This is a genomic window from Anabaena sp. EIM26, assembly GCF_057568715.1.
This window is the reverse complement of record NZ_CM172472.1, coordinates 3912300-3969970: the sequence shown is the minus strand read 5'-3', so window position 1 is coordinate 3969970 and position 57671 is coordinate 3912300. Positions and strand designations below refer to the sequence as shown.

Annotated in this window: 51 protein-coding genes and 1 tRNA gene (1 of these 52 only partly in view); 30 read left to right on the top strand and 22 right to left on the bottom strand. The window is 38.6% G+C overall.

The window, feature by feature from the left end; translation table 11 throughout:
- Both fabF and acpP read right to left on the bottom strand, forming a co-directional pair.
- Positions 1-1231: the 5' portion of a beta-ketoacyl-ACP synthase II gene (gene fabF, locus AC012T_RS17200; protein WP_487059981.1), read on the bottom strand. It extends 17 nt beyond the left edge of the window; only the first 1231 of its 1248 coding nucleotides appear in the window; it begins with the start codon at positions 1229-1231; the stop codon falls past the left edge of the window.
- Positions 1232-1381: 150 nt separating this feature from the next.
- The gene (acpP, locus tag AC012T_RS17195) at positions 1382-1633 is read right to left on the bottom strand and encodes an acyl carrier protein (RefSeq protein WP_015216153.1); all 252 of its coding nucleotides are present in this window, start codon (positions 1631-1633) and stop codon (positions 1382-1384) included.
- A gap of 245 nt (positions 1634-1878) precedes the next feature.
- Here acpP and AC012T_RS17190 point away from each other — a divergent pair, with 245 nt between their 5' ends.
- Positions 1879-2784, top strand: coding sequence for a CoB--CoM heterodisulfide reductase iron-sulfur subunit B family protein (locus AC012T_RS17190; protein ID WP_487059980.1), 906 nt, complete (start codon positions 1879-1881; stop codon positions 2782-2784).
- Between the two features lie 209 nt (positions 2785-2993).
- Here AC012T_RS17190 and AC012T_RS17185 read toward each other — a convergent pair whose 3' ends face one another.
- The 4 genes from AC012T_RS17185 to AC012T_RS17170 form a co-directional block, all read right to left on the bottom strand.
- On the bottom strand, positions 2994-3452 hold the full coding sequence (locus tag AC012T_RS17185; protein ID WP_487059979.1) for an HNH endonuclease: 459 nt from the start codon (positions 3450-3452) through the stop codon (positions 2994-2996).
- The gene (locus AC012T_RS17180) at positions 3449-3682 is read right to left on the bottom strand and encodes a hypothetical protein (RefSeq protein WP_487059978.1); all 234 of its coding nucleotides are present in this window, start codon (positions 3680-3682) and stop codon (positions 3449-3451) included. Before AC012T_RS17180 ends, AC012T_RS17185 begins: the two co-directional genes overlap by 4 nt.
- 213 nt (positions 3683-3895) lie before the next feature.
- Positions 3896-4942: a UDP-3-O-(3-hydroxymyristoyl)glucosamine N-acyltransferase gene (gene lpxD, locus AC012T_RS17175; protein ID WP_487066642.1), complete on the bottom strand. Its 1047-nt coding sequence runs from the start codon at positions 4940-4942 to the stop codon at positions 3896-3898.
- A 314-nt stretch (positions 4943-5256) separates the two neighbouring features.
- Positions 5257-6501 carry a BaiN/RdsA family NAD(P)/FAD-dependent oxidoreductase gene (locus tag AC012T_RS17170; protein ID WP_487059977.1) on the bottom strand — a complete coding sequence of 415 codons (1245 nt, stop codon included), beginning with the start codon at positions 6499-6501 and terminating at the stop codon, positions 5257-5259.
- An 805-nt stretch (positions 6502-7306) separates the two neighbouring features.
- Here AC012T_RS17170 and AC012T_RS17165 point away from each other — a divergent pair.
- Entirely contained in the window at positions 7307-7915 is a 609-nt protein-coding gene (locus AC012T_RS17165; protein WP_487059976.1) for a DUF4360 domain-containing protein, read from the top strand.
- 237 nt (positions 7916-8152) lie between these two features.
- Here AC012T_RS17165 and AC012T_RS17160 read toward each other — a convergent pair whose 3' ends face one another.
- Entirely contained in the window at positions 8153-8347 is a 195-nt protein-coding gene (locus tag AC012T_RS17160; RefSeq protein WP_015215248.1) for a hypothetical protein, read from the bottom strand.
- A 465-nt stretch (positions 8348-8812) separates the two neighbouring features.
- Here AC012T_RS17160 and AC012T_RS17155 point away from each other — a divergent pair, with 465 nt between their 5' ends.
- Together AC012T_RS17155 and AC012T_RS17150 are read left to right on the top strand one after the other, a co-directional pair.
- On the top strand, positions 8813-9370 hold the full coding sequence (locus AC012T_RS17155) for an SRPBCC family protein (protein WP_487059975.1): 558 nt from the start codon (positions 8813-8815) through the stop codon (positions 9368-9370).
- A 5-nt stretch (positions 9371-9375) separates the two neighbouring features.
- Positions 9376-9951 (top strand): DUF924 family protein, encoded by a 576-nt coding sequence (locus AC012T_RS17150; RefSeq protein WP_487059974.1) that lies wholly within the window; start codon positions 9376-9378, stop codon positions 9949-9951.
- A 183-nt stretch (positions 9952-10134) separates the two neighbouring features.
- Here the strand turns inward: AC012T_RS17150 and AC012T_RS17145 are convergent, their stop codons facing one another.
- Both AC012T_RS17145 and clpB read right to left on the bottom strand, forming a co-directional pair.
- The gene (locus tag AC012T_RS17145) at positions 10135-10362 is read right to left on the bottom strand and encodes a Nif11-like leader peptide family natural product precursor (RefSeq protein WP_487059973.1); all 228 of its coding nucleotides are present in this window, start codon (positions 10360-10362) and stop codon (positions 10135-10137) included.
- Positions 10363-10597: 235 nt separating this feature from the next.
- Entirely contained in the window at positions 10598-13216 is a 2619-nt protein-coding gene (clpB, locus tag AC012T_RS17140; protein ID WP_487059972.1) for an ATP-dependent chaperone ClpB, read from the bottom strand.
- 588 nt (positions 13217-13804) lie between these two features.
- On the opposite strand from clpB, the gene gshA reads away from it, so the two are divergent.
- The 4 genes from gshA to AC012T_RS17120 all read left to right on the top strand — a co-directional run bounded on the left by gshA (position 13805) and on the right by AC012T_RS17120 (position 19193).
- A complete protein-coding gene (gshA, locus tag AC012T_RS17135; RefSeq protein WP_487059971.1) occupies positions 13805-14944 on the top strand; it encodes a glutamate--cysteine ligase in 1140 nt (379 codons plus the stop codon).
- Between the two features lie 445 nt (positions 14945-15389).
- A complete protein-coding gene (locus AC012T_RS17130; RefSeq protein WP_487059970.1) occupies positions 15390-15851 on the top strand; it encodes a tRNA (cytidine(34)-2'-O)-methyltransferase in 462 nt (153 codons plus the stop codon).
- Between the two features lie 780 nt (positions 15852-16631).
- Positions 16632-18968: a peptidoglycan DD-metalloendopeptidase family protein gene (locus tag AC012T_RS17125; RefSeq protein ID WP_487059969.1), complete on the top strand. Its 2337-nt coding sequence runs from the start codon at positions 16632-16634 to the stop codon at positions 18966-18968.
- A gap of 151 nt (positions 18969-19119) precedes the next feature.
- Positions 19120-19193 (top strand) — tRNA-Met (locus AC012T_RS17120).
- Positions 19194-19442: 249 nt separating this feature from the next.
- Here the strand turns inward: AC012T_RS17120 and AC012T_RS17115 are convergent.
- Complete coding sequence (locus tag AC012T_RS17115) at positions 19443-19640, bottom strand: hypothetical protein (protein ID WP_487059968.1); 198 nt, start codon at positions 19638-19640, stop codon at positions 19443-19445.
- A gap of 354 nt (positions 19641-19994) precedes the next feature.
- Here AC012T_RS17115 and AC012T_RS17110 point away from each other — a divergent pair, with 354 nt between their 5' ends.
- Positions 19995-21113: a Gfo/Idh/MocA family protein gene (locus AC012T_RS17110; RefSeq protein ID WP_487059967.1), complete on the top strand. Its 1119-nt coding sequence runs from the start codon at positions 19995-19997 to the stop codon at positions 21111-21113.
- Between the two features lie 58 nt (positions 21114-21171).
- On the opposite strand, the gene gatC is transcribed toward AC012T_RS17110, so the two are convergent.
- The 4 genes from gatC to AC012T_RS17090 all read right to left on the bottom strand — a co-directional run bounded on the left by gatC (position 21172) and on the right by AC012T_RS17090 (position 24185).
- Complete coding sequence (gene gatC / locus AC012T_RS17105) at positions 21172-21462, bottom strand: Asp-tRNA(Asn)/Glu-tRNA(Gln) amidotransferase subunit GatC (protein WP_487059966.1); 291 nt, start codon at positions 21460-21462, stop codon at positions 21172-21174.
- An 89-nt stretch (positions 21463-21551) separates the two neighbouring features.
- Positions 21552-22073: a photosystem I assembly protein Ycf3 gene (locus tag AC012T_RS17100; protein ID WP_487059965.1), complete on the bottom strand. Its 522-nt coding sequence runs from the start codon at positions 22071-22073 to the stop codon at positions 21552-21554.
- Between the two features lie 301 nt (positions 22074-22374).
- The gene (locus AC012T_RS17095; RefSeq protein WP_487059964.1) at positions 22375-23865 is read right to left on the bottom strand and encodes a UDP-N-acetylmuramoyl-L-alanyl-D-glutamate--2,6-diaminopimelate ligase; all 1491 of its coding nucleotides are present in this window, start codon (positions 23863-23865) and stop codon (positions 22375-22377) included.
- Positions 23866-23897: 32 nt separating this feature from the next.
- Positions 23898-24185 (bottom strand): glutaredoxin family protein, encoded by a 288-nt coding sequence (locus AC012T_RS17090; RefSeq protein WP_487059963.1) that lies wholly within the window; start codon positions 24183-24185, stop codon positions 23898-23900.
- Between the two features lie 445 nt (positions 24186-24630).
- Between AC012T_RS17090 and AC012T_RS17085 the strand changes: the two genes are divergently transcribed.
- From AC012T_RS17085 to AC012T_RS17075, 3 genes are read left to right on the top strand one after another with little or no spacing between them, the layout of a single operon-like run.
- Positions 24631-25656 carry an IS630 family transposase gene (locus AC012T_RS17085; RefSeq protein WP_487059962.1) on the top strand — a complete coding sequence of 342 codons (1026 nt, stop codon included), beginning with the start codon at positions 24631-24633 and terminating at the stop codon, positions 25654-25656.
- Between the two features lie 23 nt (positions 25657-25679).
- Entirely contained in the window at positions 25680-27779 is a 2100-nt protein-coding gene (locus AC012T_RS17080) for a RecQ family ATP-dependent DNA helicase (RefSeq protein WP_487059961.1), read from the top strand.
- A gap of 6 nt (positions 27780-27785) precedes the next feature.
- The gene (locus AC012T_RS17075) at positions 27786-29036 is read left to right on the top strand and encodes a DNA-processing protein DprA (protein WP_487059960.1); all 1251 of its coding nucleotides are present in this window, start codon (positions 27786-27788) and stop codon (positions 29034-29036) included.
- Positions 29037-29254: 218 nt separating this feature from the next.
- Here AC012T_RS17075 and glmS read toward each other — a convergent pair whose 3' ends face one another.
- From glmS to AC012T_RS17060, 3 genes are all read right to left on the bottom strand, one after another.
- A complete protein-coding gene (glmS, locus tag AC012T_RS17070; protein WP_487059959.1) occupies positions 29255-31150 on the bottom strand; it encodes a glutamine--fructose-6-phosphate transaminase (isomerizing) in 1896 nt (631 codons plus the stop codon).
- Between the two features lie 421 nt (positions 31151-31571).
- Entirely contained in the window at positions 31572-31817 is a 246-nt protein-coding gene (gene psaC, locus AC012T_RS17065) for a photosystem I iron-sulfur center protein PsaC (protein ID WP_015215228.1), read from the bottom strand.
- A gap of 516 nt (positions 31818-32333) precedes the next feature.
- Positions 32334-33332, bottom strand: a complete 999-nt coding sequence (locus AC012T_RS17060) for an IS630 family transposase (protein WP_487059958.1) — start codon at positions 33330-33332, stop codon at positions 32334-32336.
- Positions 33333-33582: 250 nt separating this feature from the next.
- On the opposite strand from AC012T_RS17060, the gene AC012T_RS17055 reads away from it, so the two are divergent.
- From AC012T_RS17055 to chrA, 3 genes are all read left to right on the top strand, one after another.
- On the top strand, positions 33583-34635 hold the full coding sequence (locus tag AC012T_RS17055; RefSeq protein ID WP_487059957.1) for a glycerophosphodiester phosphodiesterase: 1053 nt from the start codon (positions 33583-33585) through the stop codon (positions 34633-34635).
- 140 nt (positions 34636-34775) lie between these two features.
- Complete coding sequence (locus tag AC012T_RS17050; protein ID WP_487059956.1) at positions 34776-35009, top strand: hypothetical protein; 234 nt, start codon at positions 34776-34778, stop codon at positions 35007-35009.
- A gap of 68 nt (positions 35010-35077) precedes the next feature.
- Positions 35078-36268 (top strand): chromate efflux transporter, encoded by a 1191-nt coding sequence (chrA, locus tag AC012T_RS17045; protein ID WP_487059955.1) that lies wholly within the window; start codon positions 35078-35080, stop codon positions 36266-36268.
- Positions 36269-36298: 30 nt separating this feature from the next.
- Here chrA and AC012T_RS17040 read toward each other — a convergent pair whose 3' ends face one another.
- Positions 36299-36595, bottom strand: coding sequence for a hypothetical protein (locus tag AC012T_RS17040; protein ID WP_487059954.1), 297 nt, complete (start codon positions 36593-36595; stop codon positions 36299-36301).
- A gap of 338 nt (positions 36596-36933) precedes the next feature.
- Between AC012T_RS17040 and AC012T_RS17035 the strand changes: the two genes are divergently transcribed.
- Positions 36934-38184: a hypothetical protein gene (locus AC012T_RS17035; protein WP_487059953.1), complete on the top strand. Its 1251-nt coding sequence runs from the start codon at positions 36934-36936 to the stop codon at positions 38182-38184.
- 307 nt (positions 38185-38491) lie between these two features.
- Here AC012T_RS17035 and AC012T_RS17030 read toward each other — a convergent pair whose 3' ends face one another.
- Together AC012T_RS17030 and AC012T_RS17025 are read right to left on the bottom strand one after the other, a co-directional pair.
- The gene (locus AC012T_RS17030) at positions 38492-38926 is read right to left on the bottom strand and encodes a hypothetical protein (RefSeq protein WP_487059952.1); all 435 of its coding nucleotides are present in this window, start codon (positions 38924-38926) and stop codon (positions 38492-38494) included.
- 200 nt (positions 38927-39126) lie between these two features.
- Entirely contained in the window at positions 39127-40584 is a 1458-nt protein-coding gene (locus AC012T_RS17025) for an MFS transporter (RefSeq protein ID WP_487059951.1), read from the bottom strand.
- A gap of 73 nt (positions 40585-40657) precedes the next feature.
- Here AC012T_RS17025 and AC012T_RS17020 point away from each other — a divergent pair, with 73 nt between their 5' ends.
- Positions 40658-41176 carry a phosphoribosyltransferase gene (locus AC012T_RS17020; RefSeq protein WP_487059950.1) on the top strand — a complete coding sequence of 173 codons (519 nt, stop codon included), beginning with the start codon at positions 40658-40660 and terminating at the stop codon, positions 41174-41176.
- 44 nt (positions 41177-41220) lie between these two features.
- Here AC012T_RS17020 and AC012T_RS17015 read toward each other — a convergent pair whose 3' ends face one another.
- Positions 41221-42138: an AEC family transporter gene (locus AC012T_RS17015; RefSeq protein ID WP_487059949.1), complete on the bottom strand. Its 918-nt coding sequence runs from the start codon at positions 42136-42138 to the stop codon at positions 41221-41223.
- Positions 42139-42242: 104 nt separating this feature from the next.
- Here AC012T_RS17015 and AC012T_RS17010 point away from each other — a divergent pair, with 104 nt between their 5' ends.
- Positions 42243-43040, top strand: a complete 798-nt coding sequence (locus AC012T_RS17010; protein WP_487059948.1) for a M15 family metallopeptidase — start codon at positions 42243-42245, stop codon at positions 43038-43040.
- Between the two features lie 126 nt (positions 43041-43166).
- Here AC012T_RS17010 and mrdA read toward each other — a convergent pair whose 3' ends face one another.
- Positions 43167-44984 carry a penicillin-binding protein 2 gene (gene mrdA / locus AC012T_RS17005; protein ID WP_487066640.1) on the bottom strand — a complete coding sequence of 606 codons (1818 nt, stop codon included), beginning with the start codon at positions 44982-44984 and terminating at the stop codon, positions 43167-43169.
- A 201-nt stretch (positions 44985-45185) separates the two neighbouring features.
- Here mrdA and AC012T_RS17000 point away from each other — a divergent pair, with 201 nt between their 5' ends.
- From AC012T_RS17000 to AC012T_RS16945, 12 genes are all read left to right on the top strand, one after another.
- Positions 45186-46334, top strand: coding sequence for an ABC transporter ATP-binding protein (locus AC012T_RS17000; protein ID WP_487059947.1), 1149 nt, complete (start codon positions 45186-45188; stop codon positions 46332-46334).
- An 8-nt stretch (positions 46335-46342) separates the two neighbouring features.
- Positions 46343-47425, top strand: coding sequence for a polyamine ABC transporter substrate-binding protein (locus tag AC012T_RS16995; protein ID WP_487059946.1), 1083 nt, complete (start codon positions 46343-46345; stop codon positions 47423-47425).
- Positions 47426-47464: 39 nt separating this feature from the next.
- Positions 47465-48376 (top strand): ABC transporter permease, encoded by a 912-nt coding sequence (locus AC012T_RS16990; protein WP_487059945.1) that lies wholly within the window; start codon positions 47465-47467, stop codon positions 48374-48376.
- Positions 48377-48427: 51 nt separating this feature from the next.
- Positions 48428-49663, top strand: a complete 1236-nt coding sequence (locus tag AC012T_RS16985; RefSeq protein ID WP_487059944.1) for a nucleotidyltransferase domain-containing protein — start codon at positions 48428-48430, stop codon at positions 49661-49663.
- 236 nt (positions 49664-49899) lie between these two features.
- The gene (locus tag AC012T_RS16980; RefSeq protein ID WP_487059943.1) at positions 49900-50352 is read left to right on the top strand and encodes a PqqD family protein; all 453 of its coding nucleotides are present in this window, start codon (positions 49900-49902) and stop codon (positions 50350-50352) included.
- An 80-nt stretch (positions 50353-50432) separates the two neighbouring features.
- On the top strand, positions 50433-51521 hold the full coding sequence (locus tag AC012T_RS16975; RefSeq protein WP_487059942.1) for a serine kinase: 1089 nt from the start codon (positions 50433-50435) through the stop codon (positions 51519-51521).
- 3 nt (positions 51522-51524) lie between these two features.
- Positions 51525-52301 (top strand): glycosyltransferase, encoded by a 777-nt coding sequence (locus AC012T_RS16970; protein ID WP_487059941.1) that lies wholly within the window; start codon positions 51525-51527, stop codon positions 52299-52301.
- A gap of 72 nt (positions 52302-52373) precedes the next feature.
- Complete coding sequence (locus AC012T_RS16965; RefSeq protein ID WP_487059940.1) at positions 52374-53084, top strand: glycosyltransferase family 2 protein; 711 nt, start codon at positions 52374-52376, stop codon at positions 53082-53084.
- Positions 53084-53776, top strand: a complete 693-nt coding sequence (locus AC012T_RS16960) for a glycosyltransferase family A protein (RefSeq protein WP_487059939.1) — start codon at positions 53084-53086, stop codon at positions 53774-53776. The genes AC012T_RS16965 and AC012T_RS16960 overlap by 1 nt, the downstream gene beginning before the upstream one ends.
- 33 nt (positions 53777-53809) lie before the next feature.
- Positions 53810-54706 carry an SDR family NAD(P)-dependent oxidoreductase gene (locus tag AC012T_RS16955; RefSeq protein ID WP_487059938.1) on the top strand — a complete coding sequence of 299 codons (897 nt, stop codon included), beginning with the start codon at positions 53810-53812 and terminating at the stop codon, positions 54704-54706.
- Between the two features lie 32 nt (positions 54707-54738).
- Positions 54739-55683, top strand: a complete 945-nt coding sequence (locus AC012T_RS16950) for an SMP-30/gluconolactonase/LRE family protein (RefSeq protein ID WP_487059937.1) — start codon at positions 54739-54741, stop codon at positions 55681-55683.
- Positions 55680-56801 carry a nucleotidyltransferase family protein gene (locus AC012T_RS16945; RefSeq protein ID WP_487059936.1) on the top strand — a complete coding sequence of 374 codons (1122 nt, stop codon included), beginning with the start codon at positions 55680-55682 and terminating at the stop codon, positions 56799-56801. Before AC012T_RS16950 ends, AC012T_RS16945 begins: the two co-directional genes overlap by 4 nt.
- Positions 56802-57671 lie beyond the last annotated feature (870 nt).

Genomic DNA, 57671 nt, shown 5'->3' with positions numbered 1-57671 from the left:
AAGCTAGGGTGACATTATGACCACCAAATCCAAAGGAATTGGATAGTGCTACCTCTACTTTTTGAGCGCGGCTTAGGTGAGGGACATAATCTAGGTCACATCCTGGATCGGGATTGTCTAGATGGATGGTGGGGGGAATGTGGTCATTAGCGATCGCTAGGACTGTAGCCACTGCTTCAATTCCACCTGAGCCGCCTAATAGATGCCCGGTCATGGATTTGGTGGAACTAATTGCTATTTTGTAGGCATCATCGCCCAAAGCCTTTTTAATTGCTGCTGTTTCTGTGACATCATTGGCTGGGGTGCTGGTTCCATGAGCATTGATGTAGCTGACCATTGATGGTGTGAGTTCACCATCTTTCAGTGCCAGTTCCATAGCTCTAGCTGCACCTAAACCACCGGGGACTGGGGAAGTCATGTGGTAAGCGTCACAGGTCATGCCATAGCCGACCATTTCTCCATAAATACGAGCGCCACGATTGAGGGCGTGTTCTAATTCTTCGAGAATTAAAATTCCTGAACCTTCACCCATAACAAAGCCATCTCGATCTTTATCAAAGGGACGACAAGCATAATCAGGGTCGTTACGAGTTGACAGCGCCCTAGCTGCGGCAAATCCAGCTACAGACAATGGTGTTACAGCTGCCTCACAACCGCCACAAATCATGGCTTGGGCATATCCATTTTGAATTAGGCGAAAGGCATCCCCAATGGCGTTAGAACCAGCGGCGCAAGCTGTGACTGAGCAGGAATTAGGCCCTTTAGCACCAGTATGAATGGCTGTTAATCCTGCTGCCATGTTGGCGATCATCATGGGGATCATGAATGGACTACAGCGGTCTGGCCCTCGATTGAGGTAGACTGTTTGCTGGTCTTCCAACACTTTAATGCCACCAATGCCTGAGCCGATCATGACACCTATCTGCTCGGCGTTGAGGTCATTGATAACTAATTTTGCGTCTGATATAGCTTGTTTAGCCGCTGCGATCGCAAATTGGGCAAACCGATCTGTGCGCTTGGCTTCTTTGCGCTCCATGTAGTCATGTGGATCGAAGTTTTTTACTTCACCCGCAATGCGACAATCATGTTTAGAGGCATCAAAAGCAGTGATAAAGTCAATGCCATTGCGTCCATTTAGCAATCCTTCCCAATATTCAGTTGGTGTGTTACCAATAGGTGTAATCGCGCCAACACCAGTTACAACAACGCGCTTACGTTTAGAGTCTGTCATGATTCAGTTAAAGGTGGCGAAAAAGCAGCAGGTAGAACAATAGAAAGACTGGGAATGAGGGATGAAGGATAATTGGTATCAAAATTAGGAACAGTTCAAAATTCAATATTTCTCAGTCCCCAGTCCCTGATACCCAGTCCCTCAAAACTCTTAGGCAGATGCAGCAACGTTATTGCTGATGTAGTCTACTACCTCTTGAACCGTTAAAATCTTTTCGGCAGCTTCATCAGGAATTTCGATGTCAAATTCTTCTTCCAAAGCCATTACCAGTTCCACGATATCTAGGGAATCAGCCCCTAAATCATCTGTAAATGAAGCATTTGGTTCAACTTTATCAGTATCAGCGTCTAGTTGCTCAACGATGACCTTTTTAACCCTTTCAAAAATATCTGCTTGGCTCATAGATAAAAGTCCTTAACCAGTTGCTATGATCTGCTCTTTACGGGAAACGTTTTTTGAGCATATATATCTTATCGGAAAGCGTGATCACCCGTATACTTCTCAGGGTTTTTCCTATTTCCGGTTATCTATCCGGGACTAAAAAATCTCCACTTTTATTAAGTGGTATGTTTAAGTTAGGGTATAAATTGCCATCTAAAACCTCTTATTTCCTGTTCCCCATTCTCTATTTCCCTCTTTAAAATTATATGCTATCTCAAACGCTCAAATACGCTTACTACCCAGGTTGTGTGGCTCAAGGAGCCTGTCGGGAGCTTTATTTATCAACACAGGCACTTACCCAAAAACTCGGTATCGAACTTATTGAATTAAAAAAAGCTGCTTGCTGTGGGTCAGGTACATTTAAAGAAGATTCCCAATTGTTGGAAGATACGGTTAATGCCAGAAATATCGCTTTAGCAGAAGAATTAAATTTATCCCTTTTGACTCATTGCAGCACTTGTCAAGGTGTAATTGGTCATGTGGATGAACGTTTGAAAGAATGTCAGTCAACTAACCCTGCTTATTTAAATCAAGTTAATGGGTTGTTGCAAAAAGAAGGTTGTTCACCTTATCGAGGCAGTACAGAAGTTAAACATCTACTTTACGCCTTAGTTACAGATTATGGTTTAAAGGAAATTAGCGATCGCGTTACCCGCAAGTTAAGCGGGTTAAAATGTGCTGCTTTTTATGGCTGTTATCTCCTCCGCGCTCAAAAATCCATGCCCTATGATGATCCATTCCAACCAGAAGCGATGGAAAATATGTTTCGGGCAGTAGGCGCAACACCTGTATATTATCGTGGTCGCACCCAATGTTGTGGCTGGCCTTTATCTAGTTATGCCACTAATGAATCTTTCAAAATGGCAGGAATGCACATTCAAGACGCTTTAGAAAATGGTGCTGATTGTATTGTGACACCTTGTCCTTTGTGTCATCTTAATTTAGATTCTCGTCAACCAGAAGTAGAAAAAGTAATTGAGAAAAAATTAGGTTTACCTATTTTACATTTACCGCAATTAATTGCTTTAGCTTTAGGTGTGAGTCCGCAAGAATTGGGTTTAGAACGTCACATTGTTTCTACAAAATCTGTTTTGGAAAAATTGGGATTTTAGGTAATGGGAAATGGGTAATTCTTGATTTTATTTCCATCACCCCATTTCCCTAGTTTCACTCTGGATGCGAGTTTTATTTAAAGCACTGTAGGTTGGGTTGAATGAAATGAAACCCAACAAATAAATATCAACAGCAATGTTTAAAAATATGATCTTGGGTTGCGTTCATTAAGCCAACCTACAATATATCTTATCGCATTTTTTGACATTTATGAATTAAGTAATTGCGGGTCTTCATCTGGAGGATGTAAATCAGCCTGAACCCAAAAACCCCGCGCACTCTGAATTGAATCATCTTCTGGATAACGTTCGTCGTTCATATCGAGACGCTTACAAGTTGCTCTACCAGTGGGGGTAATTCCTATAATTTGCTTTCCATCTGTTGACCAGATAAAGTGTTCTGGCCAAATTTGTTGACGAGGGTTAAATAGGGGTACTATTGCTTTTGTTATTTCGTCAAATCCAGCTACAAAATTATAGCGACGTTCGTTACAACGACGACAAGCTAATGCTAAATTATCAATATTATCGTCACCACCTATTGATTTTGGGATCAAATGGTCTACTGTAAATCTTGTTGTGGAAATACGTTCGGAGGAATGGCAATATTCACATAGGTAATTTGCCCTTTTTCGCACGGTTTCTTTGGTAGCATCATCAATGGTCATTTTTGAGCTATTAACATTGCATTTATATGAGTGAAAATTCTATCTAATTCTCCAATTTCTTCAAGTTCAATCATTTCTTCTGGAGTGAGTAAATCAGATTTTTTGCGTTCTAATAGTTCTTCCATCCTTGCTTGTAGTTCGTCGTTAAATTTGAACAAATTAAAATTCTCCAGCTTTTCTACTCGGATGCTGGAAAGTAAGGATGAAGGTCTAGCAATTACAGTCATCATGGCAAAATGCGACGCAATAATGTGTACTCCTATTGTACTGCTTCAAAATAAACTAGCTGGTGGTACTTTATGATACTCTTATTGGGAGGGGACTATTATACTAGTATAAACCATGACAAAATATCAAGTTAAATTGTTTGTAATCAATGAGGGAAACTCCACTTCATTGAAGTAGTGCTTCCCAGCAAAATTTAGGATTGTTGAATGAACTGTTTACTTTTGCCCTAGCTGACGTTGCAATTGTTTCAAAGATTGATAGATATCTGGTAAACGGTGATAAACAGCAGATACTTTGAGATATAGCTTATGTGGCATTGCTGGACTACCAGAAACAATCTCTCCTGGTGCGACATTATTGTGAATGCCAGCTTGAGCAGATGCGATCGCACCATCTCCAATTTTGACCTGATTGGCTATTCCTGACTGTCCGGCTAAAATTACCCTATTTCCCACCTTTACACCACCAGCCATACCTGCTTGACCTGCGATCGCACAACCAGAACCTATTTGACATCCATGTCCTATCTGCACTAAGTTATCAATTTTGGTATTGCGTCCGATTCTAGTTTCTCCCACTGCGGGACGATCAACTGCACTGTTACAACCAATTTCTACCCCATCTTCTAAAACTGTATAACCAGATTGTTCCATTTTTAACCAACCTGTGCGGGTGGGAACAAAACCAAAACCCTCTGCACCGATGACAGCACCGCTATGAATTACGCAATCTGCACCGATGATAGTACGTTCCTGAATGGTACAGTTAGCGTGTAAAGTTGTGCGATCGCCTATTTTCGCTTCTGGATAAACTACCACATTGGGATGAATAATTGCACCGTTGCCAATTTCCACACCTGATTCAATCACAACATGAGCGCCAATATAAACATCATTACCGATTTTAGCTGTGGGGTGAATGACTGCGGTGGTGTGTATATCTGGATTGGGACGATATGGTTGATAAAAAAGTGCGATCGCTTTTGCAAATAATAATCTTGGTTCTGGGGTTGCTAACCAGGCAATACCCTTTTCTGTAGCTTGGATTTGCAACTTTTCATCTTGAGGCAAAATTAAAGCACTAGCACTCGTAGAATTAATTAAAGAGGCAAATTTTCCCCCTTCCACATAGCTGATAGCACCCTTGTTAGCTTCATCAATAGCTGCTATTCCAGTAATTTCTGGGTTTTGGTTAGGCTGACTAGTAATACTGTGAGAAGTAACTGTGTCTGCTAATTGGCTGAGAATTTCACTAAATTTCATTATTGGATCATATATTTTCATTTGCTTTTTATTTATCACATTTTGCTCAGTTACTGTACGTTTGCTCATTTTTAACCGACAAACCCTAATTAACGTGAGTTCGGTGTTAGGAGTTCGGAGTTCAGAGTTATGATTTTTAAGGGCGAGAGAATAAGGGTTTGAGACTCCTACTTGTGGCGAGTTTTCCACAAATTATCTTATGTCGAACTCACGTTAATTAAACCCCACAAGGCTTGTAAGACGATTTAGGTTTCCTTTCAGTCGGAATTCATTCTTAACTCCTGATAGCGCAACGAATTGCACAGCCATACCCCTTACTCCTGAACTCCTTTAATCCCCATTTCTCTACCAGCTAAATAAGCTGTTGTCCAAGCGCTTTGGAAGTTAAAACCGCCGGTGATACCATCAACATCTAAGATTTCACCAGCAAAGTATAAACCCGGTACTAACTTACTTTCCATTGTTTTAAAGTCAACTTCTTTGAGGCTAACCCCACCACAGGTAACGAATTCTTCTTTAAAAGCACCTTTACCTGTAATTATGTATTCTCCTTGAGAAATTTCTTGGACTAGCTGATTTAAGGTTTTATTAGAAATACCTGCCCAACGATCTTCTGTGGTTATATCTGCACGGCTGATCAGATATTGCCAGAGACGGTGAGGTAAGTCTACACCACGATGGAGGGCGATCGCTTTTTTGCCCCATTCCTCTTTTACATCTAACAGCTTTTGTCTAACTTCTTCTTGTCCCAGGTTTGGCAACCAATTGATCAATAATTTACATTGATAGCGGTTTTGATTGAGAACTCTCGCACCCCAAGCAGAAAGTTTGAGGACAGCAGGGCCACTTAAACCCCAATGGGTAATTAACAAGGGGCCAGTTTGCTGCAATTGGTTTTTACCTGCAATTGATAACCGCAAATTTACAGGATTGACGCTTATTCCAGCTAATGCTCGTAATTGAGGATCAGCAATATTGAAGGTAAATAAAGAAGGGACTGGGGGTTCGATTTGATGACCTAATTCTCTGGCGATTTTATAACCTATGATGCTGCTGCCTGTAGCTAAAAGCAAGCGATCGCAATATTTAGTTTCTCCCGACTTGAAAATAATTTCAAAACCTTCATTTTGTCGGTTCACAGAAATCACAGGTGTGCCAATACTCAGTTCTAACCCCGCAGTAAACGCCGCTTTAATCAGACATTCGGCTATGGTTTCGGAACGATCTGTAATGGGAAACATCCGCCCATCAGCTTCAGTTTTCAAATTTACACCATGAGCCACAAACCAGTCTACGGTGTCTAGAGGTTGAAAACGAGTGAAAGCACCCCGCAAGGCTTTTCCACCCCTGGGATAATTGAGGACTAACTCCTCAGGATTAAAACAAGCATGAGTGACATTACAGCGTCCCCCACCGGAAATTAGCACTTTTGCCAAAGGTTGACGACTGGCTTCGATTAACGTAACTTGGGCTTGGGGATTAGCTTCGGCACAAGCGATCGCACCAAAAAATCCCGCTGCCCCACCACCAATAACTACAATTTGTAACGGTAATACCATTTTAGATTTTAGACTGTAAAAGACTTGCTACATCAGCTTTGCAGTTTTACCATCTTTTTATTTCTTCATGTCACATTAATCAGATTTCTTTTTATTGATCCTTCCTTAGATCTCAATTTAACTAGTTCGTACATACTATTTTATATACCTTTTAGTGAACTCCAAAAAATAAATTATCCTATTTAACCGCATCAAAACGACTTTTCCTCTCTCTGTCCTAAAAACCATAAGATATTGTTTTAAACTGAGTTCGACATAAGATAATTTGTGGAAAACTCGCCACAAGTAGGAGTCTCAAACCCTTATTCTCTCGCTCTTAAAAATCATAACTCCGTTCGCGTAGCGTCTCCGTTCGGCGAAGCCGTGCCGTAGGCATAGGAGAAACTCCGAACTCCGAACTCCTAACACCGAACTCACGTTGTTTTATTTCGCAGTCTCTTGTTGGAAACAGGTTAAGTTTGTTTGCTAATTTGGTTTGCTAGGAACTAAATCCATAGTCATGTCAGTCTTGATTTTCAAGAAGTTGTTGAAAATTTTAGTTTTCTAGTTTGGTTTGTTCGGAACCAAATATATCCTCATGTAAGTCTTGATTTTCAAGAGGTTTTGGAAAATTTTTAGTTTTCTAATTTGGTTTGTTCGGAACCAAATATATCCTCATGTCAATCTTGATTTTCAATGAGGTTGTTGAAAACTTTAATTTTTTAATTTGGTTGGTTCGGAACCAAATATATCCTCATATCAGTCTTGATTTTCAATGAGTTTGTTGCAATAACAACTTTGCTTAAAAACTGTGAACTTAACATTTATGAATTACCAAAATCTAAAGAATACATCTCTCAAATTTGTACAAGTTTTTCTGGCTGCATCTACGCTGATGACGGCTTCTTTTGGACCAGCCTTTGCTAACGAAAAAGTTAAAATTGTAGGCGCAAACTATGGTGGTAACGGTTGCCCTGAAGGATCTGCTAGTGTAAGTGTCAGTCCTGATGGCCAAGAGCTAAGTATTCTCTTTGATCAGTTTGTAGCTCTAGGAAATAAATCAGGGGAAGCACGTAAAAGTTGTAATTTGAGCATACCGATTAAAGTACCTCAAGGCTTTCAAATTTCCTTCTACGATGCTGATTATCGGGGCTATGTTGCTCCCGCCACAACTGGGAGATTAAGAGCAGAGTACTTTTTTGCTGGTCAGCGTGGCCCTGTCTTTACTAGAACATTTAGAGGCGAAACTGATTACAACGTTCGAGATAAATTAGCGACTGTGGGTGATATTTGGTCAAGTTGTGGTGATAGTGTAAATATGCGTGTAAACGCTGCAATGATAGCTAGTGGTCAAGGTATGGCAACCGTTGATTCCTTTGATTTAACTCACCGTGGTTTAGTTTATCACATTAAATATCGAAGTTGCCGTAAATAATTTTGACTTCCCGCTTTTCAAATCAGGGACTGTCAATCTCTATTTGCTTTCCTAACAGCTTATCATAAATCAGCTATCAGCTAATGACTATGCCACGCTAGGGAACAGAGATACAACCCTATGGTGGCATAGCTTTGCGATCAATTTTTTTTACCTCATTTACCTGCAATATGCTGTAAATATATTTTTAGAAAGACAGTGATGCAAACAAACGGCAACGATGTATTTAAATAAATATCAAACACGCCACCATCTTTTTTGAAGAGAATTTAAAACTCCTAGTGCGATCGCACTTAAGAACAATAGCAAAATTACACCACCAGGAATAAAGGTCAGAATTCCCAAGCCTCTAAGTATCCAAATGGCTATTCCCATACCCAACAGGATACCCAGTATTTGGGTTAATTTGCGATTTATGGAAGATTGATTCACCCTATTTTCCTCTCAATTTCAGTTAAATTTACAGTTATAGCCTTTCCCACTCTAGTTAGATACAAAATTACCCCTCCCCAACCCTCCCCTTGGTAAGGGGAGGGTGCGCGACAGCGCGGGTGGGGTGTATTTCACGAGCTTGGGAATTGCTATATACTCAATAACAAGCATGAAAATGCTTAAATACTAGGATTGCCAGTTGAGACATAAAATCATGTTGGTGTAATTCTAGCTGTTATTCACTCAATTTTTGATCTACACGTCTGCGACTGAAATGAAGCACTAAAGTTTATACCAATGTTAAGTAATATTAAAATATATCTTTTTAGTCAAAAAAACTTAAATGAAATCATTTCCAGAAAGTCTCCAAATTTAATGTAATTAGAATGGAGTGGGTTAAATCTTTTAAACCTGATGATTTTGCCAATTGGTTTAGGCGTTTATTGAGGAGTGACTAAATAAAATATGTCTGCGTTTAATATCTCAGACTCAACTACCAAAGGCTCAAATATGTTATGGAGTCAAGACAAGCAAAAATTGCTGTTACAGGGTGAAATTCTGCTAGAAACGCGATCGCATACTACCTGGGGTGGTGCTGTCACCGCGTGGATGTATTTACCCTTAGTCCGCTCCAATGTATGGCAGCAACTTACTGACTACCCACGTTGGGTACAATATTTTCCTGATATCACTAAAAGCGAAATTACATCTAAAGGCGACGCAAAATTTCTGTATCAAGCAGCACAAAAAGCATTTTTATTTTTTACAGCCCAAGTTGAAATTTACCTGAACGTAGTTGAAGTTATAGGTCAACAAATTCAGTTTAGGATGGAAAAAGGTAGTTTTGAAGACTTTCATGCCAATTTAGACCTAAAAGATTGGGGTAATGGCACATTGATAGTTTATTCAGTCCAAGCAACACCTCATATTCCTATTCCTTCAATTTTTATTCAACAAGCAATGAGTTTGGAATTACCTACAAATATGCGTAAAATGCGACAAGTGCTTTGTAATACTCGATAACAGCAATGTCAAAGGCAAAAGCTATTTTGGAATTTTGGTTTGGTCATCCTCATGAATCAGATTACGGTAAACCTCAACAATTTTGGTTTCACAAACAACCAGAGATTGACGCAGAAATCCGCACCCGGTTTCTTGAAGATTACCAAAAAGCAGCAACGGGATATTTAGACGATTGGATAAATACACCCGAAACCTGTCTAGCTTTGATCTTATTGCTAGATCAATTTTCCCGAAATATGTTTCGTGATACCCCAGAAGCCTTTGCAACTGACTGGGAAGCACTCTCAGCAGCACAACACGCAGTTGCACAAGGTTATGACCGGGAATTATTGCCTGTACAACGATGGTTTATTTACTTACCCTTTGAACACAGTGAAAATTTAGCTCATCAGCGTCAATGTGTAAAGCTATTTCAGCAACTTAGTCACGATTCTGATAGCATTATTGCGATTGAATCTGCTTTTGAGCATATGCAAATAATTTCCCGTTTTGGGCGCTTTCCTCATCGTAACCAAATTTTGGGACGTATATCTACCCCAGAGGAAGAAGAGTTTTTACAGCAGCCTGGTTCATCTTTTTAGTTGGTTTTGCAAATTAATAGGACTTACGCAAGATGTGGCTGAAAACCTTATGATTACGTAGCCGTAATTCATGTAGCTTGCTTCCCGATTCGTTCTGTTTTGCGTAAGTCCTGATTAAGTAAGTGGGTAGGGTGATTGCTGAGTGTAAACCCACTCATTTCCTTAACAAGGCTGCAAGCACTATTACGAATTACGAATTAATTTTACAGGTTCACTTGTAAACAATAATACCTCTAATTCACCTTCAGTAAAGCTGTAGCCAAGATTAGCGGCAAAATTGACAATTTTTGCTTTATCCCAATGACAACTATCAAAAATTCCTCTCTGACAGCAACTGTGATGGTATAACTCATAAAGAGTTGTCTCTGCACTCAACATCTCATAAAAACTTTCAACTTGTTCTAAAGACATATACTCGGATAGTTTATATTTTTCTACTACTCAAAAATACCTTGATTGAGAGTACATTCTAGTTAATTCTTTTGATGATGTAAAAAATTTTAATTTACCAAAAATATCAATAGACATCGACCGAATTTAAATATGCATCATCCAGAATCTTTGTAGAGACGTTCTATATAACGTCTCTACTTTCTATATATCTAATACACCCGACTATTGCAAGTAGCCGGGTTGATGAGTGAAACTAACTGGTGAATATCTCAACAGGTAAACGACTAAATGAAAGGCGTTCGTTCTGCACATCAACAAAAATGGTATCCCCGTCGTTGAATTCACCCCGCAAAATGGCTTTAGCAATTTGGGTTTCTAACTCTCGCTGAATTGCCCGCTTTAATGGTCTTGCTCCAAAAACGGGATCATATCCGACTTCGGCTAAAAAGTCAAGAGCGTAATCGGATAATCGCAGGGACATTTTTCTGTCACTCAATCTTTGTCTGAGCCTATCCACTTGTAACTGGACAATTTGCCGTAATTCCGATTTTTGTAAACTGTGGAAGATGATAAATTCATCAACTCGGTTGAGGAACTCAGGACGGAAGCTACCTCGCATTGCTTCCATAACGCGATGACGCATTTCATCATAACGGGAGTCATCACCAGCCACATCTAGAATGTACTGCGAACCAATGTTACTAGTCATGATGATGATACAATTTTTAAAGTCTACTGTTCGACCTTGGGCATCAGTGACGCGACCATCATCAAGAATTTGCAGGAAAATATTAAATACATCCGGGTGAGCTTTCTCGATTTCGTCGAATAGAATCACGGCATAAGGACGACGACGAATTGCTTCTGTTAATTGTCCTCCTTCTTCGTAACCTACATATCCGGGAGGCGCACCAATTAACCGCGAAACGGTGTGTTTCTCCATATATTCTGACATATCAATCCGCACTAAAGATTCTTCGGTGTCGAACATATATGCAGCAAGGGCTTTGGCTAATTCGGTTTTACCTACACCGGTAGGGCCAAGGAAGATAAAACTGGCAATGGGACGGTTCGGGTCAGAAAGTCCAGCGCGAGAACGTTGAATTGCATCTGCTACGGCTGTGACTGCTTCAGCTTGACCGACGACACGGTGATGAAGTTCATCTTCTAAATGCAGTAATTTTTCTTTTTCCGATTCCACCAATTTGCTGATGGGAATTCCTGTCCATTTAGAAATAATTTCAGCAATATCAGATTCGGTAACTTCTTCCCGTAACAGAGATTTACCAGTTCCTTGGGTATTTGTGAGTTCGTTTTCTGCATCTTCTAATTGGCGATGCAAATTGGTTAAAGTCCCATATTTCAATTCTGCTGCGCGATTGAGGTCATAGTCCCGTTCAGCTTGCTGAATTTCTAGGTTAACTTTTTCAATCTCCTTTTTCACAGATTGAATTTTGTCGATAATGTCTTTTTCCGATTGCCATTGTGTACTCAAAGTTCTTTGTTCTTCTTTGAAATCGGCAATTTCTTTTTCGAGTCTTTCGAGACGTTCTCTAGAAGCAGCATCACTTTCTTTTTTGAGTGATAACCTTTCCATTTCCAACTGTAAAATCTTGCGGTCGATTTCATCAAGTTCTTCGGGTTTGGAAGTAATTTCCATTTTCAGCCTAGCTGCGGCTTCGTCTACTAGGTCAATGGCTTTGTCTGGTAAAAAGCGATCGCTAATATAACGACTTGATAACGTCGCAGCTGCCACCAAGGCACTATCAGAAATCTTGACCCCGTGGTGGTTTTCATACCGTTCTCTCAAACCGCGCAAAATCGAAACAGTATCTTCTACACTTGGTTGATCTACATAAACTTGTTGGAAGCGTCTTTCTAAAGCCGCATCTTTTTCGATATGTTTGCGATATTCATCTAAAGTTGTCGCCCCAATACAACGCAGTTCTCCCCGCGCTAACATTGGTTTTAACAAATTACCTGCATCCATAGCCCCTTGTGTTGCACCTGCACCAACAACGGTATGAATTTCATCAATAAACAAAACTATATTGCCACCAGAATCGGTAACTTCTTTTAACACAGCTTTCAGGCGTTCTTCAAATTCACCCCGGAATTTTGCCCCCGCAATTAAAGCCCCCATATCTAAGCTAATTAATGTCCGATCTTTGAGAGATTGGGGAACATCACCAGCCACTATCCGCTGTGCTAATCCTTCAGCTATAGCTGTTTTACCGACACCAGGTTCACCGATTAATACAGGGTTATTTTTAGTTCGACGGGAGAGAATTTGAATGGTGCGACGAATTTCGTCATCACGTCCAATGACTGGATCTAACTGACCTTTACGAGCAGCATCTGTTAAATCACGCCCGTATTTTTCTAGTGATTGATATTTTCCTTCTGGACTTTGATCTGTCACTTTTTGACTCCCCCGAATTTGTTTAATAATATTTTTTAGTTTGTTTTCATCTAAACCAAATTCTTGGCATAGAGCTTTACCAAAGCGGTCATCTTTGGCGTAACCTAATAATATGTGTTCAACTGAAATATATTCGTCTTTAAATTCTTGACGATATTTTTCTGCCCGATCAAGTAGTGTATCTAAACTGCGTCCTAAATATACAGAACTGCTGCTACCTGATACTTTCGGTTGCCGGACAATAAATTGGTCGGTGCGATCGCGTACTTTTACCAAATTTGCACCTGCTTTAGTAAAAATAGCACTAGCTAATCCATCTTGTTCCAGTAGTGCTTTCATCAAGTGTTCGCTTTCTAGCTGCTGCTGTTGGTATTGCTTGGCAACATCGGGAGTATGAGCGATCGCTTCCCAGGCTTTTTCTGTAAATTGGTTTGGATTAGTGGGTTGCATAGATTTTGATATAAATTACTCCATATCCACAGAGCATTGATTCCTTATATAACTATTGTAAAAACAGGAAAGCTTTCACCTGGATCGGTCTTCACATCTTGATAAGGTAGTATTATCAGGACAGAAGTCAGGAAAAGCAAAAATTTCCACTTTCAAGCTTCTTAGCTTCTATAAGTTTTTTCAATAGGGATTTAACCAAAATATGTATTTTCAGCCTTATTGATAATAATATCCTACCTATTCTCAATAATATTGATATAAATTATCAATAATTTACGGATTTTCGTCTTTTGGGCGATTGATATTGACCTATTGATTTTTTGTGTTATTGTTAGTGTATACTCATGCGAGTAAGTATGAAAATTTTAAAAGCAGCCAAATAAGATAATTAGAGTCGAGAATCTCTACCCAGAGAACGTCTCTGCAAGGGTTTTGAGATCAAGCAAAATTATTTTCATACCTAAAATCTCAGTAATGCCAATTTCTCGAAGCATTAACTTGCTATCTATTCTGCACCATCATCCTTGATGCAGAAATTCGTCTAATTAGATACAATTTATTCAAATTAGGAGAGCCGAGGAGAATAAATTGGTCTTAACGAAAGGCTTTGAGATTGAGATGTATACTGGCACACCTCAAGGTGAAATCGTCGGACTCTCCGACCAAATCATCACAGATCTAGATGGATTTATGCGGGAGCCAGATAGCCGCAACGTGGAATACATAACTAATCCATCTACTAATTATGAAAATCAATTATGTGGTTTGTTGCGTCCTCGACGGACATTGCGTAAATATTTGCAGGGTTTAGGCAATTACACCTTAATTCCAGGAAGTACCTTATCTTTGGGTGGGAGCGATCGCTTTTACCGTTCTGACCCCACCAACTCTTATCATGACTACATTGAGCAAACCTACGGTACAAAAGTAGTCACAGCCAGCGTACACATCAATGTTGGTATCAGTGACCCAGAAATTTTAATGCGTGCCTGTCGAATTATCCGACTCGAAGCACCCCTATTATTAGCCCTCAGCGCCGCCTCACCTTTCCTCAATAGTCAAGCCACAGGCTATCATTCCACCCGTTGGGGACTCTTCCCCCAAACCCCCACACACGTACCTTTATTTGCTAGTCATGCCCATCATATCCAATGGGTAGAAGCACAACTAGCCGCCGGCACCATGCAAAATGTCCGGCATTTGTGGACATCAGTGCGGCCAAATGGCGATCGCCGCCCTTATGATCTAAATCGTCTAGAACTGCGAATTTGTGATTTAGTTACAGACCCCATTTCCTTATTAGCAATTACAGCTTTACTAGAAGCTCGATTGTTACAAATTATTGACAATCCCAGCATTGACCCCTTAACCCAAAGCAATTTATCTCCTGAAGAACTGATCACTTTAACCGCTAAAAATGAAATGGCAGCGGCCACAGCCAGTCTTGATGCCCAATTGCAACATTGGCAAGATGGTAGTAATATTCTCGCCAGAGATTGGATTTCCCAGATATATCAAGACGTTTGGGGCATAGCTAAACAACAAGGCTTCAGTTGTTTCCTCTCCCCCTTACAGAAAATTCTCCGCGAAGGGAACGAAGCCCAACAGTGGTTACAGTTACACAAAGTTGGTTTTGATGCCCAGCGTGTCATTCACCAAGCAATTATCGCCACCCAAGAACGGGAACAGGAACTAGAAAACAAACTCTGTTTGTCTCTATTGACTTAGGGAATAGGAGGCAGGGGGTAGGCTCACAAGGGCAGGTTTTTAATATTAACTGTGAAGGCAGGACTAGGAAGACAAGGAAGATTTTATACGGATAATGGTCTGTTGACGGGCTATTCTTGTTGCTAATAATACAGAGTTTGTCAAGTTTTCCTACCTTGTCAGCCTTGTCCCCCAAGTCTTGCCCTCACGACAATGTAAAAAACCTACACCTGTGAGGTAGGGGTAGGGAGCAGGGAGAAAATTATTTATAATCTCTTCCCAATGACCCATTACCCATTACCCATTACCCATTACCCAAATTCCCAACTTTTTTCGTTTTAAAATTCTAATCTTTGGCAACAGATTAAGACCTATTAACAAAACCTATAGGTTGTCGATATCTGTCCTTCGGTAGATTTTCTAATAGCGATACAGTGTTCTATAGAATTCTTAACATTTCGTGACCATGCCGCAGGTAGTCTTAGTTAACCCACAAATTCCCCCCAATACAGGCAATATTGCTCGTACTTGCGCCGCTACAGGCACAGAACTACATTTAGTCGGACCATTAGGATTTGAAATTAGCGATCGCTACCTCAAAAGAGCAGGGTTAGATTACTGGCCTTATGTCAAGCTGCACAATCATGAATCTTTAGAAGCATTCAAAATCATTCATCAGCAGCGTGGAGGCAGATTGTTAGGCTTTAGCGTCAGAGGTAGCATCAATTATCTAGAGTGTCAATTTCAAGCCGATGATTGGTTGCTATTTGGTAGTGAAACTACTGGTCTATCTCCAACTATTCTCTCCCAGTGTGACTCCATTCTCCACATACCCATGAACGAACCTGGAGTTCGCAGTCTGAATTTATCCGTAAGTGTAGCTATCGGTTTGTTTGAATCTCGCCGCCAGTTAAATTATTTACAATGAATAGCTATTTATTAAGTATAAAAACGAGGCTGTCTCAGATAAATCAGCATTTTTGAACATTTATATAGTGAAAATGCTTAAAAATCAATCAGATTGACAAAAATTTAAAACACCTCTCAACCTTATATAAAAAAGTGTTAGCCAATCTGAGAAAACTGATATAAGAAATTTGTATATAAACTTTGATTCTACGTCAATTGTCAATGATAGATTTTAATGAACTCAAATTCTATTTGGCAGAGGTACAAAATCATCAAAAACCTTAACAGGAGAGCATTTTGACTATTTGTATTTTCAGACACAATCAAATACCTCAAAAGTTGCTGCGAGTTTGTACGGTTGTTTTTTAGGGAATAAACCGCGTAAAGTCTCGTGTTGATAAGACTGATTGGATAAAAAAACCTAGAAAATATCAACAGCAGGAACATCGTTTTTTCAGAAATCACAGCAGAGCAAATGCTAACAGCGATCGTGGATTCAGCAAAGTCATCATTATTTTCGTCTAAATCCCCGCTTAACAGAGCAAAATCGGCACAGATAACTGTCAACAGCGAGCAGTCCTGAACTTTATGAAGAGTGGTAATAGACAAGTCAACACGAAAATTTTAAGGTTTACTAACAAGTATGAACTTGTCTAAATCAGAGAAGCAGGTTAATCTTGCGTAAGTATCTCTGGTGAATGTGATCTTGATATGTCGTTTAATGTGATCTAAATCATTGATTAGTATCCAACTGAAAAATCAAGGTCTATTGAACGCTAGTGATCATAGGAGGTCGTCTTTGAAACGAGCATTGAAAAAGAGAGTGAAGGCTGTGTTGAACAATACCCCCAACAGCGATGGTGTCCCGTTAGTGCAGTTAAATGAGACTAATCACAAACCAAACCGCCGAGCGGGAACCAAGGCCGCAATGATTGGCTTGGCAATCTCAATGGGCGCAACCAGCCTTTTGGTGACTCGACAAAGCGATCAAGCCCAAGCAGCGGCTCCTGTTGGTAGTCAAAAAGCAGCCTCAACAATTCCAGCTGTTTCTGACAATGAGATCAAATTTACAGCCACAAAGCTGGAGTCCCAAGCCGTCTCATCAGCGAGCGTGCCTGAAAATCCTGTCATTCTGGAACCAACAGCAGTTTCGCAAGTGCCTGGGCTTGAAGCTAAATGGCCAGTTACAGCCAACGAAATGGCTATTCAAATTTCTGCACTAGAAACCAATCAAAGTGCAGACTACTTACAACCCCAGATGGGGCAGGGATTAGATAGCAATTCAATTCAATCCAGATTACAAGCAGATAAATATCTGCCTGAAACAGGACAACAATTTACTCGAAATCAGAGCGTTGCCGGGAGCCAAACTACAGATATCACTGTGGCAGCAGCAAACACAGTCAGCAATGACGTTAATGCACAACTGAAAGCGCAGCAAGAATTTGCTCTGAATCGGTTACAAGAAAAATCGAACCGTTTAAGAAATAGTCTGGCGGAGTTGCGGTCTGAGGAGACCCAAAACTTATCACAAGCTGGTATTGAAATAGCACAACCAACCACTGTCGCTGAGAACACATTGGTAGCGCGGTCGGAAAAATTGAGAGATGCCCAACAAACCAGCCTGATATCAAAATTAAAACAGGAGAAACAAACAAGTGAGGCAGAGCAGAAGGTAACAAAACCTGCACTAGCTGCACCCAAAGTTATCGCCCAATCAGCTCTCAAAACCTACGAAGTTAAACCCGGAGATACATTAGCAGAAATTGCTAATAATTACGGTACTTCAGTCTCAGAACTAGTCCAAGCTAATAATCTAGAAGATCCTAATCAACTGCAAATCAGCCAACAACTGATTATTCCTGGTGCTAGAGCAGGGCGTAGCAGTTTCAACCAGGCAACTGTTCCAACAAGTCCTACTTTCGTCCCATCTGGAAGTAATACCACAGTTGCTAACTATCCTGTGAGCAAACCTAATTTAGAGGCGAATCTACCTCAGGTATCACAGCCATTAGTCGTTGGTAAAAAGAGCAGTGTTACTATCCCAGTGGTTCAGGAGAATCAGCTGCGGGTAAATACTCCTGCTATTACCAACAGCATCCCTATAGCTGTTCCGGCATCTGAGGATAATCAGCTTCAGAACCCAGCCACTGAGAGCAAAGTAGCTTCTGATGGTATTGGTGGTGATACTCCACTACCCTATAGTGTTGCTGAAGCGCGAACAGCTAAGAGACAACCTCAAAAGGTGGTTAGGGCCAAAGGTAACGAGCGTCTCCGCAGCTTACAAGCTGAAATTGAGAGACTACGGGAAAAATACCGCGCTCAAGAGTCGGGAATAGTTATTCCTACAGTTGCTGAAGACAGTAATACTGGAATTCCCATTCCGATTGCAAATGCCAATGAATTCAAGCCTTCTAAGGTGAATTCACGACTGAATGCAGTAGCAATTCCAGTACCTCAACCAATTCTGCCCAGCTATAGCGGAAAACCTGCTCAGTCTACATTCCGTGCTACTCGTATCACTAACGAGCCAGTTAACCCAGAATTCCTGCGAAATCAAACAGCTTTTGCTGGCAGTTCTTCTCGGAACTCAGGTGGTATTAGATTGGTAGTTCCTCCCGCAGGTACAACCAATACTGATTCTTTAGGTAAATTGCGAGGAAGTAGAGTATCTCCAGCCTTGCCTCCGTTGGCCGCAGTGGATATATACTTGCCAAGATCTGTTGATAACAATCCTAATTCTTCTGCAACAGGTTATATTTGGCCAGCAAAGGGTGTACTGACATCTGGCTATGGTCAGCGTTGGGGAAGAATGCACAGGGGTATTGATATTGCTAACTCCACTGGCACACCAGTTTACGCCTCTGCTCCTGGTGTTGTTGAAAAAGCAGGCTGGAATAATGGTGGCTATGGCAATTTAGTCGAGATTCGCCATCCTGATGGCAGCAAGACTCGCTATGCTCACAACAGCCGGATTTTAGTACAAGTAGGTCAATCAGTAGAACAAGGGCAAACAATTGCTGCTATGGGTAGCACTGGTTTTAGCACTGGTCCCCACACCCACTTTGAAGTTCATCCAGCAGGTAAGGGTGCAGTGAACCCCATTGCTTTCATGCCTCCAAAGGATCGTTTGTAATTCCTAACTGGTTTTAACTCAAGTATTGCCTTGTTTATTGAGGGGGGTTAACTCCCTCTTTTATTTTTTTATATTCAGGGATATTTTTTAAATTGGGAATTGCCACGGCTAAATTTGTATGCTATCTTAATAGAAGTTGATAAAACAACACGGCTCAGTAGCTCAGTTGGTTAGAGTACGGGACTCATAAGCCTGGGGTCGTCAGTTCAAATCTGACCTGAGCCATTTAATAAAGCTTACTCTATATAAGGGTTTCAGTTCCTAGTCATTGGTAGTTCTAGAGCGCTTAATCTTTGTTTTAACATCCTTTTGACTATTTTTTGACTATGCTCTACAAATCCTAAAATAGTTAGTGGAGATTGGAACTGACTATCTTAGTCATAAAAGAATTTCAACAACTCAATGATGCTAACCAACATAAAATTCAGATTAGGGCAGAAACTCCCCAGGAAGATGCGCTGATTGCTGCGGCTGTTATGCCGAGGGAGGACGTTTATCGAGTGAATTGGAGGGATGGCAGGTGATTTGCTGGGTATTGGTCTTGTCTGCTATTCCTTTGACCGTTCCCGTTGCTATTGCGATCGCTTGACAATCAAGACAGTCGCTACATAGGACTTGCTGTAAAGCCCTACGGGCATAGCTCCGCTTACCGCGTAGTGTGCCGTTAGGCATAAAAGTCTTTCTGTTAGGGCTAGGAGTCAGCACTTCGACAAGCTCAGTGAGCAGTCAGGAAGAAGAAAGAATTAGAAGGAGATCAGAATATTCTCAAATCTGGTTAAAGGAACGGTTTTTGATGCTTTCATCGCTTATTTCTTGCACCCTATCCAACTTTCTCAGCCTAAAACTGGAGAAGCAGTCATTTTGATTCCAAAAACAAAAATTAGATAAATTATTTTTTTGAAGTTGTTTAAATCAATCTCCTAAGTATGATTAAAGTTCTCTCATCGGTATGACGAAATACTTGAAAAACTTCATCACCCTAAAAGAATGATTGTTTGAAATAAGTTCTTCATCAAGAGGTCTAAAATGACAACTACAAACGAAAAGCACAAAATTCGTTACGCCGTTGTAGGTTTAGGTTGGTTTGCTCAGGAAGCAGCTTTACCAGCATTTACTTCTGCTGATAACTCTGAATTAGTTGCTCTAGTTTCTGATGACTCGACAAAACGTGAAAAACTCAGCAAAAAGTATGGCATTCAGCATACTTATTCTTATGACGAGTATGAAGACTGTCTGACAAGCGGTGATATTGATGCTGTTTATATTGCATTACCCAATCACCTACATTGTGATTTTACTGTGCGGGCAGCTAATCAAGCCATTCATGTACTCTGTGAAAAGCCAATGGCTGTAACAGAAAAAGAGTGCGAAGCAATGATTAAAGCTGCCAATGACAATGGTGTAAAATTGATGATTGCTTATCGCTTACATCTCGAACCAGCAAATTTACAAGCGGTAGAAATAGTCCGTTCTCACCAAATTGGTGAACCACGGCTTTTCAACTCTGTATTCTCTCAACAAGTAGAACAGGGCAACATTCGTTTACGAGAGATTACAGAAGGAGGAACAATCTATGACATTGGTATTTACTGCATCAATGCCGCACGCTATCTATTTCAAGATGAACCAACGGAAGTGGTTGCTGTAGCTGCTACCAAAGGAGAACAACGCTTCAGCGAAATAGAAGAAATGACTAGCGTTATCCTGCGTTTTCCTAATGAGCGACTAGCAACATTTACCTGTAGTTTTGGCGCAGCAAAAGTTTCTAACTACCAGGTTGTAGGCACTCAAGGCGATATCCGAGTAGAATCTGCTTATACTTGGCAGGGAGAAATTAAGCACTACCTAACCATTAATGGTCAAACCCAAGAACGCACCTTTGAAAGCCATGATCAACTAGCCGCTGAATTCGCCTATTTCTCAGATTGCATTCTCCAAAATCAAGACCCAGAACCATCTGGAATAGAAGGATTGAATGATGTTTGCATTATTCAAGCACTTTACCAATCTATTGAAACAGGTCAGCCTGTGCAAGTAAAAACTTTTGAGCGTCATGAACGCCCGACATCGGCTCAAACCGTTGAACGTCCTGCTACTGAAGAAAAACCTGAACTAATTCATGCTGCTTCACCTGGCGGTAATTGATGAAATACCTAATTAACTTAGTCATTTTTGATTTTTTGCTACAGAATTTATGGCTGTTTTAATCAGCATTAAGTATTTTTGGTACTCTGAAGAAGTCCCCTTCCTGCTCAGGAGCGCTGCTGAGAATGGCTTCTCTGTCAGGGTAGGGCTGTAGGCGATCCTCTCTGGTCACATTGCTGACATCAATGGCTCTGGTTGTGGGGAGAACATTAGAGACATCAAGCTCACTTAGTTGTTCGATATACTCAAGGATACTGCCCAGTTGGGTGGTAAATTGCGCTTCCTCGTCTGGTGTCAATTCTAAACGAGCGAGATTAGCAACTTTGCGAACTTGTTCACGATCAATCATTGTTAGTGGGAATAGGGAATAAGGAATAGGAAATAGGAAATAGGTAACAGGTAGGATAAAAACTTACCAATTACTTATTACCATTTTCGTTAAAAGAATACGTCAATTTGCGATCGCCCTGTGGTCTTTAACCAGTTTTGAGCTTCAATGTAATTATTAGGAGCCATGCGAACTGCTCTAATCCAATAATCTGCGGCTTGGTCAAATAAAGCCTCTCCAGCGTCGTTATCTCCCTCTTCTTTAGCCTTCTCACCTTGGAAGTGATAAATTACGGCGATGTTATTCAAAGCTTGGGGTAGACGAGGATTTAACTCAATAGCCTGGTGATAATATTCTAAAGCCTTGTTGTGGTCGCCATTACTAGCGTAAATCAGCCCCATATTGTAGAGAATATAACTCTGATCATTGGAGTCTTCTTCTAGTGTGAGAGCTTCTTCATAGTAATCCAGTGCTTCGGCATATTCCCCTTCTGCCTGAGCGGACATTCCATCTCGGTAATAAACAAATGCTTCTTTAGCTTTTCTGTTAGCTGGCAGCAGTTTGAGGATCAGGTCTGCCATGACGGTGAAGGATTTGTCAACAAAGTTATCGTTTTTCTGTGTTCTTGGCATATTGGCCTGCTATATAAAACTTAGACAAAGCTAGACGTTACTTTCTACTTCAACAGGGGCATGGGAGCGGTTGTCCCTCGGTAGACTTACACGCTGTAGCCCAACGCGTTCAGCGACGGCGCAGCCATCTTTGCTAATGCTTAGGATTTTCAAAAAGACTATCACTATCATTGCTTGGTTTTCGCGTCGGCAATAGTCTTAATTCAATACTTGATATCTTATAGATTATATATCAAGCAGTTGATTTTTTTTTACTCCAATATATTGATTGAGCTTTGTCTAAGAAATTGTTAACTTAGGACTAGCTCCTGTCACCTGCTCTTTTTTGTAAAGCTTCCCGTGCTTGTTCTCGGTCATCAAAGTGGATTTTTTCTGTACCGAGAATTTGGTAATCTTCGTGACCTTTACCAGCTAACAATATGCCATCACCGGGTTGAGCTTGTAAAATAGCGGTGTGAATGGCGGTTGCGCGATCGCAAATTACCATTGGTTGCACAGTCTCAGGAATCCCTGCCAACACATCTTGGAGAATCTTTTCTGGGTCTTCAGTGCGAGGATTATCTGAAGTCACCACAGCTACATCAGCTAATTGGGCGGCAATTTTTCCCATTTTAGGACGTTTAGTGCGATCGCGATCGCCCCCACAACCAAACACACAAATCATCTTCCCAGGGATAAACGGCCGTGCAGCTTTGAGCAAATTCTCCAAACTATCGGGAGTGTGGGCATAATCTACAATCACACTCACATCTTGCTGATCACTAATTTGTACCCGTTCCATCCTGCCAGGAACACCAGGAAAATCAGGAATGGCATTTGCTACCAAGTGCAAATCTAACCCCAAATGTAAAACTGCACCCACCGCAGCCAACAGATTTTCTAAATTATATTGACCAACCAAAGGCGAATTAAAAGCAATATCACCCTTTGGTGTATGCAACATTCCACTCACACCATGAGGTTGATAACTTAAACCACTCATCCAAAAATCGGCGTTATTATCACTAACGCTATAACTCCAAACCCGTTCTCGACTCAAACCAGCAATTAATCGTTTTCCATATTCATCATCAGCGTTAATAACTGCCCGTCCTTGGAGATAATCGGGACTAAATAACAGTGCCTTCGCTGCAAAATAATCCTCCATATCTTTGTGATAGTCCAAATGGTCTTGGGTGAGATTGCTAAACACCCCCACCTCAAACGGACAACCCAAAACCCTACCCTGAGCTAAAGCGTGAGAACTCACTTCCATCACCCCAAACTCACAACCAGCATCAACCGCTGTAGCTAACTGTTCCTGTAATTCCACCGCAAAAGGCGTAGTGTGAACAGCAGTTTGTTCAAAACCCGGCCAACGAGTGTAGAGAGTTCCCAGCAAAGCCGTAGGTAAACTAGCTTTGGTGAGAAAATGTTCAATTAAATGAGTAGTTGTAGTTTTACCATTTGTCCCAGTCACACCCACTAACTTGAGTTTCTGCCCTGGATACCCATAAAAAGCCGCAGCAATTTGGGCGCAAGCTCGATTCATATTATCGGCGCTAAACACCAAATCTGTAGATTTAGGCGGATTTTTTGCCATCACTTGGGGAGAAACAACCGCAGCAACAGCACCAGCAGCCAAAGCACTCGGCCAAAAATCCCCACCATCTACCCTTGTACCTGGCATCCCAATAAACAAATCACCTGCACCGCAAGCATGGGAATTAGTCTTGATTCCCTTAACTTCCACATCTGCCAAATTAGGATTTGCCAGACCTTCCACCGTTGCTAATAATTCTTGTAATTTCATTGACTACACCTTGCCACAAGCTTTCCTTGCGCCTATTCTGCATTATTTTTTTCTGAATTGGATATATATTTTTGAAGCATTTGTTCCAATTGCTTGACACTTGCACGGGGAGAGGGACGGGGTAAAGGTTGTGCAACGGCTGCATCATCGAGTACTAGATACATTACAGGTATTTCATACTGATACGCCGCAAACCAATCTTCACGGGTAGTAATATCTCGAATTTCTAACTCTAAACTGAGATTTTGGATTTGTTCTAGCTTTTCTTGTAAGCCTTCACAGAGATGACAACCGGGTTTACTGTAGAGAATTAATCGCATTTGACGATAATAGATTTATAAACAATTCCGTTGTGGATGCTCGTCTTGGTACAGACACCCATATATTACAGCCACTTGATAGCCAGAAATTCTATAGAAATTATGAGTGATGAAGGGGAGTAAAGTGCGATCGCTTGCAAGTAAACAAAAAATCTACCCCAGCAAGGGTTGAGCATTGCTAAACCCAGATATCGCTCGCTTCATGCTTATGGTAAACATAAATAAATATATTTAGGACTTACGCACTATACAAATTTCACATAATATGTGTGGAGGAAATGGCCTAGTTTCAGGTTTTTGGAATTGCCTATTAGTGCTAGTTATCTTTTATGCTACAACAGCATGATAAAAATATACTCAACATATATAGCAATCCGGAATCATTCATGAGAAAATACGGAGAGAGCTTAAAAGTAACGTTTGAAACCAAGGTGCAGGTGTGGTGATGTGGATACAATTATTAGAAGATTTTATCAAAAATAATAAAGAGCCACGTGAAATCAAGCGAGCTACAGCAGTAAAAATGCTGTTATGTGGATACAAGCATGAAGAGATAATGCCAATATTAGGTGTCTCATCTGGCTTCATTAGTACCTATAAAAAAGCATTTTTTAAACTGGGGCTGGAAGGGTTAAAACTAGGGCATAAAGGAAGTAAAGGTTTTCTAGATGAGCTTCAACGTGCCGAGGTAATGGAATGGTTGCAAACCAAAGACAGATGGACTTTAAATGAATTAGAGTACTATATTGCCTCAGAATATGGAGTAACATTCTCCTCAAAACAAAGTTACTACGATTTATTTGATGCTGCCAGTATTAGTTGGAAGAAAACTCAAGCAAATAATCCAAAATATAACCAAGAATTAGTAGATTCAAAAAAAAAAGAGATTTGTGAGTTGTTGGAGACGCGACGGTCTCAAATAGAGACAGGAGACCTAGTTGTGTTCATGGTAGATGAATGTCATTTACTTTGGGGGGATATAATAGGGTATGTTTGGGGGAAAACTAGTGAACGAGTAACAATACCAGTAGTAAATGCTCGTGATAAACAAACATATTTCGGTGCATTGGATTATAAAACCAAAGAATTTCTCACGTATAAAGCTGAAAAAGGTGACTCTAAAAACACAATTAATTTTTTAGAATATCTTCAAAAACAGCGACCTGGAGCCAAACTTTTAATAATTTGGGATGGTGCAAGTTATCATCGTTCACAAGAAATTCAAGATTATCTAGATTCATTAAATCGTGAACTTGAAAAAGAACAATGGTGGATTACCTGCTTGAGATTTGCCCCGAATGCACCACAACAGAATCCTGTAGAAGATATTTGGCTACAAGCAAAACGATTAATTAGAGAGTTTTATTTTTTCTGTCATTCTTTTACTGTAGTCAAGGCGTTATTTGAGTTATCCATTCATTGTCAAATTTTTGACTTTCCAAAACTTTATGAGTATGGTGTTTTCTCATGAATGATTTAGGATTGCTATATAACATGACAACCATACTCAAGGAGAAAGCATTATTACTTCTGCGTCAGGCTTTGGATAACCCAAACGCTGATTTTCGTGATGGACAATGGGAAGCTATTGAAGACTTACTACTGAATAAATCACGGTTACTCGTCGTTCAACGCACAGGTTGGGGAAAAAGTCTAGTTTATTTTTTAGCAACTTGCTTATTAAGAGATCAAGGTGCTGGTTGCACTCTTTTGATTTCCCCTCTTTTAGCATTAATGCGAAACCAAATTACAGCAGCAAAACGTATTGGTGTAAAAGCCGAAACAATTAACTCTAGTAATACAGATAATTGGAAAATTATAGAGACAAAGTTGTTAGTAAATCAAGTAGATATTCTACTAATTTCACCTGAAAGATTAGCTAATGAGGAATTTCGAGAAAACATTCTTTTACCATTATCTCAAAAAATAGGTTTATTTGTAGTTGATGAAGCCCATTGTATTTCTGATTGGGGACATGATTTTCGTCCTGATTATCGCCGCATTGTCAGAATTTTACAAGCATTACCACAAAATATTCCTGTTTTGACCACAACCGCTACAGCTAACAACCGAGTAGTTGATGATATTAAAGCTCAATTAGGCTCAAATCTGCGTGTTTTTAGAGGTGATTTAACTAGAAAAAGTTTGCGTTTACAAAATATTTATCTTCCTAGTCAAGCAGCAAGATTGGCTTGGTTAGCAGAGAATCTGACTAAATTACCAGGAAGTGGTATTATCTACACATTAACTGTTAGAGATGCTCAAAGAGTTGCCGATTGGTTATATACTCAAGGTATTAATGCTAAAGCCTATTATGGTGATTTAGATACTGAAATTCGCATAGGATTAGAAGACGAATTACTGAATAATGAAATTAAAGCCTTAGTCGCAACCACAGCTTTAGGAATGGGCTTTGACAAACCAGATTTAGGCTTTGTAATTCATTACCAAAGACCTAGTTCTGTCGTCCACTATTATCAACAAGTAGGACGAGCAGGTAGAGCAGTAGAAACAGCTTATGGAATTCTATTGAGTGGTGATGAAGATGATGAAATTAATAATTACTTCATTAATACAGCATTTCCTCCAGAAATTCATACACAAAAAGTTTTGAATGAACTAGAAAATGCTGTTGATGGTTTTTCTATTCCTCAATTAGAACAGCAACTAAATCTTTCAAGAGGACAAATTGATAAAGTTTTAAAAATTTTATCTCTGGAATATCCTGCACCTGTAAGTAAACGATCTTCAAAATGGTATCTTAACCCAGTAAATTATCAATACAATACTGAAAAAATTGAAGTTTTAACACAAATTCGCCGAAATGAACAAGCGCGAATGTTAGATTATATGAAAAGTCAACAATGCCTAATGGCTTTTTTAGCAGCAGAATTAGATGATCCAAATCCAGAAGAATGTGGTAAATGTGCAGTGTGTTTGGGTAAGCCTTTGTTGCCAGAAACTTTTGCAGATGAACTTGTAAATCAAGCAATTTTATATTTACGTCGTAGTAGTCAAATTATTGAACCACGTAAACAATGGCCACCACAAGCATTACTCAATTATAAATTTTCAGGAAATATCAAAGCTAATTTAAAAGCAGAAGCAGGAAGAACATTGTCTCTATGGGGTGATGCAGGTTGGGGAGAATTAGTCAAGCGTGGAAAATATCAAGATAATCATTTTGATGATGCACTTGTACAGGCTACTGTTGAGATGATTCAACGTTGGAAACCTCAACCTTTTCCCACTTGGGTAACTTGTGTTCCTTCCTTAAATCGTCCAGAACTTGTACCTAACTTCGCGCAAAGACTAGCTGATAAATTAGGCTTACCATTTAAACCTATGGTTCGCAAAATTCATCCAACTCAGTTACAAAAAAAGATGAGTAACAGTTATCAACAAGCTCATAACTTAGATGGATCTTTTACAATTGATTCTTGGGAAGGAATGAGTGGTAATGTATTCTTAATTGATGATATAGTAGATTCCCGTTGGACTTTTACTGTCATTGCAGCACTTTTGCGTAATGCTAAAAGTGGATTAGTTTATCCTGTAGCATTAGCTCTTAATTCATTAGGTCAATCGGATTAGAAAATTATGTTAAATCATGTCCTAGCACCAGATACTCAAGCAATTTTGCTGTTGTGTGCCAGTTTTGGACAAAATCGCCAAATTGAACCGCTACCTTTGACTCTGGGTGAATATAATTTGTTAACAGATTGGTTGCGGGAAAATCAAATGCGTCCAGCAGATTTATTGGAAACAACAGCAAAAGCGCATTTACAAAAAATAAATAACAATAAACTGAATCCTGATAGGCTTTTAGATTTATTACAACGGGGTGCAATGTTAAGTTTAGCTGTGGAAAAATGGACAAGTCGCGGTTTATGGATATTGGGACGCAGTGACATTAAATATCCCAAACGGTTTAAACAAATATTGAAACATTCAGCACCAGCGATTATTTATGGAGTTGGGAATGCAGAATTATTATCTTTAGGAGGATTAGCAATTGTAGGTTCTCGTGATGTAGATGAGGATATTATTCACTACACACGCAAAGTTGCTCAAACTTGTTCTCAACAAAGCATACAAGTTATTTCTGGTGGTGCAAGAGGGATAGATCAAGAATCAATGTTAGGTATTTTGGATAATGGAGGAACATCTGTTGGTGTATTAGCTGATAGTTTGACTAAGGCAGCAGTAAATAGTAAATATCGGTCTAGTATTCAAGAAGGTAGATTAACTTTAATTTCTAGCTATGATCCTGATGCTGGGTTTAACACAGGTAACGCTATGGGACGAAATAAATACATTTATAGTTTAGCAGATTATGCCTTAGTTATTAATTCTACTTTTGGTAAAGGTGGAACTTGGGCAGGTGCGGTAGAAGCATTATCTAAACTTAAAGAAGTTCCTATATTTGTAAAAATGGAATCTCCAGTCCCAGAAGGAAATCAGCAATTATATAATCAAGGTGCAAAACCGTTTCCTTTAGAATTTGACAATGGTAATTTGCATGAAATATTAACAAAAACTATTGCTGATTTTGAACCTGTAAAAAATAAAGTAATCACAAAACATTCTGAACAAAATGTTAATAATATTCCCCAAGATTTAACCACTATTCCTAAAGATATTTATAATGTTGTTCTACCTGTGATCCTCAACCATTTACAGCAACCCAAGGATGCAAAATCTCTTGCGGACTCTTTGCAAGTGAGAAAAGTACAGATGGATGATTGGTTAACAAGAGCTATAAATGAAGGGAAGGTAATAAAAACAAAAATAGAAAAGCGAGTTGCTTACGTGGTTAATCACGCAGATACTCAACTTTCTTTGTTGTGATAAGGTATCACTTTTAAAATATCCTGCTATACAAAGATTTTGGGATATCGCGCTCTGCACATAAAATTGTGGTTGGATATAGATAAAATTTCAAATAAATAATAAAAACTTGAGTCACGCCGCATATTATAATCTAATTAATCCTAATCACAAAAAATTCTCCTCTGGATGATTGGTAAATACACCCACAGGAGAAATTGTACAACTTTTTTATTCAGTTATTCAACTGTTACCGATTTCGCCAAATTTCTCGGTTGATCTACATCCAAACCCCGCCGTGCTGCAATGTGATAAGCTAACAATTGCAACGGTATAACTGTAAGAATTGGTGAAAGAATTTCCTCAACTTCCGCTACAGGAATTAAATCATTAAATATCTCCCCTGCTTCCCCATCTTTGACAGAACTAACACCAATTAACCGGGAATCACGGGCTTTTGCTTCCTGGGCGTTAGAGATCACTTTTTCATATACACTACCCCGAACTGCGATCGCAACTACAGGAACTTTCGCATCTAACAAAGCAATCGGTCCATGCTTCATTTCCCCCGCCGGATATCCTTCCGCATGAATATAGCTAATTTCTTTTAACTTCAAAGCCCCTTCTAACGCAATGGGGAAATTAATTCCTCTCCCAATAAAGATAAAATCCTTCGTTTCTGCAAAATCATGTACTAATTGCTCAATATAACGTTCTTGAGTTTCTAAAATCGCTTCAATTTCCCCTGGTAGCTGGCGTAAACCTGTGAGAATTTCCTCGAATCTTTCCACACTAATCTCATGGCGGCGATAAGCTATATCTAAAGCCAAAGCATAAAACGCCATCAATTGAGCAATAAAAGTCTTTGTCGCAGCCACACCAATTTCAATTCCCCCATGAGTATTGATGATATTTGCAACCATGTTACCCAAAGTACTTTCTGGACGATTAGTTATGCCTAAAAGTCGCGCTTGATACTTGCTTTCTTTGCCCTGACGACGTTCTTTTTCCATCGCTAAAGCTGCTAGAGTATCAGCAGTTTCCCCAGATTGCGTAACACCAATAGTCAGAGTGTTAGCAGTTAACGGGGATGGTGCATAACGAAACTCAGAAGCGTATTGTATCTGAGTGGGAATTCCTGCCAGTTGTTCTAACAAGTATTTACCGACCAAAGCAGCGTGCCAGCTTGTACCACAGGCAACAACTTGAATTTGTTCTAAGTCTGCGTAAAAATCATCAGCTAAACCCAGTCTCACCGGTGATTGTGCAGTTGAGTTGCTATTCAATTCCGTCGGGAAATAAGCTTCTAGACAATCCCTGACTACCCCCGGTTGCTCATAGATTTCTTTGAGCATAAAATGCTTGAATCCCTGTTTTTCCACCATGATGGGATTCCAGTTGATGGTGCGGGGATGCTTTTTTAAACGATGTCCAGCAAAGTTATAAACCTCAACCCCCAGAGGAGTCAAACGAGCTATTTCACCGTTTTCTAGGGGCAACACAGCGCGGGTATAGGGGACAATTGCCGGGGTGTCAGAAGCACAGAAAAACTCACCTTGACCAAAACCAATGACTAAAGGTGCTTGTTGCCGGACTACAATCAATTCATCGGGGTAGTCAGCAGAAATAGCGGCCACAGCATAAGCCCCTTCCAACTTACTCACTGCTTCCCGCACCGCGTCTAAAAAAACCGAAGCGGAAGACGAATTTTGATCAGAATGCTTTAAACACTCAGCAATTAAATGAGGAATTACTTCTGTATCTGTTTCTGAACGAAATTCATGTCCTAATGCTTTTAATTGTTCCCGTAACTCCCGGTAATTCTCAATAATACCATTCTGCACCACTGCCACCCGCAACGCCGTATCCATGTGAGGATGGGCATTATGTTCTTCTGGTTTACCATGAGTTGCCCAGCGAGTGTGACCAATACCAATTTGGGCAGGATTTTCTATTTGTTCGAGTTTAGAACGTAAATTCAGCAGCTTACCCTTAGCCCGTACACAGTGAACGTCACCTTCCCAAATTGTGGCAATTCCTGCCGAGTCATAACCTCTATATTCTAATTTTTCTAGTCCAGCCAATAAAATATCTGTTGCCGCTTGAGTTCCTATATATCCAACAATTCCACACATTTTTTATACCACTGATTATCAGTTACTCTGGATTTAATTCCCTTCAAAGAAGGTCTAATGCCTTAGCAATGGGTTTAAATATCTCACTATCGGCTAAACAACTATTTGCTGTTCATTGAAATTTCAAAAATGATACTTGCCATCACAGAATGGTTATTTTAGCAAATAAAAAATAAAAAGGAGCAACTTGCTCCCATTACCACTAGGTTGTGTTATGGATTTTGGAATTTTACTCTAAAAAAACAGCTTTGTCGGGCAGAAATCTCCACCCCAAAGCTTAAAGACATTTGCTATGCAGATAATTGAAAAAAATTAGGGTGCTGAGTGCTGAGGGAAGAATCAAGAATGCTTTTAGGTGATTTGCTTCTTGTTTCTCCCTTGCTCAGTCCTCAGCACTAAATTACTGAGTTTTTTAAAATCCTCAGTATGCTAAACCCATACTGCGAGTTGTTTCAGCGCCTAGATAAACCCGGATGCTCAAAAAGTCGGTGGGGCAAGCAGTTTCGCAACGCTTGCAGCCTACGCAGTCTTCTGTGCGGGGTGAAGAGGCGATTTGAGAGGCTTTACAGCCATCCCAAGGAACCATCTCTAGTACGTCTGTGGGACAAGCGCGGACGCATTGGGTGCAGCCGATGCAGGTATCGTAGATTTTTACGGTATGAGACATGGAAAAAACTGCTCCTTTCGAGTGTTCTTCTCTGCGAAGGAATCTTAATCAAGGCATAGTTTACCGCAGGGCTTGATAGCCTGTAAGTAAAAGGCTACATAACTTTAAACATTGTAATAAGCTCTCTGAACAATTTATTTGTCAAAATCGCTCCTATTCAGCTTTAATCAGCAACATGGCTATCAAGTGTTTACCCGAATGACTCAATTCTCTAAACCGCTGATTGTAAAGATGTGTAAATTTGAAGTCCGGCTTTTGGGGTTATCTATAGTACCTATCAGTTAGCAGCTAGTCTAGGCTAAACTTTTGACTGGTTGTGACGAAATGTTAACTATTTAGCTACACTTTATAGCTATGTGATGATGGTAACTTGTCGTTTCTGTTCAAGACAAGTAGATTTACATTAATATCTATATTAGTACAATAAGACAAGAAAATATTTAGCGTGCGGAGGTATATATCTAGCGGGCAAGATGCCCGCACCACAAGAGGTCTATTATTCAAGTTTGTAAGTAGTTAGACAAAATTAATTACATAGTTTTCTCCAAATTCTCTCAGAATTTGTTCAACGGATGCAACAAAAGTTTTCCAATCTTTGTAAGCATCTATAGGAATCCATTCATACTTAATAAATCGCCACAAAATTTCAATTAAATTCAAATGAGGGGAATAAGTAGGCAATTCAAAAATAGTAATATTGCGCTCTTTCCATTCTTCAATTTTGTCAAAAATAGCATCACTAGTATGAATAGATGCTTGATCTACAACAATAAATGTTGGCTTATTTACTGTAACAAAAAAAGTATCAATACAAGCAATAACTACATCAGAGTTAATGGTTTGATATGAAACATAAGATTTAAGTTCATTTCGTTTATTCATGATTCCTAATACATTTAACCGCCGACTACGACAACTCAAAATATTTAATTGTTCCCCGATATCTTGCCACGCATAAGGGACAGAAGGAATTAGACAAAATCCCGATTCATCTAAATAATATAAATCAATTTCTCCCTTTTTATCCAATAGTTCTAATTCTTCTAATTGCGCCCTTTTTTCTTGATATACTTGAGTTTCAGGCTTTCCTCCTACCGCTCTACGCATTCGATGCCAACTCATTTTTAATCTTTTTAATATTCTTTTAACTGTTTTTTTACTGGTTTGAATTCCCAATTCTTCTTCGATTTTTTGAACAACTTGTTTTAATTGCCTTGGATTGTCTTTTGCTAATTCTTTAATTTTTTGTTCTTGTTCAGCATTGAATTTTGATTTAGCTCCCCTCCCTGATTTATTATATAATCCCACCATGCTTTCTGATTCCCATCTCTCAAACCAATTATAAATAGTTTTGTAACTTACTTGAAAAATTTTTATCAGTTCCTCTATTTTTACTCCTTGATGTGCTAGGATTAGACAATGCGCTCTTTGACGTACTTGATGATGTCGACTTTGACGATAAATCCGCTCTAATAATTTAGCGGATAGAGGGTTTATTTCTCGAATAAATATCATTTTATTAAATATTAGAATACGCTCATTATATCTGAATATTTTATGTTAATTATTTGTGTAATTAATTCTGTCCATGTACTTATCTAAATTTAACAGGACTTACGCAACTGGCATATTGGTAAGGTGCGTCAGATATCAACAATCTGTTTATTTGCAAGATTTATGCAGTCTGACGCACCCTACAACAGATTTTTAGTGTGACACTTGCGTAAGTCCTATTTAAATGAAATCCGCTGTAACTATTAAGAATATGGCTAAAACATTCACAAACCAAAATCCTATTATCATTGCTCACCGGGGTGCAAGTGGCTACCGTCCTGAACACACTTTAGCCGCTTATGAATTAGCAATTGATTTAGGTGCTGACTATATTGAACCAGATTTAGTGATTACTAAAGATGGTATTTTGATTGCTCGTCATGAAAATGAAATTTCTGAAACTACTGATGTTGCTATTCATGCAGAATTTACTCACCTCAAAACTACTAAAATAATTGATGGTGAAGTTAAAATAGGTTGGTTTACAGAAGATTTTACTTTAGCAGAATTAAAGACATTAACAGCTAAGGAACGTATTCCTCAAATTCGTCCTCAAAACATAGCATATAATGGAATTTTTACGATTCCTACTCTAAATGAAATTATTGATTTAGCAAAACGTAAAAGTTTAGAAATAGGTCGAATGATTGGAATTTACCCTGAAACGAAACATCCAACTTACTTTAAATCAATTGGTTTACCATTAGAAGATAAGTTACTCGCAACTTTACACAAAATTGATTTACCCGTATTTATTCAATCATTTGAAGTTAGTAATCTGCAAGAATTATCTAAAACAACGGATTTACCTTTAGTACAATTAATTAATGATTCTGGCAAACCTTATGATTTTGTAGTTAATAGTGATCGTCGCACATATCAACATTTAGTAAATCCCACAGAGTTGATAGAAATTGCTAAATATGCACAAGCAATAGGAGTCAATAAAAATTTAGTAGTTCCCAAAGATAGCAATAGTAAATTACTATCTCCGACATCCTTAGTTAGTGATGCACATCAAACTGGTTTACAAGTTCATGCTTGGACATTCCGCAATGAAAATTTGTTCTTACCTTTAGATGTTCAAGGAAATCCCCAAGATGAATATCAACTATTTTTTGACTTAGGTATAGATGGTGTTTTCAGTGACTTTACAGATACTGCTGTCTCTGCTAGAAATTTCCCTAGAGAACTCCACAAAAAGAAATTCCCGATGTCATTCTGTTCGCGCAGCGTGCCGGAGGCATTACGAAACAAAGTGTAGTGTTCGCGCAGCGTGCCGTAGGCTTTAGAATCCTCCGAGATGCTTCGTTTCGCTTTGCTACACTCAGCATGACAAAACAGGATCATTTATTTTGTGGCTTACTCTTAGTGCTACTTAGACACATTGTCTGATAGCGTAGCGTGGCGCAAGCCATATCAGGATATCCAGGATTAAAGGATGAACAGGATGAAAACAGGAATTTTATCACCAATTACCCATTACAAGTGGAATCGCAATTCTTCGTAGGTTGGGTTGTTCGCGTTAGCGTTGCGGAGCAATGGAACAAAACCCAACATCAATCAACTATAATTAACTGTAAAAATAATTCTACATCATCAACATCCGCCTCAATTATTGATGAATTGGTGAATTAGATATTAGGTTTTATGACATTTGATTTTTATATTATACAATCAAGCTGCACAATAATTAACTCAAAAAAATGAATAATGTGCAGCTAAGTCGTTTGAGTGAAGTCGCTAAACTCTTTTTTAAACTAGGTGTGATTGGTTTTGGTGGGCCAGTTGCCCATATTGCCATGATTGAAGATGAGGTAGTTAAGCGTCGTCAGTGGCTGAAACAGGAGCATTTTCTGGATTTGTTGGGTGCAACTAACTTAATACCCGGCCCCAATTCTACAGAAATGGCAATTCATATTGGATACATTTATGCAGGATGGCTAGGGCTAATTGTAGCTGGTGTTTGTTTTATTTTACCTGCGGTTTTAATTACAGGTATATTTGCTTGGGTTTATGTCAATTATGGAACTTTACCGCAAGTTTCACCTTTACTTTATGGAATTAAACCTGCTGTTTTAGCCGTTATCTTTAATGCCCTTTGGCGTTTAGCAAAAAAGGCAGTAAAATCGCGTCAGTTACTATTAATTGCCGTCGCTGTTGGGGTGGTGACTTTAGTTGCAAAAGTCAGTGAAGTGATTGCACTTTTATTAGGTGGATTATTGGGGATGGTTTGGTTAAATCGTGGTAATCAAAATAATCCACCAGGAAATCAGACTAACTTGTTAATTGCAGGTTTAACTATTAGTGTAACTTCGCAAGTAATATCAGTAAATGCTGTATCTGTGCCTTTGTGGCAATTAGGTTGGTTTTTCTTGAAGGTTGGTAGTGTGTTATTTGGTGGGGGATATTTACTGGTAGCTTTTTTACAAGGTGGATTAGTTGAAGAATATGGTTGGTTGACACAACAGCAGTTACTAGATGCGATCGCAATTGGTCAATTTACTCCTGGCCCAGTCCTGTCTACTGCAACCTTTATCGGTTATGTTATCGCTGGTATGCCTGGTGCAGTTGTCGCTACTTTGGGAATTTTTCTCCCTTCATTTGTCTTTGTTGCTGCCTTAAATCCCCTGATTCCCCGCTTACGTGCCTCATCTTGGACAAGGGCTTTTTTAGATGCTGTCAATGTGAGTGCTGTAGCACTGATGGTAGTAACTACGCTGCAATTGGGAGTCGCAACGTTAACTTTATCACAATTCCCTTATGTAGATTTGTTCGGTTTAGCGATCGCACTCACTTCTGCAATTTTAGCCATTCGCTACAGTATCAATGCCGCTTGGCTGGTTTTGGGTGGGAGTTTAATCGGTTGGTTTGCTTCAGTTTTGGGCTATATTTAATAACTAAACACCGAGTTTAAAGATTTAACCTTAACTTGCCAACTGTGATAAATCTACTTGCTGAGTTTTGGCTAATTCAAAATACTCCCAATTTGTAAAGGGCATTGGATCACAATTTTTATTAGTCATAATTGAGTCTATAAATTCTTGAGCTTCTTCAATAGCAAACTCTTCTTTAAACCAACATCTCATAGAAGTTTTTGAATAGTCTAGTTTGCTACCACTTGGGCTATAGCAAATCACTTCAAATCTGTTTCTAGCAAAAAATTGATATATCTCAATTTTCCATTCTTTATAATTGATCGTTTTCATCAAATATTTATTCATGAATTAATTTTACCTTGATTAAATTGATTGTTTAACCTGAAATCAAGACCAAACAAGAGAAAGCGGCATATTAATGGTTCTTATACTTGTCATAATAAAATATTATTTAGCTTTACATTAGAAATATATACATATCTTAATATAGTTGTCATACTTTGTTACATTATTCAGCAAGATGAAATTACAGGTATTAAAAAACACAATTTACATATCAATGTATCTTGATTAAGTTTTGTATTAAATTATGCCAATAAACCAAAGTGGTTGGTGAAGTAGTTGAAGTGCATCAATTTTAGGTTATCTTCAATAAATAATTATCACCAAGTTAGAAAAACAAAATGTTTGCCAAAATACGCCGTTCGTTGGGTCAATTATTTAGTAAATCAAGGACAGTCAATAATGAACCTTTAAATAAAGTCAGCTTGATTGTCATTATCTTGATTGATATTTTTATCTTAGTTAATGTTTTCACAGGACTTAATGATATTAGTGGATGGCATCTTAGTCCTAATCAAGCTTATCCATGTTATTCCGAATGGGACAATTACCAGACAAAAAATAACAAAGATAAAGACTATCAAATGATTGATTTGGCATTACCAGATTACTCTAACAATCAAATCAATAGACAAATATATCAACAAGCGGAAGAAGGTCATCTGGGCAAAGTTTCTCCCATATGCTTGCAGTATGCTGATTATAAAGATAAAATTAAAAATCCCCAAAACCTGCAAACTATAAAAACTATTCAACAGCAACAGAACAAAGTTAGTAACCTTGAGCAAAGTAATAAAAACATTCGCGCTCAATATGACTCAACGCTTTTAGAAAAAATTGCAGGTCAGTCTAGCGATAAATCAATTAATCAAGTCAGTGCTGAAAAAGCTAAACAGACATTAGATCAAAACAAAATTCAAATTTCTACAATTATCAAGGAAATTTCTCAACTTAAAAATGAGCTACTTACCAAGCCAGAAAGTACTAATTTTCTAGCCTTTATTAAAAATGAAAATACATTTAGAGAATTAGAAACAGGCTATAAAAAAGCATCATTTTGGTATCCCAGCATCCAACTTACTTTTCAAGCTTTATTTCTGCTGCCGTTAATTTTTATAGCTTTGTTAGTTCATAATATTTCTCAAAGTAAAGGATATGGACTCATTGCGCTAATTAGTTGGCATTTGTTGGTTATCTTTTTGATTCCGCTAATTCTGAAAATTTTTGAATTTCTGCAAGTCGGTGCAATATTTAAGTTTATCTTTGATATTGTTGGCACACTGTTGGGAGGCTTGCTATTTTTAATCAGTTATGTTTACATCTTGATAGTTCCGCTGGTTGGTTTTGGCATTATCAAATTTTTTCAGAGAATTGTTTTTAATCCTAAATTCCAAGCAGTTAGCAGAGTACAGAAATCACGTTGCATTAATTGCGCTAAAACAATTCGGCATAATGATATTTATTGCCCACACTGCGGTTATGATCAATTTGTTGAATGCGAGAATTGTCATGAGCTTACTTATAAAGCTTTACCGTATTGTAAACATTGTGGAACTGTGCAAAGTGCTAGTGGACAAGTCCAAAAAAGATAAAAATATTGTGGAAATCGCTAAGTCTTTCACAGTTTATACCAAATTGAGATGAAGTTGTAGAGAATATAGCGGTATGCATTGAATAAGATATATCATAGCCCTCTCATCGCTTGCGGGTGGGGTTCTTGTATCTCACTCAACCGAGAACCGCTATAAGATGTCAAGAATAATTGATCGCAGATAAACGCAGATAAAGACGGATAATTCAATTAATGTCATTATTCTGTGCAGCCTCACATCAAACTAGTATAAAATGTGAAAAAATAGCAAAAAAAGCCTCTATATTTAGTTATAGAGGTTTTTTGATTTACTCACTCTTAACTTCTAATTCCTCACTAGATGGAAAATCTAACTTATCAATTGTTAAAGCTGCTTCTCTAATTAAACTTGCTTTTGCACGACTTTCTAGTATTTCTTGATAATATTCTTCAGGTGTTAACCCGTAATCTCTTTTAACGTAGGCAATTTTATCTTTAATGCAATCCTCAATCATTGATTTAACATCAGCAAGATAGTAATCTTCATTGAATGATTGAACATGTATTCTATCAGTTATGGAAGGAACTGCAAGTCTTTTTAGACCTCTTGCCTCTTTTAATACCCGACTACCTATTAAATTATCATGCATATCAAAAAAATTAAAGGTTGTTTTGCCTTTTGTATTCCTTTTTAAGGCAGGTTTAAATCCTATAAAGATATCAACTGATGGGAACACTTGGGTTAAAAATGCAAAATTATCCATTGTCGATTTGTGTTGGTTTCTTTAATTATCTAAGAGGTTGTCTGAAAACTTTTTCGTGTGGGATGTGACACCCGCAGATCCTCCAAAATCTCCCTAAAAGAAGGGGGACTTTGATCACTTTATTTCCCCCTTTATAAAGGGTTATTAGGAGGAATCTCGATAAAATCTGATACTTATGCAAACATCCTCTAAATAGCTTATCAGCTTTCTTCCATCTTCTCTCTTCTTTCTTGCAACTTCAACATGATTTCTGCGTGCATTTCGCGGGTAATGGGATAGAAAAAAGTCAAAATTAAGCCAATAATTAAACAAATTGTAGGTATAGGCCCAACTGCAATACGGATTGCTAAGAGTGCTGAATCAGGTTGTATGGGTAATGCATTTTGTCCAGCTACAACTTCTTTAAATCCAGCTGCTTGTAAAGCATTACCGACTATAAATAGCCCAAAAGCTAAACCAAATTTTTGTAATAAAACCATAAATCCATAGAAAATTCCTTCCCGTCGTTGTCCGGTTTGCAATTCGTCTAACTCAATGACATCGGGAATCATTGACCAAGGAATTAGATAAGCTGTAGAAACGCCAACACCTGCCATAATAGCCATGAGATACATCAATCCAATTTGATTAGATTGCAAGAAAAATAGCCCAGCAGCGGCGATAATCCATACGCTCATTCCCATAAAATAAACAAGTTTTTTACCAATTTTTTTACTTAAATAACTCCAGACAAATAACATTAATAAAGCGGTTGCTTGTACTGCAATCATGACGGTGGGAACGTCTGAATTTTTTAGCCCCATACAGTAGATGACGAAGTAGGGAATAATACTGGCTGTGATTTGTACACCTAACCAAGAAAAAAGATAGATAGCGATTACAAACAGAAAAGGTTTGTTAGTGAAGACAATTTTTAGCTGTTCGATGAAGGGAATTTCTGGTGGTTCCTCAAGTTGGATACGTTTGGCTTCAAAAGCCATAATGCGATCGCGTGTGCCAAAAACACACCAATACAAGGCTAAAACCGAAATTACAGTACAAATAGCTGCTAAAACTAGATATTGCTGTTGAGGATCTGCAATCTGAGAAAAAACAATTTGCGCTAGAATCAGCGATAAAATACTGCCACCAATAGAAAAAGTAAACCGAAAGCTATTCAGGCTAGTACGTTCATCATAATCTTGAGATAATTCTGGAGTCATTGCCGTGTAAGGCAAATTAACAACAGTGAAAAATGCTTGTGATACGACTCCAATGCCTACATAATACCAAAACAATGGCCAAATATTACTGCTAGGTTCAGCACTAAATTGCGGTACAATCCACTGTAGGAAAAAGAAAATTCCAAAGGGGATTGCACCATATAACATCCAAGGTAAACGACGACCCCAGCGACGAGATTTAGTTTTATCAGTCAGCCATCCCACTACCGGATCGTTGACAGCATCCCAAATTTTACCAATCATTAAAATGCTGCCTGCTAAACCTGCGGGAATACCAGCGACGTTGGTAAAGAATACAAGTAGAAAGAATATAGCAATATTGGAAGTAATTGCTGGGCCTAAATCACCAGCACCATAAGCCAGTTTAGTTTTAAGATCTAATTTTTCACTAGTCGATTTTTTTTGGAAATCACCATCACCAGTAGAATCATTCATAATAACTTGCGCTCATATTAAGATAATTTGAGTTTGCTTTCAGTACTAACTAAAAATCACTTTCCGGCGTTTTATGTCAGACCTGTACGTTTCTTGGTCAGATTATCATCACAAAATTGAACAATTGGCTGTCAACATTTATCAATCAGGTTGGCAATTTAACCAGATTGTTTGTCTTGCTAGAGGGGGACTACGAGTGGGAGATATTCTTTCTAGAATATACAATCAACCTCTGGCGATTTTAGCTACTTCATCTTACAGCGGTGCTGGTAAACAAGAAAGAGGAGGTTTAATTGTTTCTAGTCACTTGACGATGACTAGTGATAAATTAGGTTCTCGGATTCTCCTAGTAGATGATTTAGTAGATTCTGGAGTTACCATCCAGCAAACTGTACCTTGGTTAAAAAAACATAGTGAGTTTCCACTTGAGGAAATTCGCTCTGCTGTAATTTGGTATAAAGCCTGTTCAGTTATTGCACCAGACTACTACGTTGATTATCTACCTGATAACCCCTGGATTCATCAACCTTTTGAAAAGTATGAACTGATTAACCCCGCTGAACTGCTGGAAAAAGTGAGCCAACCTTGTTGAAGTGCGGGGATAAGGGAGTATTTATCTTTCTTCTGTCACCTTTCCTAAAACAGCCACAGCCAAACCGGGAGAGTAACTAGTAATACTAGAGTCCCCATTGCTAAAGCAGTTACCGCCAAATCACGATCTAAATTAAAGGTTTCGGCTATTACCAGTGTGGCAAAAGCTGGAGGCATGGCCATTTGTAAGACTATGACCTGTGCTGCGTCACCAGTGACACCAAAAAGTGGTAAGGTACTGCCTAAAATTAGAGGAACTAACAGCATTTTGATGACTATACTACTTCCTGCTGGTTTTAGTTTGTGCCAAGAGTTCAATCGTGAAAGTCTCATGCCAATTAAAATTAAGGATGAGGCTACAGCACACCAAGCTAATTTATCTAGGCCAATTTCTACTACATTGGAAATTGCCACTTGACGAAATAACAACCCAAATCCAAAACTCCAAAGGGCAGGATTGATTAAAATTGCTTTAGCCATCTGCCCATGATTTTGGACTGTGTTGCCAAAATGGGCTGCTAGTAAGACACCCAAGCCATAAGCTCCGAACAGTGACCCCAATAAATCGTAGAATAATGCCCAGGCGAAGTATTCTTTGCCGACCATTGCTAAGGTGATGGGAAAGCCTAGATAACCTGTGTTACCCACCATAGCCGCTAGAATTAAACTACCTTGGGTTGATGGTTGAGGAATAGATTTTGTCAAATAGGCTTGACCTTTGATCCCTAACCAAGCTAAAAATGCCCCTAGTAAGATTGCTAAGTTAGCGATCGCAGGTGCAATCCAAATCTGGCCTGATAGGTCTGTCTGACGCAAAAAAGCAATAATGCTGATGGGTACTCCAACCCAGAAAAGAAATTGACCCAAATAGTTAGGAAATATGGCAGGTAATTTGCGTCCTAACATAACTCCTACTAGTACTAATCCTACTAACTTGACGTATAGTTCTAAGAGATTTATCAAGATTTTACTTAAAAATAGGGATGTAAAATAATACTTATTGTGCCTATTTTTTCTAGTCTAGAATTTTTAGTAATTAATTATTGAACACAAACAGGAGCGGACACTTGAATAAGGCTGGTTTTTCTGAAAAACCGCAAAACTCATCGGCGGTCCCTGGGGATGATATTCCAGCAGCTTTACGCGACACTCCTGATCCAGGGTCTAAGCTACGCTTGCAACCGCTAGTTTTGGTTATTGGAGGAGTGGCAGGATTTGTGTTGTTGGCTGTAATTAGTGGCTTCTTGTTTTCCGTTATAGTACCCCCCAAAAAAACAGTAGATTCTCAACCAGTAGAAGCTAATTCTGTATCTACACCGACCAATACCCCAGCTACTAATAACGATACTGTTTTGGGACATTTGGTATATGCTGAAGCCCCAGAGTCAGAACTATTGGCAATTACCGCTGATGGAAGGATAAAGATGCGACGAGCAGCAGCCCAAAAGTTTTCGGCAATGGTACAAGTGGCAAGAAATGCGGGTGTAATTTTAACACCAATTTCTGGTTTTCGTTCAGTCAAAGACCAAGAGCAGTTATTTTTTGCTGTAGGGGCCCAGCGCAATCAGACACCTGCCCAAAGAGCCGCTCTCAGCGCTCCTCCTGGTCATAGTGAACATCACACAGGATATGCAGTGGATATAGGAGATGGAGCAGTACCAGCGACTAATCTCCAAGCTAATTTTGAAAATACCAAAGCTTTTGGGTGGCTACAAGCTAATGCGGCTCGATTTAGTTTTGAGCTATCTTTTCCCAAGGATAATTCCCAAGGGGTGAGTTATGAACCGTGGCATTGGCGTTTTGTGGGCGATCGCAATAGTTTAGAAACATTCTATAAAGCTAGAAATCTCAAACCGTTGAAGTGATTAGGGATTGGGGATTGGTGATGGGTAATTGGTAATTGGTAATTGGTAATTGGTAATTGGTAATTGCTAAACTTTCCCCTGCACCCTGCTCCCCTTCGACTACGCTTAGGGCAAGCCTACCTCCTATTACCTATCACCTATCACGGGTTTTTGATATTTCCCTGGATATTTACGAGCATAATATTCTTCCATGATTTCTAAAATCATTGGTGCAGCTACACTACCACCACCACCACCAGAATGTTCAGCAAAAGCCACAATCAAAAGTTCTGGTTTATCAGCAGGTGCATAAGCGCCAAACCAAGCATGATTCTCCTTCACTCCACGGTTCCAAGCTTCCGCTGTACCACTCTTACCAGCTACTGGGGGAATAGTGGGTTTATTTAAAACTTTACCTGTACCTTCAGATATCACCTTCCGCAATCCCTCGCGTAAAACTTTAATGGTACTTGGCTTCATATTTAAAGATTTGCGCCATTTTTGTGCTTCCCCATTGTCTTTGAGCAAATGTGGCTGTACTCGATAACCACCATTAGCAGGAACAGCAAACATCACAGCGACTTGTAGAGGTGATGTTTGTAAAGCACCTTGACCAATAGACATATTAATAGAATCGCCTACAGTCCAAGGCATTTTCCAAGTTTTGCGTTTCCAGTTTTCATCAGGAACCAAACCTTTGGCTTCTTCTGTAGAGAACTCAAAGCCAGTTTTTTCACCAAAGCCATATTTGCGAGTCCATTCAATCAATTTAGGACCCCCTACGCCTTTACCAATTTGATAAAAGAAAGTATCACTACTCCACTGCATTGCCCCGACAAAACCCAATGGACCAAATCCTGCATGGTTCCACTCCCCAAACCTTGTTCCACCAATAGTTAAAGAACCATAGGTTTGTAGCACTGTGCTGGGAGAGAATTTACCTGATTCTAGTCCAGCAGTGGTAGTAACAATTTTAAAGGTACTCGCCGGTGGAAAAGCACTTAAAGCACGATTGACCAAAGGATGCTCCTCACCTTGGACGCTTTTCCAGTCTTTTTCGGAGAGTTTTTGTTTAGAAAAAATATTGGGGTCGAAGGTAGGATGAGATACCATTCCTAAGACTTCACCATTGTTGGGGTTAAGTGCCACAATTGCCCCATTGCGTTTACCTAAAGCTTTTTCGGCAGTTTTTTGTAGTTCTACATCTATAGTCAAGTGTAAATCAGTACCTGCTTTTGCCTGTTTTTCTCCCAATACCCGCAGCGGTCTACCCGCACCATCCACCTCTACTTGTTGTCCACCCCATTCCCCCCGCAGTGTTTTCTCATAGGCTTTTTCCACACCCATTTGACCAATTACATCTCCTAGACGGTAGCCTTCAGTTTTCCTTTTTTTTAGCTGTTCGGCTGTCAATTCACGGGTATAGCCTAGTATATGAGCTAATTGAATACCTTGTGGGTAATAACGCACAGCTTCTGTATTGATTTCTACATCTATGAGTTCGGTTTCATATTCTTTCAAGGCTGTAACTTGAGCTTCATTTACGTCACGAGCAACGCGAATCAGAGAAGAAGAATTAGCCCCTGCTTCTTCTAGTTTTTTTTCCATTTCCTCTTGAGGGATATCGAGGATTTTGGATAGACGCGGCCCCACAACTGACCAGGAGGGTTTGGTATGTGCCATTGGCCACAAATACACAGAGCGAGGATAGCGAGTAGTAGCTAACAGTTTGCCATTTCTATCAAAAATATTGCCTCGTTCTGGTTGTTTAGGAATGACCCGAATCCGGTTAGATTCTGCCCTTTGCCGGAGTTTTGGCCCTTCAATAATCTGCAAATAAGCTAAACGAGCGCCGATTCCAGATGTCATCAATAACGTAAATAGTATTAAAAATACTGATTGGGAACCACGTCCAACGGTACGTGTATTTTTTTGATTACTGAGTAGTGGTGGTAATATAGCCATAAAATTAAAAGTAGGCATGAAATTAATATTATCAATGCTTTGCAGCTGCTACCCGGCATTTAGGATAAAACAATGGCAAGTATATTTCTCATTAGAGTGTTGTTGCCAGATACAATAAACCAAAGTGTTAATTGTAGTCTATATTAGTAGCCTACATTACTTAACCAAGTTTAGTCAGATCATGGCATTCTACTAAAGACTATGGCTCAAACTGTGATGCAAAATCAGAAGAGTTTAACGACTTTTCAGCCGCTTGATGTTGAACTGCGTAACGTCTTCAAGTTTTTCAACCAAGAACCAGCCGTACATGGTGTGGACTTAGATGTTAGACAGGGAGAGTTTTTTAGTATTTTAGGCCCTTCTGGTTGCGGTAAGACAACCACACTCCGCTTAATTGCTGGGTTTGAAAGGGTTGACGCAGGCAAGTTGCTGATTCAAGGACAGTCTATGACTAATGTTCCTCCTTATCGTAGACCTGTCAATACTGTATTTCAAAGCTATGCTCTGTTCAACCATCTGAATGTATGGGATAACATTGCTTTCGGACTGCGGTTAAAAAAAATATCCAAATCAGAACTGGAGAGCAGAGTCATAGAAGCTTTAAAGCTGGTGAAGATGGAAAGTTTGCGATCGCGCTTACCTTCTCAACTCTCTGGTGGTCAACAGCAACGAGTAGCCTTAGCTAGGGCTTTAGTTAATCGTCCCGCAGTCTTACTCCTAGATGAACCATTGGGAGCCTTAGATTTAAAACTGCGTAAGGAAATGCAGGTTGAACTATGCAATCTCCACAAAGATCTAGGATTAACCTTTGTCATGGTGACACACGATCAAGAAGAAGCACTATGCTTATCTGATCGGATCGCGGTGATGAATCAAGGCAAAATTGAACAAGTCGGTACTCCTAGCGAAATTTACGAATGTCCTCAAACAGCCTTTGTGGCAGATTTTATTGGTGATACAAATTTATTCAGCGGTGAAATCACAGACGTAGACTCAGAGTACGTGAAAATTTTGACCAAAACTGGATTGTCAATAGTCGCTGGACGTACAGACGATACACCAACGGAGTTATTACAAGCAGTAGTATTAAGTGTCCGTCCAGAAAAAATTCAGATTTCCCTTTATCAACCAAACCTACCAACGAACTGCTTTGAAGGTAGGTTAGTTAATATTATGTATTTGGGTACTCATGTTAATTATGTTGTGGAATTAGCCAACGGCATAAATATCAATGTTTTACAACCGAATACCTTTGGCAGCTTACCAGATCGTGACACCCCAATTTACATTTGGTGGGCAGAAACTGACTGTTTAGCTATTAGTCAAGCACCAAGGCTCAAAAATCCATAATGACTAAAATGACTAACAGAAGGCAATTTCTAAAAAACATGGTAGCGGTTTCTAGCTTGTCTTTAAGTAGTTGTGGCTGGAAACTAGCTAATGTGAGTTCAAACCATACTAGTTCTGGACAAAGTGACACCCTGCATATATATACATGGACTCAATATACTGATTCAGAATTACTTTCCACTTTTGCTACCCAAACTGGGATAAAAGTGTTGGCAGATTTTTATGATTCCAACGATGTGATGCTGGCTAAATTACAAGCTGGAGGTGCAGCCACTTATAGCATTATCTATCCATCTGACTATATGGTGCAGAAGATGGTAGAGAAAAATTTGTTAACCCAAATCAATCATGAAAGCTTAATTGGGTTAGACAATTTATTTCCCCAATTTAAGAATCCTAGCTATGATCCTGACAACCGTTATAGTATTCCTTTCAATTGGGGAACAACTGGTTTACTTTACAACTCCGAAAAGCTGGAAAATCCACCAGAAGATTGGGAATATCTCTGGCAAAACCAAGACAAACTTTATAAGCGGATGACTTTACTTAATGATGTACGTGAGGTAATGGGTGCAGCATTAAAGATGCTGGGTTATTCTTACAATTCGCAAAATGAAACAGAAGTTAAACAAGCTTATGAAAAATTGAAGATATTAAAACCTGCAATTGCTGCCTTTGATACTGATGCTTGGCAAAACCAACTTCTAGCAGGAGATTTATTATTAGCTATGTGTTATTCTACTGATGCCATTAATATATCGAAAGAAAACCCCAAATTTAAATATGTGATTCCTCGCAGTGGTTCTTCGCTATGGACAGATACTATTGTCATTCCCAAAATAGCCGCTAATTTGGCTGGTGCTTATGCCTGGATTAACTTAATTTTACAACCAGATGTGGCAGCCAAGCTCAGTCAAAGACTAAATATTAGTACTCCTAATCGTGCTGGATTCGAGCAATTACCAAAGCAAATTCAAGAAAATACTAATTTATTTCCTCCAGAATCATTGTTGGAAAAATGTGAACGCTCTACTCCTATAGGTGAATTTGAAGAAGTTTATGAGCGATACTGGACTCAATTACTAGCTTAAATTGACAATAATTCCCTAATTTGGTATTGGGCTGCATACATGAAACTTCCTAATTCGGCTCTAGAATCTCCCAGCGATCTTACAGAAAAGCCGCAATTGAATCGCTATCAAATCCAATGGTTTGCTCCGATGGCATTACTTGCACCATCTGGAATTTGGTTATTACTGTTATTGTTACTGCCTACATTAATAATTTTTCAATTGAGTTTAGTCACCAATATTCGACCAGGTGATATTGTCAATCCTAATGGCTTTCAAAATTATATTCGTATCCTGGAACCACTTTACTTACGAGTAATATTTAATTCTCTTTTTTTGGCAATTAATACAACAATTATTTGTTTGATTTTAGGTTTTCCGGTTGCTTATTGGATTGCTCAAATAGCACCAAAGCGCTGGCGAAATTTGCTGCTATTAGGGTTTGTTTTGCCTTTATGGACTTCCTCTTTGCTGCGTTCTTATGCTTGGATTACTATTCTGCGTCCAACTGGATTGTTGAATAGTTTACTCACCAGTGTCGGCTTGCCCGCATTAGAATTGCTCAATCGCAGTTCAGCGGTATTAATTGGCATGAGTTACAGCTTACTACCCTATATGGTTTTAGTGTTGTATGCCTCTTTGGAAAAGCTAGACAAGGAGTTGCTAGAAGCAGCAGCCGATTTGGGTGCAAACCCCAGACAAACCTTTTTGCGCGTCACTGTACCCCAAGTTTTGCCAGGTATAGCTGCTGGTTCTTTGCTGGTATTTATTATCGCATTAGGGGACTTTATCGACCCGGAATTACTCGGTGGTGCTTCTAGCATGACAGCAGCACGGTTAGTTTATAACCAGTTTCTGGGTGCTACCCAAAATTGGGGTTTTGGTTCAGCGTTGAGTATGACATTGATTTTGGTGGTGAGTATGGCGATCGCACTCGTGATTAAAATTGGTGACGTTAAACCCAAGAAATAAAAGTCATCAGTAACAATCAGAGAAGCTAATTTTTTTAATTGGAGGCTGTAATTGCACAATTCAATAGTTCAAACGGCATTATCACAGACTAGTTTTGAAATCGAGGTGCTACTTTGCTGTGCCAGCACTGTCATAGAATCAGAAAAAGCGGATCACATTATAGGACTTCTGGCAAAAAATATAAATTGGGATAAATTGATAGCAATCGCCCAACAGCAACGAGTACTGCCACTGTTATATTCCAGCCTTTCTAGAATTTGTCCAGGACTAGTTCCCAAAGCAATTATGATGAAGTTGCGGGCAGATTTCCTGAGTCAAACTAAACGTAGCTTGCTTTTGAGTGGGGAATTGGTAAAACTACTAAATTTATTTGCAGCAGAAAAAATATCAGTTCTTCCCTTCAAAGGTCCGGTTTTGGCTGCGAGTGCCTATAGGAATTTATCGTTACGTCAGTTTAGCGATTTAGATATTTTAGTTCACCCAAAAGATGTAGAAAAGGCCAAACAACTCTTCCTGTCTCAGGGATATAGCCAGAAGATTGAACGGATCGAAGTTACGGAAGAGCAAAAAGCTGCTTTTGTGCGATCGCAAAGCATCTATAAATTAGTTCGTGAAGCTGCTTATCCCTTCATTCACCCGGAAACAGAACTGGTAGTAGAACTCCACTGGGGAGTAATGCCAAACTATTTTTCCTTCCCCATTGATTGTGAGGAATTGTGGCAAGATTTAGAGTCAGTTACCATTGCTGGTCAAAGTGTTCCCAATCTTTCTCCAGAAAATACGCTGTTAATGTTAGCTGGACATGGGACAAAAGACTGTTGGACAAATTTAGCTCGCATTTGCGATGTGGCTGAATTAATTCGCAGTCATCCCCAGTTAAATTGGCAAAAAGTCATGGAACAAGCAAGCATTAAAGGTGGTCAAAGAATTCTATTTTTAGCTTTGACACTAGCACGGAATATTTTAGGAACTGCTTTACCTGATCAAGTTTGGCAAAAAATCCAGACAGATCCAAAAGTTAGTTTACTTGCAGTTCAAGTCAGCCAAAATCTGTTCCAAAAAACTGATGGTTCATTCCAAGATGGGACTGTTACTCGCTTTCATCTGAAGGTCAGAGAACGTCTGCAAGATAAAATACTTTATTCTTTGCGTCTGTCCATAACACCGACAACTTCCGATTGGTTAGTTTTACCGTTAGTAGAATTTCCTGCTTTTATTTACTATTTATTGCGACCAATGCGGCTAGTAGGAGAAAAAATTTTCAAAACAATCAACCAGAAATCATAATTTTTTCATAGCAATTTTAAACGACGATATCCCTAACTTCTCTCAGAATTAGGGCATTTTAGTATGAGTGATTTATATCTATAGCTTTTGTTAGGAATAGACAAATCAAATTGCTATCGTATCTATCTTTAAGAAAATGTCAATTTCTTTATTAAATCTTTAAAAAAGATGTGATGAAATTGACAGTAAGATTAACATTGGGTTAAGCAAACAATATCATTCAGTTTAAAAGCACAATGAATTTATCTGAAAAATTTAAAATCAATGTCCCGAAAGTTGTCCACGAAATGATTGAGGGTGAAGTAGTCATCGTTAATCTGGATGGAGGAGATTATTATAGTCTGGTGACAGTCGGAGCAGATATTTGGGAAAAACTAGCTAGAGGTCTTTCCAGAGGTGAGATTTTGGCAGAAATGGTTAGTTGTTACGATAGCAGTAGCGAAACCATTGAAACTGCTGTTAACAATTTAATTGCCGATTTACAGCGTGAAAGTTTGATTAGTATTGATACAACTGATGGAGAAAATCAGACCCATACAACTAACGATAACTCCCCAACTAAAGCTACAGAAAAGCTGAAATTTGAACCACCAACTTTAAATAAATATACAGATATGGAAGAGTTGCTGGCTTTAGATCCCATCCATGATGTGGATCAGGAAGTGGGTTGGCCGAGTGCAAAGGGGTAAATCAATCAACAGAATTTATGGAGTTGGGTTGAGGTCATCAAACCCAACAGAATCACAGCTAAAAATACAAATAAAACCAAATGATTAAAAACGATATTGAAGAATCTGATATCGCAATTGCGACAGAACAAAAAGACCCAATTGCTTTTTTTGATTCAATTTATGAACTATATGAAAAAGCCGCAGCCTCTGTGGGGGGTGCAGTTAATCGGTTTTATGATATTGGTGGGTTTAAAATTCAGTTACGATTTGCTGGACAGGCTTTAATTCCCTACCAAACTCCGGCTTTAGGACATTTAGAAATAGAAGCAGTTTCCCATCCTGATTTAACAATTTGTTTGTGGGATAGTACCTCAACCAATACTATTATGCCTCCTCCACCTTGGGGTAGGAATCATCATCATCCCAAACGCGGAGAAATTCACGGATTCAATACTAATCGCATACATACGAGTTTTCAATGGGGTGCATTTGCATTGAGTCTCTTGGATAGCGATCGCAATTTAGGCATCTATTGGGTAGATACAACTGCACAAATCCCCTATTGGGAAACCGGTTCACCTCTACGGACAATTTTGAATGTCTGGATGAGTAAACGGGGAATACAACTGGTTCATGCTGGTGCTGTCGGACTTCCTAGCGGGGGTGTATTGTTGGTAGGAAAAGGAGGATCAGGAAAATCAACAACGGCTTTAAGTTGTATTAATTCAGAGCTTTTTTATGCCAGTGACGATTACAGTTTAATTACCTGTGAACCGACACCCACCGTGTTTAGCATCTACAACACAGGTAAAAAAAATGCCGATGATGTGAATAGATTACCATTTTTGGCTGAGGCGATCAGTAATAGCAATCGCTTGGATTCAGAAAAAGCCGTTTATTTTATTAACGAGCATTTCCCCAAAAAAATATTGACAAGTTGTCCTATTCGTGCAGTTTTAGTTCCGCGCATTACGGGAAAAACAGATACTTCCTTAACAGCTACATCTGCTGCTGCTGCTTTAGCTTCTCTGGTACCGAGTACGATGATTCAATTACCCGGTGCTGGCAAAGAAGCTTGTCAAATTATGATGCAAGTTTTGAAACAAGTTCCTTGTTATTATTTAGAACTTGGTACAGATTTAGAGCAAATTCCTCAAGTGATTTTCAATCTCATTACAAAACCATAGAAAATGGAAAATCAAAAATTATTTGTTAGCGTTATTATTCCAGTTTTTAATGGAGAAAAATATCTAGCAGAAGCAATTCAAAATGTCAAAAATCAAGATTATCAACCATTAGAAATTATTGTAATTGATGATGGCTCAACCGATAAAACTGCGGAAATAGCAGCCGAATTACAAGATAGTATCTGCTATGTTTATCAGCAAAATAGCGGACCATCAGCGGCACGAAACCTTGGGATCAAGATAGCAAATGGTGATGTAATTGCTTTTTTGGATGTTGATGATATTTGGTCGGATAATAAACTGCAACTACAAGCAAGTTACTTATTAGAAAATCCGTCTGTAGATATTGTTCAAGGGTTAGTCCAACAAATTCAGCGTTTTGAAGACCCTGAAAATCATCACTCAATCTTTCAAACAGTTTCTCATCCCTATCAATTTATTAATTTAGGTAGTGCCATTTATCGCAAATCTGTGTTTGACAAAATTGGCTTAGTTGATGAAACACTCAAGTATGCTGAAGATATAGATTTATTTTTTAGAGCCTGGGAAAATAATATATCTAAAGTAGTGCTAGATCAGGTAACGCTCTTTTATAGAAAGCACGATGAGAACATGACTAAGGGGAAAAAGTTAGTAGAATTAGGGTTTGTAAGAATTTATAAAAAACATCTAGATCGATGCCGACAGAAAGGCAGTTTTACGCGATCAGAAGAATTGCCAAATCTGATTGAATACATTGGTGTAGCACCTCCGAACCAAGAAGTATGGCAAATTAATTAAACACTAATAGAAAGTCTGTATTATTCACAAGTTTTAACTAGACTATTAAATACAATCATCCATGATAGAATCATGATAAAAAATAACCATTTAGTCAGCGTCATTATTCCAGTTTATAATGGCGATCGCTATTTATGTGAAACCATTGAAAGCATTCTTAAACAAACCTATAGTCCCATTGAAATCATTCTAGTAGACGATGGTTCAACAGATAGCAGTGCTAAAATTGCTAAATCGTATAGCGAAGTTGATTATATCTACCAATCTAATCAAGGTGTTTCTGTAGCTCGTAATAATGGTATAGCTGCGGCAAAAGGTGAGTTTATTGCTTTTATTGATGCCGATGATTTATGGATATCTGATAAGTTGAGCGTGCAAATTGATTTGCTGGTAAATAATCCCCACTTTGCTGGTAATATGGTTCAATATCGAAACTTTTTAGAATTAGGAATAAGTCCGCCTAACGGCTTAGGAAAAGATTTTTTTGATAAAATTCATATTGGGTATATACCAAGTACCTTAATTGTTCGCAAGACAGTATTTCAGAAAATTGGTTTTTTTAATTCTAATTACAGATACCACGAGGATTTTGACTGGTTTGTTCGAGTCAAAGATGCTGGGTTATCTATGCCTGTTATTGATAAAGTTCTTGTAAATAAACGTTATCATGATATCAATCTTTCTTATCAAGGATTAAAAGATCGTACCTATTTGACAAAAATATTTAAAGAATCTCTTGAGCGTAAACGCAAGTTTACAGTAGTTAAAAAGGAGTCAGCATAATGAAACAAACTCAATCTTTGATATCGGTAATTATTCCTGTTTATAACTGCGAAAAGTATCTACCTCAAGCCATAGAAAGTGTACTAGCTCAAACCTATCAGCCCCTAGAAATTATTGTCATAGATGATGGTTCAACTGATACTAGTGCAGAAATAGCCAAGGGTTTTGGTTCTGTAGTGCAATATTGTTGTCAAGTCAACAGTGGTACTGCGGCAGCTCGTAATCGCGGAATAGAATTAGCCAAAGGCGATTTTTTTGCCTTTCTTGATGCAGATGATTTTTGGGTAGAAGATAAATTAACACGCCAAATGGCAGCATTTATAAATAACCCCAATCTTGATGTTGTCTTCGGGCAAGTTGAACAGTTTATTAGTCCAGAATTGGTAGACAATCTCAAAACCAAATTACACGTTCCTGCTCAATTAATGCCGGGACATATTCCTTCTGCATTATTGATCAAAAAAGAGTCTTTTTTTCGGGTTGGTTTATTTGAAACTCATTGGAAATTAGCCGAATTTGCTAGTTGGCAAGTACGTCTGACAGAGATAGGACTCCAAACAATGATGTTACCCGATTTAGTAGCCAAGCGGCGACTGCATGAAACCAATAAAGGAATTCAGCAAAAACAATATCAAACTGAATATATTCAGATTCTCAAAGCTTCTCTAGATCGTCGTCGTGCTAAAGGTTAGGATATTCAAATTGATGGCTTATACTTCACAGATATGAACTTAAAGACTCGGCTAAACAATATCAAAACTCGTTTTAAAGCCGCATCAAAAGCCTTCCTTGATCCGATACCTACTCTCAAACCAAAAATTTTTATCAAAATAGTAGAACCTTCAGTAGTTTTAGATAATCAGCTTTTAGCTGGAAAAAATGTCCTCATAACTGGAGCAGCAAAAAATATTGGTAAAAGTATCGCTATTGAAATGGCTAAACAAGGTGCAAATATTTTTTTCACCGATATCCTAGAGGAAGGATGTTTAAGCTTAGAAAAAGAATTAAATACTTACCCAGTTAAGGTAAGAGGGTTTGTTTCTGATATATCAAAACCTGAAAATATTGATTATTTATATAGCATTTTAGAGGAAAACAAAATCATAATTGATATTCTCATCAATAATGTAGGCATTCAATTTGAAACAATTGGTATAAATAACTTGGATTTAGGAGAATGGCAAAAAACCTTTCAAACTAATGTATTTGGTCCGATGTACCTTACCAAACTTATCTCCAAAATGATGGTGAATAATTCTATTCAGGGTTCTATTATTTTTATGACTTCTATACACCAAGAGACAGTTGTTCGCTGGCCTAGTTATAGTTCCTCAAAAGCGGCATTAGGCATGATTATCCAAGAATTAGCGGTAGAATTTGCCCCAGACAAAATAAGAGTCAATGGAATTGCTCCTGCTTGGGTTGCAGAAGATGAGCAAAAACAACCACTGAGTATAGAATATAATCTTTTGCATGGTTGTAGTATCTCTCCTTGTTATATAGGTAGAGCGGCTGTTTATCTAGCCTCAGATTATTTTTCAAAATTCACGACGGGAACGGTTCTAAAAATTGATGGTGGCACAACATTATATAATTATCGTCTTGCTCAAAATCCACTTTAATAAATACTAATTATCCTATTTGTAGAAATATCATGTTTTCTATCATTAAATGGATCAATAAACAGATAAAACGACTAGGTTCGATTTTTCCCAATAAAATACCATCAGGTAGATTAGAGACAAAATATCCAATATTTAAAACTCTCTTTCCTAAAAATGCGAAAATTAAGCGAGTAGCTACAGGATTTAAATTTACTGAAGGACCGATTTGGTTTCCTGAAGAGAACTATCTACTATTTAGCGATATTCCTGCCAATAAAATATATAAACTTCACTCTAATGGTGAATTAGGAATTTTTAGAGAACCTAGCTACAATTCCAATGGTTTGACTAAAGATAAACAAGGACGATTAATTGCTTGCGAACATGATACACGTCGAGTTACTCGTACAGAGAATGATGGCTCAATTACTGTTTTAGCTGATATTTATCAAGGGAAAAAACTCAATAGTCCTAATGATGTTGTTGTTAAAAGCAACGGGGTTATTTATTTTACAGATCCACCTTATGGGATTAAACCCGAACAGCAGGAACAACCAATTCAAGGAATATATAGACTTTCACCACATACCAAAGAAATTATTCTTGTAGCTGATGATTTTATCAAACCAAATGGTTTAGCATTTTCACCTGATGAAAAAAAGCTGTATATAGATGATTCAGAATGTCGTCATATCCGAGTTTTTGATGTTCAGTCTGATGGAACACTTAGCAATGGACGGATTTTTTATGATATGAAAATTGAAAAACCCGGTTTACCAGATGGTATGAAGGTAGACACACAAGGAAATATCTACTGCACAGGTGGTGGTGGTGTGTGGGTGTTCAATTCAGCAGGAAATCATTTAGGAACAATTGTCACTCCAGAAGTACCAGCAAATTGTGCTTGGGGAGATGAAGATTACCAAAGTCTTTATATTACAGCTTCTACCTCTATTTACAAAATTAGAGTTAACATTCCAGGAATCAAAGTATGATTATCAATAACCAAGAAAATTATAGACTTACTAACGAAAAAAAATGGCTTTTACAAGCAGCATTATTGTCAGGAGAAGCGTCACTTAAATCTTGGCAGCATTGGAGAGAAACTGTTGATATTGACAATTTAGATACTGAATCTTATTATTTATTGCCTTTACTTTATCGCAGTTTGTCCGCACAGGAAGTGATGGATGTGCATTTGGGTAGACTTAAAGGTGTTTACCGACGCACTTGGGTCGAAAACCAAGTTTTATTGCAAGCGATTGCTGCAATTTCACAGTCTTTTCAAGAAAATGGAATTAAAACTTTACTACTTAAAGATGCAGCTTTAAACCTCCATTATTACCGCGATAATGGATTACGAATGATGCCTAATTTAGAACTGTTAATTCATCCATCAGATGCTTTAATGGGGATTAATTTATTACAGAACATCGGCTGGAAAGCAACAGGAAAAATACCTACAGAAATTTTACCATTTTCCCAAGCAATAGGATTTAAAAACAGTTCCAATCAATCTTTGATTTTACGCTGGCATTTATTCACAGATGGCTTTTCAGAAAAAGCCGAAAATGATTTTTGGAAAAATACAATAATTATTCAATTAGGTGAATTAGAAATAAATATTTTAAATCCGACCAATCAGTTATTGTATATTTGTGGAGATTATAGAAATCTGGTTATCTCAAGTAATAAAATAGCTGATGCTGCAACTATTATCAATGCTTCCGCAAATCAAATTGACTGGAATCAATTAGTCATAAAAGCCCAAGAATACCGCTTGGGATGGGGGCTAAAAAATCTGATCACGGCTTTACAGGAAATTTTAAATATTTCTATACCGTCTTCAATTTTGAAACAGATAATCAATTTACAAATTTCCAGCTTTGAGTACCATGAATATCAGATTATGACCCAGGAGAATAATAGGGTATTAGATCGTTTAAATCTGAGATATTACCAATATGCAAGAATGGTCATTGATAAAAATGGGAAATCTAATTTTTTAGGTTTTTTGGGGTATCTACAATATCTTTGGGGTTTAGAATATTTGTGGCAAATACCTTACCATGCAACGATTAAAGGCATAAAAAGACTAGTGCAAAAAAGCTGAAGGATAAAATAAATAAACTGGTATATTCAACCTTTTTGTGATTTTTCCTATATTCATAGGACTAGCCCTTTCAAGGTATTGTGTAATGGGCGGATTTGTAGTTTGGTAAAAGAGAGGTAAAAATCACAGGGTGGAGAACAGAAATGATACTAGGGCAAGTGTTTGAACGGTTTGTAGAAGAGAGTCCAGTATCAGTATTAATTAACCAACATCTTCGAGGAATAGAGTAATTAATTATAATACCTCATTTGTTATTATATAAAATTCCTTTTGCTGCTTTACCTACAGGAGAATATCTTTAAAACACGCGCAAATTAAACTGCGGAAAATAAGAAAAGCAGATTTAGCAGAAATATCAAATCAAATAGATGAAAAGGAAAAAGAATTCATAGGCAATAGAAAACAATATACTCATAATTCAGTTGAGTATTCAAAATGGGAGGATCAATATAATACTCATACCAAAGTAAATAGACTTATCAAACAAAAAATTCAAACATCTGAGCCAGAATTTCCCTTTGCACATCCTCGCTACTGGACTGCTTTTGTTTGTCACGGCTTACGATAATAACAAAACTTCTCCTTCCTACCTTTGCGTCTTTGCGCCTTTGCGTGAGCTTTTTATATCCTAAGCAAACAGCCAAAATTTAAGGGTATATCAGGAAAACCCCAACACACCCTTATGCTAATTGATTTATGAGGGCGGGGAGACCCCCTCACAAGGGTAGGTATTTTACATTGTCGTGAGGGCAAGACAAGGATGACAAGGGAGGATAGTGGACAAGGGAGGAAAACCGTGCAAAATCAGATTCTCTTGGTAACAAGAACAGTCCGTCAAAATACCATTGTGCGTATCAAATCTTCCTTGTC

Bases quoted from the DNA above. Each gene is read 5' to 3' on its own strand.
- acpP (WP_015216153.1), bottom strand. From the start codon at position 1,633: ATGAGCCAAGCAGATATTTTTGAAAGGGTTAAAAAGGTCATCGTTGAG.
- AC012T_RS17190 (WP_487059980.1), top strand. From the start codon at position 1,879: ATGCTATCTCAAACGCTCAAATACGCTTACTACCCAGGTTGTGTGGCT.
- AC012T_RS17185 (WP_487059979.1), bottom strand. From the start codon at position 3,452: ATGACCATTGATGATGCTACCAAAGAAACCGTGCGAAAAAGGGCAAAT.
- AC012T_RS17180 (WP_487059978.1), bottom strand. From the start codon at position 3,682: ATGATGACTGTAATTGCTAGACCTTCATCCTTACTTTCCAGCATCCGA.
- lpxD (WP_487066642.1), bottom strand. From the start codon at position 4,942: ATGAAATTTAGTGAAATTCTCAGCCAATTAGCAGACACAGTTACTTCT.
- AC012T_RS17170 (WP_487059977.1), bottom strand. From the start codon at position 6,501: ATGGTATTACCGTTACAAATTGTAGTTATTGGTGGTGGGGCAGCGGGA.
- AC012T_RS17165 (WP_487059976.1), top strand. From the start codon at position 7,307: ATGAATTACCAAAATCTAAAGAATACATCTCTCAAATTTGTACAAGTT.
- AC012T_RS17155 (WP_487059975.1), top strand. From the start codon at position 8,813: ATGTCTGCGTTTAATATCTCAGACTCAACTACCAAAGGCTCAAATATG.
- AC012T_RS17150 (WP_487059974.1), top strand. From the start codon at position 9,376: ATGTCAAAGGCAAAAGCTATTTTGGAATTTTGGTTTGGTCATCCTCAT.
- AC012T_RS17145 (WP_487059973.1), bottom strand. From the start codon at position 10,362: ATGTCTTTAGAACAAGTTGAAAGTTTTTATGAGATGTTGAGTGCAGAG.
- clpB (WP_487059972.1), bottom strand. From the start codon at position 13,216: ATGCAACCCACTAATCCAAACCAATTTACAGAAAAAGCCTGGGAAGCG.
- AC012T_RS17130 (WP_487059970.1), top strand. From the start codon at position 15,390: ATGCCGCAGGTAGTCTTAGTTAACCCACAAATTCCCCCCAATACAGGC.
- AC012T_RS17115 (WP_487059968.1), bottom strand. From the start codon at position 19,640: ATGCCTAACGGCACACTACGCGGTAAGCGGAGCTATGCCCGTAGGGCT.
- AC012T_RS17110 (WP_487059967.1), top strand. From the start codon at position 19,995: ATGACAACTACAAACGAAAAGCACAAAATTCGTTACGCCGTTGTAGGT.
- gatC (WP_487059966.1), bottom strand. From the start codon at position 21,462: ATGATTGATCGTGAACAAGTTCGCAAAGTTGCTAATCTCGCTCGTTTA.
- AC012T_RS17100 (WP_487059965.1), bottom strand. From the start codon at position 22,073: ATGCCAAGAACACAGAAAAACGATAACTTTGTTGACAAATCCTTCACC.
- AC012T_RS17095 (WP_487059964.1), bottom strand. From the start codon at position 23,865: ATGAAATTACAAGAATTATTAGCAACGGTGGAAGGTCTGGCAAATCCT.
- AC012T_RS17090 (WP_487059963.1), bottom strand. From the start codon at position 24,185: ATGCGATTAATTCTCTACAGTAAACCCGGTTGTCATCTCTGTGAAGGC.
- AC012T_RS17085 (WP_487059962.1), top strand. From the start codon at position 24,631: ATGTGGATACAATTATTAGAAGATTTTATCAAAAATAATAAAGAGCCA.
- AC012T_RS17080 (WP_487059961.1), top strand. From the start codon at position 25,680: ATGACAACCATACTCAAGGAGAAAGCATTATTACTTCTGCGTCAGGCT.
- AC012T_RS17075 (WP_487059960.1), top strand. From the start codon at position 27,786: ATGTTAAATCATGTCCTAGCACCAGATACTCAAGCAATTTTGCTGTTG.
- glmS (WP_487059959.1), bottom strand. From the start codon at position 31,150: ATGTGTGGAATTGTTGGATATATAGGAACTCAAGCGGCAACAGATATT.
- psaC (WP_015215228.1), bottom strand. From the start codon at position 31,817: ATGTCTCATACCGTAAAAATCTACGATACCTGCATCGGCTGCACCCAA.
- AC012T_RS17060 (WP_487059958.1), bottom strand. From the start codon at position 33,332: ATGATATTTATTCGAGAAATAAACCCTCTATCCGCTAAATTATTAGAG.
- AC012T_RS17055 (WP_487059957.1), top strand. From the start codon at position 33,583: ATGGCTAAAACATTCACAAACCAAAATCCTATTATCATTGCTCACCGG.
- chrA (WP_487059955.1), top strand. From the start codon at position 35,078: ATGAATAATGTGCAGCTAAGTCGTTTGAGTGAAGTCGCTAAACTCTTT.
- AC012T_RS17040 (WP_487059954.1), bottom strand. From the start codon at position 36,595: ATGAATAAATATTTGATGAAAACGATCAATTATAAAGAATGGAAAATT.
- AC012T_RS17035 (WP_487059953.1), top strand. From the start codon at position 36,934: ATGTTTGCCAAAATACGCCGTTCGTTGGGTCAATTATTTAGTAAATCA.
- AC012T_RS17030 (WP_487059952.1), bottom strand. From the start codon at position 38,926: ATGGATAATTTTGCATTTTTAACCCAAGTGTTCCCATCAGTTGATATC.
- AC012T_RS17025 (WP_487059951.1), bottom strand. From the start codon at position 40,584: ATGAATGATTCTACTGGTGATGGTGATTTCCAAAAAAAATCGACTAGT.
- AC012T_RS17020 (WP_487059950.1), top strand. From the start codon at position 40,658: ATGTCAGACCTGTACGTTTCTTGGTCAGATTATCATCACAAAATTGAA.
- mrdA (WP_487066640.1), bottom strand. From the start codon at position 44,984: ATGGCTATATTACCACCACTACTCAGTAATCAAAAAAATACACGTACC.
- AC012T_RS17000 (WP_487059947.1), top strand. From the start codon at position 45,186: ATGGCTCAAACTGTGATGCAAAATCAGAAGAGTTTAACGACTTTTCAG.
- AC012T_RS16995 (WP_487059946.1), top strand. From the start codon at position 46,343: ATGACTAACAGAAGGCAATTTCTAAAAAACATGGTAGCGGTTTCTAGC.
- AC012T_RS16990 (WP_487059945.1), top strand. From the start codon at position 47,465: ATGAAACTTCCTAATTCGGCTCTAGAATCTCCCAGCGATCTTACAGAA.
- AC012T_RS16980 (WP_487059943.1), top strand. From the start codon at position 49,900: ATGAATTTATCTGAAAAATTTAAAATCAATGTCCCGAAAGTTGTCCAC.
- AC012T_RS16975 (WP_487059942.1), top strand. From the start codon at position 50,433: ATGATTAAAAACGATATTGAAGAATCTGATATCGCAATTGCGACAGAA.
- AC012T_RS16970 (WP_487059941.1), top strand. From the start codon at position 51,525: ATGGAAAATCAAAAATTATTTGTTAGCGTTATTATTCCAGTTTTTAAT.
- AC012T_RS16965 (WP_487059940.1), top strand. From the start codon at position 52,374: ATGATAAAAAATAACCATTTAGTCAGCGTCATTATTCCAGTTTATAAT.
- AC012T_RS16960 (WP_487059939.1), top strand. From the start codon at position 53,084: ATGAAACAAACTCAATCTTTGATATCGGTAATTATTCCTGTTTATAAC.
- AC012T_RS16955 (WP_487059938.1), top strand. From the start codon at position 53,810: ATGAACTTAAAGACTCGGCTAAACAATATCAAAACTCGTTTTAAAGCC.
- AC012T_RS16950 (WP_487059937.1), top strand. From the start codon at position 54,739: ATGTTTTCTATCATTAAATGGATCAATAAACAGATAAAACGACTAGGT.
- AC012T_RS16945 (WP_487059936.1), top strand. From the start codon at position 55,680: ATGATTATCAATAACCAAGAAAATTATAGACTTACTAACGAAAAAAAA.